General features: G+C 67.1%; 44 protein-coding genes (2 of these 44 cut by a window edge). 31 read left to right on the top strand and 13 right to left on the bottom strand.

Features of this window, described 5'->3' with window-relative positions:
* A protein-coding gene (locus tag JIM95_RS00475) for a response regulator (protein ID WP_200257505.1) crosses the window boundary here: on the top strand, positions 1–584 show its 3' portion. It extends 73 nt beyond the left edge of the window; 584 of the gene's 657 nt are visible here — the last part of the coding sequence; the start codon falls outside the window, past its left edge; it ends in the stop codon at positions 582–584.
* Here the strand turns inward: JIM95_RS00475 and JIM95_RS00470 are convergent, their stop codons facing one another.
* The 3 genes from JIM95_RS00470 to JIM95_RS00460 form a co-directional block, all read right to left on the bottom strand.
* Positions 585–1,445 carry a RecB family exonuclease gene (locus JIM95_RS00470; RefSeq protein ID WP_200257503.1) on the bottom strand — a complete coding sequence of 287 codons (861 nt, stop codon included), beginning with the start codon at positions 1,443–1,445 and terminating at the stop codon, positions 585–587.
* 104 nt (positions 1,446–1,549) lie between these two features.
* A complete protein-coding gene (locus tag JIM95_RS00465; protein WP_200257502.1) occupies positions 1,550–2,683 on the bottom strand; it encodes a SufD family Fe-S cluster assembly protein in 1,134 nt (377 codons plus the stop codon).
* Positions 2,684–2,727: 44 nt separating this feature from the next.
* On the bottom strand, positions 2,728–3,447 hold the full coding sequence (locus JIM95_RS00460; protein ID WP_200257500.1) for an ATP-binding cassette domain-containing protein: 720 nt from the start codon (positions 3,445–3,447) through the stop codon (positions 2,728–2,730).
* A 232-nt stretch (positions 3,448–3,679) separates the two neighbouring features.
* On the opposite strand from JIM95_RS00460, the gene JIM95_RS00455 reads away from it, so the two are divergent.
* The 5 genes from JIM95_RS00455 (at position 3,680) to dop (ending at position 11,103) form a co-directional block, all read left to right on the top strand.
* The gene (locus JIM95_RS00455) at positions 3,680–5,674 is read left to right on the top strand and encodes a thioredoxin domain-containing protein (RefSeq protein WP_200257498.1); all 1,995 of its coding nucleotides are present in this window, start codon (positions 3,680–3,682) and stop codon (positions 5,672–5,674) included.
* A gap of 16 nt (positions 5,675–5,690) precedes the next feature.
* A complete protein-coding gene (locus JIM95_RS00450; RefSeq protein WP_410170732.1) occupies positions 5,691–6,953 on the top strand; it encodes a M18 family aminopeptidase in 1,263 nt (420 codons plus the stop codon).
* Positions 6,954–6,997: 44 nt separating this feature from the next.
* On the top strand, positions 6,998–7,834 hold the full coding sequence (locus JIM95_RS00445) for a tRNA (adenine-N1)-methyltransferase (RefSeq protein WP_200257495.1): 837 nt from the start codon (positions 6,998–7,000) through the stop codon (positions 7,832–7,834).
* A 63-nt stretch (positions 7,835–7,897) separates the two neighbouring features.
* On the top strand, positions 7,898–9,517 hold the full coding sequence (gene arc / locus JIM95_RS00440) for a proteasome ATPase (protein ID WP_200257493.1): 1,620 nt from the start codon (positions 7,898–7,900) through the stop codon (positions 9,515–9,517).
* Positions 9,518–9,555: 38 nt separating this feature from the next.
* Positions 9,556–11,103 carry a depupylase/deamidase Dop gene (gene dop / locus JIM95_RS00435; protein ID WP_200257491.1) on the top strand — a complete coding sequence of 516 codons (1,548 nt, stop codon included), beginning with the start codon at positions 9,556–9,558 and terminating at the stop codon, positions 11,101–11,103.
* Between the two features lie 65 nt (positions 11,104–11,168).
* On the opposite strand, the gene JIM95_RS11450 is transcribed toward dop, so the two are convergent.
* Both JIM95_RS11450 and JIM95_RS00425 read right to left on the bottom strand, forming a co-directional pair.
* Complete coding sequence (locus JIM95_RS11450; RefSeq protein WP_200257489.1) at positions 11,169–13,574, bottom strand: HtaA domain-containing protein; 2,406 nt, start codon at positions 13,572–13,574, stop codon at positions 11,169–11,171.
* 504 nt (positions 13,575–14,078) lie between these two features.
* Positions 14,079–17,981 carry a Rib/alpha-like domain-containing protein gene (locus tag JIM95_RS00425; protein ID WP_200257487.1) on the bottom strand — a complete coding sequence of 1,301 codons (3,903 nt, stop codon included), beginning with the start codon at positions 17,979–17,981 and terminating at the stop codon, positions 14,079–14,081.
* Positions 17,982–18,503: 522 nt separating this feature from the next.
* Between JIM95_RS00425 and JIM95_RS00420 the strand changes: the two genes are divergently transcribed.
* From JIM95_RS00420 to JIM95_RS00390, 7 genes are all read left to right on the top strand, one after another.
* Positions 18,504–18,695: a ubiquitin-like protein Pup gene (locus JIM95_RS00420; protein ID WP_200257485.1), complete on the top strand. Its 192-nt coding sequence runs from the start codon at positions 18,504–18,506 to the stop codon at positions 18,693–18,695.
* 5 nt (positions 18,696–18,700) lie between these two features.
* Positions 18,701–20,146, top strand: a complete 1,446-nt coding sequence (gene pafA / locus JIM95_RS00415) for a Pup--protein ligase (protein WP_200257483.1) — start codon at positions 18,701–18,703, stop codon at positions 20,144–20,146.
* Positions 20,143–21,138, top strand: a complete 996-nt coding sequence (locus JIM95_RS00410) for a helix-turn-helix transcriptional regulator (RefSeq protein ID WP_200257481.1) — start codon at positions 20,143–20,145, stop codon at positions 21,136–21,138. Before pafA ends, JIM95_RS00410 begins: the two co-directional genes overlap by 4 nt.
* Positions 21,131–22,120 (top strand): helix-turn-helix transcriptional regulator, encoded by a 990-nt coding sequence (locus tag JIM95_RS00405; RefSeq protein WP_200257479.1) that lies wholly within the window; start codon positions 21,131–21,133, stop codon positions 22,118–22,120. The genes JIM95_RS00410 and JIM95_RS00405 overlap by 8 nt, the downstream gene beginning before the upstream one ends.
* Before the next feature lie 63 nt (positions 22,121–22,183).
* On the top strand, positions 22,184–22,591 hold the full coding sequence (tatA, locus tag JIM95_RS00400; protein ID WP_198737909.1) for a Sec-independent protein translocase subunit TatA: 408 nt from the start codon (positions 22,184–22,186) through the stop codon (positions 22,589–22,591).
* A 98-nt stretch (positions 22,592–22,689) separates the two neighbouring features.
* A complete protein-coding gene (gene tatC, locus JIM95_RS00395; RefSeq protein ID WP_234034522.1) occupies positions 22,690–23,721 on the top strand; it encodes a twin-arginine translocase subunit TatC in 1,032 nt (343 codons plus the stop codon).
* Positions 23,722–23,793: 72 nt separating this feature from the next.
* Positions 23,794–26,613 (top strand): DEAD/DEAH box helicase, encoded by a 2,820-nt coding sequence (locus tag JIM95_RS00390; RefSeq protein WP_200257477.1) that lies wholly within the window; start codon positions 23,794–23,796, stop codon positions 26,611–26,613.
* Positions 26,614–26,626: 13 nt separating this feature from the next.
* Here the strand turns inward: JIM95_RS00390 and JIM95_RS00385 are convergent, their stop codons facing one another.
* Positions 26,627–27,328: a S1 family peptidase gene (locus JIM95_RS00385; protein WP_200257475.1), complete on the bottom strand. Its 702-nt coding sequence runs from the start codon at positions 27,326–27,328 to the stop codon at positions 26,627–26,629.
* 78 nt (positions 27,329–27,406) lie between these two features.
* Here JIM95_RS00385 and JIM95_RS00380 point away from each other — a divergent pair, with 78 nt between their 5' ends.
* Genes JIM95_RS00380 through JIM95_RS00360 form a run of 5 tightly spaced genes read left to right on the top strand, consistent with a single transcriptional unit; the run spans position 27,407 to position 32,163 of the window.
* Complete coding sequence (locus tag JIM95_RS00380) at positions 27,407–28,576, top strand: M24 family metallopeptidase (RefSeq protein WP_200257473.1); 1,170 nt, start codon at positions 27,407–27,409, stop codon at positions 28,574–28,576.
* On the top strand, positions 28,573–29,346 hold the full coding sequence (locus JIM95_RS00375) for an SDR family oxidoreductase (RefSeq protein WP_200257471.1): 774 nt from the start codon (positions 28,573–28,575) through the stop codon (positions 29,344–29,346). Before JIM95_RS00380 ends, JIM95_RS00375 begins: the two co-directional genes overlap by 4 nt.
* Positions 29,347–29,369: 23 nt before the next feature.
* Positions 29,370–30,668 carry a precorrin-6y C5,15-methyltransferase (decarboxylating) subunit CbiE gene (gene cbiE, locus JIM95_RS00370; RefSeq protein WP_200257469.1) on the top strand — a complete coding sequence of 433 codons (1,299 nt, stop codon included), beginning with the start codon at positions 29,370–29,372 and terminating at the stop codon, positions 30,666–30,668.
* Positions 30,665–31,438 (top strand): precorrin-4 C(11)-methyltransferase, encoded by a 774-nt coding sequence (cobM, locus tag JIM95_RS00365; protein WP_200257468.1) that lies wholly within the window; start codon positions 30,665–30,667, stop codon positions 31,436–31,438. Before cbiE ends, cobM begins: the two co-directional genes overlap by 4 nt.
* Positions 31,426–32,163 carry a cobalt-precorrin-6A reductase gene (locus JIM95_RS00360; RefSeq protein ID WP_200257467.1) on the top strand — a complete coding sequence of 246 codons (738 nt, stop codon included), beginning with the start codon at positions 31,426–31,428 and terminating at the stop codon, positions 32,161–32,163. The genes cobM and JIM95_RS00360 overlap by 13 nt, the downstream gene beginning before the upstream one ends.
* On the opposite strand, the gene JIM95_RS00355 is transcribed toward JIM95_RS00360, so the two are convergent.
* From JIM95_RS00355 to JIM95_RS00335, 5 genes are all read right to left on the bottom strand, one after another.
* A complete protein-coding gene (locus JIM95_RS00355) occupies positions 32,160–32,507 on the bottom strand; it encodes a PadR family transcriptional regulator (RefSeq protein WP_200257466.1) in 348 nt (115 codons plus the stop codon). The genes JIM95_RS00360 and JIM95_RS00355 overlap by 4 nt on opposite strands.
* Complete coding sequence (locus JIM95_RS00350; protein WP_200257465.1) at positions 32,500–33,498, bottom strand: hypothetical protein; 999 nt, start codon at positions 33,496–33,498, stop codon at positions 32,500–32,502. Before JIM95_RS00350 ends, JIM95_RS00355 begins: the two co-directional genes overlap by 8 nt.
* 425 nt (positions 33,499–33,923) lie before the next feature.
* Positions 33,924–35,444: a precorrin-3B C(17)-methyltransferase gene (gene cobJ / locus JIM95_RS00345; protein ID WP_200257464.1), complete on the bottom strand. Its 1,521-nt coding sequence runs from the start codon at positions 35,442–35,444 to the stop codon at positions 33,924–33,926.
* Positions 35,445–36,089, bottom strand: coding sequence for a precorrin-8X methylmutase (locus JIM95_RS00340; RefSeq protein ID WP_200257463.1), 645 nt, complete (start codon positions 36,087–36,089; stop codon positions 35,445–35,447).
* 27 nt (positions 36,090–36,116) lie between these two features.
* Positions 36,117–37,328 carry a precorrin-3B synthase gene (locus JIM95_RS00335; RefSeq protein ID WP_200257462.1) on the bottom strand — a complete coding sequence of 404 codons (1,212 nt, stop codon included), beginning with the start codon at positions 37,326–37,328 and terminating at the stop codon, positions 36,117–36,119.
* A 122-nt stretch (positions 37,329–37,450) separates the two neighbouring features.
* Here JIM95_RS00335 and JIM95_RS00330 point away from each other — a divergent pair, with 122 nt between their 5' ends.
* The 5 genes from JIM95_RS00330 to JIM95_RS00310 all read left to right on the top strand — a co-directional run bounded on the left by JIM95_RS00330 (position 37,451) and on the right by JIM95_RS00310 (position 45,381).
* Positions 37,451–38,740, top strand: coding sequence for a lipase family protein (locus JIM95_RS00330; protein ID WP_200257460.1), 1,290 nt, complete (start codon positions 37,451–37,453; stop codon positions 38,738–38,740).
* Between the two features lie 79 nt (positions 38,741–38,819).
* Entirely contained in the window at positions 38,820–42,422 is a 3,603-nt protein-coding gene (gene cobN, locus JIM95_RS00325) for a cobaltochelatase subunit CobN (RefSeq protein ID WP_200257459.1), read from the top strand.
* A 37-nt stretch (positions 42,423–42,459) separates the two neighbouring features.
* A complete protein-coding gene (locus JIM95_RS00320) occupies positions 42,460–43,026 on the top strand; it encodes an FxsA family protein (protein ID WP_200257458.1) in 567 nt (188 codons plus the stop codon).
* 11 nt (positions 43,027–43,037) lie between these two features.
* Positions 43,038–44,579, top strand: coding sequence for an apolipoprotein N-acyltransferase (lnt, locus tag JIM95_RS00315; protein ID WP_200257457.1), 1,542 nt, complete (start codon positions 43,038–43,040; stop codon positions 44,577–44,579).
* A 7-nt stretch (positions 44,580–44,586) separates the two neighbouring features.
* Positions 44,587–45,381: a polyprenol monophosphomannose synthase gene (locus JIM95_RS00310; protein ID WP_200257456.1), complete on the top strand. Its 795-nt coding sequence runs from the start codon at positions 44,587–44,589 to the stop codon at positions 45,379–45,381.
* Between the two features lie 575 nt (positions 45,382–45,956).
* On the opposite strand, the gene JIM95_RS00305 is transcribed toward JIM95_RS00310, so the two are convergent.
* Positions 45,957–46,343, bottom strand: a complete 387-nt coding sequence (locus JIM95_RS00305) for an RNA polymerase-binding protein RbpA (RefSeq protein WP_198737891.1) — start codon at positions 46,341–46,343, stop codon at positions 45,957–45,959.
* A gap of 475 nt (positions 46,344–46,818) precedes the next feature.
* Here JIM95_RS00305 and JIM95_RS11540 point away from each other — a divergent pair, with 475 nt between their 5' ends.
* The 7 genes from JIM95_RS11540 (at position 46,819) to JIM95_RS00270 (ending at position 54,166) form a co-directional block, all read left to right on the top strand.
* Positions 46,819–47,019: a hypothetical protein gene (locus JIM95_RS11540; protein ID WP_410170733.1), complete on the top strand. Its 201-nt coding sequence runs from the start codon at positions 46,819–46,821 to the stop codon at positions 47,017–47,019.
* Positions 47,020–47,051: 32 nt separating this feature from the next.
* A complete protein-coding gene (locus JIM95_RS00295; protein ID WP_200257454.1) occupies positions 47,052–47,741 on the top strand; it encodes a YceI family protein in 690 nt (229 codons plus the stop codon).
* Between the two features lie 11 nt (positions 47,742–47,752).
* Positions 47,753–47,980: a hypothetical protein gene (locus tag JIM95_RS00290; RefSeq protein ID WP_200257453.1), complete on the top strand. Its 228-nt coding sequence runs from the start codon at positions 47,753–47,755 to the stop codon at positions 47,978–47,980.
* A 2,105-nt stretch (positions 47,981–50,085) separates the two neighbouring features.
* Complete coding sequence (locus JIM95_RS00285; RefSeq protein ID WP_248702923.1) at positions 50,086–50,745, top strand: NUDIX hydrolase; 660 nt, start codon at positions 50,086–50,088, stop codon at positions 50,743–50,745.
* Between the two features lie 48 nt (positions 50,746–50,793).
* A complete protein-coding gene (gene nadA, locus JIM95_RS00280; protein WP_200257450.1) occupies positions 50,794–52,131 on the top strand; it encodes a quinolinate synthase NadA in 1,338 nt (445 codons plus the stop codon).
* Between the two features lie 2 nt (positions 52,132–52,133).
* On the top strand, positions 52,134–53,006 hold the full coding sequence (gene nadC / locus JIM95_RS00275; protein WP_248702922.1) for a carboxylating nicotinate-nucleotide diphosphorylase: 873 nt from the start codon (positions 52,134–52,136) through the stop codon (positions 53,004–53,006).
* On the top strand, positions 53,003–54,166 hold the full coding sequence (locus JIM95_RS00270) for a cysteine desulfurase family protein (RefSeq protein ID WP_248231469.1): 1,164 nt from the start codon (positions 53,003–53,005) through the stop codon (positions 54,164–54,166). The genes nadC and JIM95_RS00270 overlap by 4 nt, the downstream gene beginning before the upstream one ends.
* A gap of 21 nt (positions 54,167–54,187) precedes the next feature.
* On the opposite strand, the gene JIM95_RS00265 is transcribed toward JIM95_RS00270, so the two are convergent.
* Complete coding sequence (locus tag JIM95_RS00265) at positions 54,188–55,165, bottom strand: bile acid:sodium symporter family protein (protein ID WP_200257449.1); 978 nt, start codon at positions 55,163–55,165, stop codon at positions 54,188–54,190.
* Positions 55,166–55,544: 379 nt separating this feature from the next.
* On the opposite strand from JIM95_RS00265, the gene JIM95_RS00260 reads away from it, so the two are divergent.
* Positions 55,545–57,671 carry the 5' portion of an FAD-binding and (Fe-S)-binding domain-containing protein gene (locus JIM95_RS00260; RefSeq protein ID WP_200257448.1) on the top strand. The gene runs 816 nt beyond the window's last position, so the window shows 2,127 of its 2,943 coding nt (coding positions 1–2,127); its start codon is at positions 55,545–55,547; its stop codon lies off the right edge, out of view.

Raw genomic sequence — 57,671 nt, 5'->3', positions numbered from 1 at the left:
GGGACATCGAGGTCGTCGGTGAGGCCGCGTCCGGTGGCGCGGCGCTCACCCAGGCGCGGGCCCTCCGGCCCGATGTGGTGTGCATGGACATCCGGATGCCGGACGGGGACGGATTGTGGGCGACTCGGGAGATCACGGCGCTCGCCGAACCGACACCCGCGGTACTGGTGGTGACCACCTTCGACCATGACGAGTACGTGTTCGGGGCACTCGAGTCCGGGGCCTGTGGCGTCGTGCTCAAGGACAGCCCCATGGATGTCCTGGTCGCGGGGGTCCGGCGGGCGGCACGTGGTGAGGGGCTCCTCGACGCCCCGTTGACCAGGCGGGTCATCGGGGAATTCGCGAACCGACGCACCAGGTCCGCGCCCGGCCCCGGGCCTCTCACGGTCCCGCTGACCCCGCGTGAGGTCGACTGCGTCCGTGAACTGTGCCGGGGACAGAGCAACAACGGCATCGCGGCGACCCTGTATCTCGAGCCGTCGACGGTGAAGACGCACCTGTCCAACGTCATGGCCAAGACCGGGGCGAGGGGGCGGGTCCAACTCGTGATCTGGGCGTTCCGTTCGGGGCTGGTCGACAGCTGATCAGGAGTCGTCGGAGGTACGGGCGTCCGCGGTGCTGCCGGGCCAGCCCGGGTACTCGGGGGGTGTGCCGCCGAAGGCGGGGCACAGTGCCTGATGGGAGCACCAGCCGCAGAGTTTGGAGGTCTTCGGGCGGAAGTTTCCGCTGCGCCCGTCCGCCTCGATCTTCGCCCACAGCTCTCCGAGATCACGTTCGAAGTACTCGAGTTCCTCGACGGACGGCGTGAGGAACATCGAGTCGGTGACCTTGAGGTACATGAGTCTCAGCTGCGCCGGGAGAACCCGGTGCAGCCGCCAGTAGACCAGGGCGTAGAACCTCATCTGGAACGTGGCCTGCTGACTGAACCGCGGTATCGGTTTCTTGCCTGTCTTGTAGTCGACGACCCTGATGCGTCCGTCGGAGGCCTCGTCGACGCGGTCGATGAACCCGCGGACCGGTACCCCGTTCGGGAGGACGGACTCCACGTACATCTCGCACGCCTTCGCGGTGAAACCCCGGGGATTCTCCATCTCGAAGTAGCCGCGCAGCAGGGAACGGCACTCGACGAGGAAGTCGTACCGGGCCTCTTCCGGGACGAGCTCGTCGAGCTCCTCGTCGGCCGCGCACATCGCAGCCCAGGTGGGTCTGAGGCGTTTGACGGCCGCCGGGTAGGTGCGCTGCTCAGGCTCCCACTTGTGCATCTGCTCGAGGACGTCGTGGACGAGTGTCCCCTTGACCTGCGCGACCGTCTTCGGTTCGGGGATGCGGTCGATGGCGCGCAGACGGTAGAGCAGCGGGCACTGCTGGTAGTCGTTCGCTCGAGAGGGGGACAGTGCGAGGGGGCGGGGCCGGGTGGACGGACTGGTCGTTGCCGGTGAGGTCATGGAACACCACGTTACCGCCCGTCCCGGTCGGTGATCGCCACGGACGGGCGGTGTGTTGTGCACCGCGGACTTCCCACCGCCTCCGGTGCACAGGTTCGCGGCCCCTACAGTTCAGCCTCGCGCGCAGCGGTGACGAGCCCCTCGACGGTGGCGCGGAGCGAATCGGGTACGGACTGCTCTGTGAGATCGAGGAAGCCACGGACGATGAGGTCCCTGGCGGTGTCCTCGTCCAGACCGAGTGCCATGAGATAGTCGAGCCGGTCTCCGTCGATCATTCCCACGGACGCCTCGTGGCTGAGCTGCGCCTCATCGACCCGTGCCCTCAACGCGGGGACGGAATCGATGTATCCGGTGTCCCGGAGCATGAGCCCGTCACACTCGAGGAACCCGGAGCACCCGCGGCCGATTCCGACGAGCGTGGTGTCGTTGGACACCTCACCCCCGTCGGACACCATCCGGGAGACCTGCTCGGCACGGGACCCCGCACCCTGCAACCGGATCTCGGTGGCCATCTCGCGGTGGGTCCCGACCGGCGCGAACACGACCGAGTGGCTCGTGTCGGTGGCTCCGTCGTCGAGTTCGACGACGGAGTGGGACACATGGTTGCGCAGTCCGGAGACCGCCACCGACACCGAACTGTTCACCGCATCGCGGGCGATCCGCGTCCCGGACCAGGAGTGGACGTCCATCTGCGGTCCCCAGCGTTCGACATCGAGCGAACGGAGCCGCGCCCCCTCGCCGATGAAGGTCTCGGAGACCGACACGTGACGCCCGTGGGTCATCTTCGGCGTGACACCGGAACCGCTGACATGATCGACCCGGGCACCGGCGCCGATGACCGTCAGGTCGTGGACGAACTGACGTTCCTGGGGGACGGTCATGAACGAGAAGCTCTGCAGCGGTGCATCGAGGACCGCGCCGTCATGGACCCACATGAACGTGCCCAGGGGCCGGTCCTGAGACTCGAACGCCCGCCTCAGGACATCGTCCTCGAGTGGATCGACGAGTGAGAACATGAGCTGCTGCACCCACGGGTACGTGACCACGGCATCGGACAACGGCATGATCTCCACCTGCCCGTCGTGGGTGACGATGCGTTCGAAGTGGTGGTCGACCATCAACGAGGTCGCCGCGCAGGAGTCCTCGTCGTGCCAACCGAGGTCCGCGAGGAGCCCCGGGGTCACGCTTCCGCTACCGAGTCCGGGAACCGGGGTGACGGCTGGAACAGTGGATGTCATCGGGATCAGTCCTTAAGTGTTGTCGGAGTGTGAACGGTGCCGGGTCAGGCTGCCCAGCCGTCGGTGCGGACGCGGGCGAGCATGTCGCGGGCGTCCCCGCTGTCGGTCAGGCGTCCGGCGCTCATCAGGTGCGCGATGGGGGAATCGAGGTGGTCGAGGATGAACCCGGTGTGGGTGACGACGAGGGCGCTCCGTGCGGAACCGTCTGGACACGGGGTCTGCAGCAGCTCGGCGAGTGCCCGTCCCACGACCGAGACGTGTTCAAGATCGACCCCCGACTCCGGTTCATCGAGCAGACACATCGTGGGCCGCTGGAGGTGGAGTTTGAGCATCTCGAAGCGGCGCATCTCACCACCGGAGAATCCGCAGTGCACGTCCCGGTCGAGGAACTGCGAGAGATCCAGGCTCTCGGCCGCCGAGGGCAGACGGTCTCCCGCGCGGATGGCCTGCGCGAGTTTCTCCACCGTGATCCCGTGGAGCTTCGGGGGGTGCTGCACCGCGAGACCGAGGCCGGCACGGGCCCGCTCATCGACCGGGAGCTCCGTGATGTCCTGTCCGTTGAGGAGTATCCGCCCACCGGTGACCCGGAACGGTCCCGTACCCATCACGGCGTTGAGGAGGGAGGATTTACCCGATCCGTTCGCGCCGATCAGGACGTGGTTCTCGCCGTGGTTCACGGTGAGGGTGATGTTGTGACAGACGGTGATGTCATCGACGGCGACGGTGACATCGTCCAGTGCGAGCAACGGGGTGGTGGTGTCCATTGGCGATCCTTCTCCCTGGCGTGGTCGGTCCTCCCCGCGGGCTCCGACCTGCGGGGAGCTGGTACTTCAACTCCAGTGTACGGCGAAATGTGAACGGCATTCAGAGTAGGGATAGGGTGACCTGTGTCATGCGTCCTCAACTGGCGAAACAGGCATCACGATCGACTCGGAACACCCGATCCGGGGGTACTCGTTGGGCGGCGGCGATCCGGGTGCCGGGCACAATGGGGGAATGGTCAACAGACTCCGCGGCAGCGACAGCACGTATCTCCTCCAGCACGCCGGCGATCCCGTCGACTGGTGGCCGTTCGGCCCCGAGGCCTTCGCCGAAGCGGCTCGACGCGACGTGCCGGTCCTCGTGTCGATCGGCTACGCCGCGTGCCACTGGTGCCACGTGATGGCCCGCGAGTCCTTCTCCGATCCGGTGATAGCGGAACTGCTCAATGAGCACGCGGTGTGCGTGAAGGTCGACCGGGAGCAGTGCCCGGACGTGGACGCGCTCTACATGCAGGCCACCATCGCGTTGTCCGGTCACGGTGGGTGGCCGATGACCGTGTTCACCGATCCGACGGGGCGGCCGTTCTACGCCGACACCTACGTACCACCGGAGGACCGACCGGGGCGCCCCGGTCTCCCGCGCCTCATCCGGGCCGTGGACGAAACCTGGCGCAACCGGCGTGGCGAGGTCGTCGACATGGGGGAGAAGGTCCGCGGGATGATGGAGCTGCACTCCGCACCCGTGCGCCCGGTCCCCACCGTCGACGGGATCTTCGACCGGGTGACGTCCGCGCTCCGGGACGCGGAGGATCCGGTGCACGGCGGATTCGGTGGTGCCCCGAAGTTCCCGCCCTCCGCCACCCTCCTCGGACTCACCAGGCGGGCGGAGCGGACCGGGAATGACCGTGTGCACGCCCTGGTCGGTAGGACCGTCGAGTCCATGGTCCGCGGTGGGATCTTCGATCAGATCGGCGGGGGATTCGCCCGCTACACGGTGGATGCGGCATGGCGGACGCCCCACTTCGAGAAGATGCTCGACGACAACGCCCTGCTCCTTCGTTCCCTGTCGGCGCACGCGCACGCGACCGGTGACCCGCTCGCGGCCCGGGCGGCGCGGCAGACCGCAGAGTTCCTCTGTTCCCGGCTCCGCCGCGAAGACGGGCTGTTCGCCACGTCACTCGACGCGGACACCGAAGGAGTGGAGGGGGCGACCTACCGCTACACGCGGGAGCGTGTGTCCACCGCGCTCGGGCCGGGGGCCGAGGCGGACGTGGACTGGATCTGTTCCGTACTCGGGATCGACGAGGCCGACGCCGAGGCGGGTGGTTCAGTTCCGGGTCTGCGCCGCGACCCGGAGGACCTAGGACGGTTCCTGTGGATCCGGGATCGCCTCGCCGAGGCCCGGGACCGGGACCCGCAGCCGGGGCGGGATGAGACCGCCACCACCGCGGGAACCGCGATGGTCGTGACCGCCCTCACGGAGGCCGCCGACCTCCTGTCGGGACAGAACGTCTCCGCGGTTCGCGGCTCGGCCACGGACGCACTCCGGGCTCTCGACCGCCTGCACCGGGCACCCGACGGCGTCCTCCTGCGGTTCCGGAACGGCAGCCACGCGTCGCTCGCCGACCTGGCGTGGCTCGGCGTCGCCGCAGCACGCACCGCAGCAGCGGCGTCCTGCACCGGCGATACGGACACCACGACCGACTGTCTCCGCATCCTCCGGGATGCGCTGGGACAGATCGAGGACCGGCACGCCGATCCAGACAATCCGGGCACCTACTTCGACAGTGGAACGGCGATACCGGTGCTCGGACTCCGCGCCCGTGACCCCTTCGACACGGCGGTCCCCGCCGGTGTCGCGGTGGCCGGCGAAGCCTTCCTCACCGGGGCGGCCGTCGTCGGCGCCACCGGGGACACGGACACCGCCGACCGTTGGGCGGACCGGGCCCGGGAGATCCTCGCGGTGCACGGGGAGGTGGCCGGTGCACGTCCACTGCAGGCGGGTGGCTGGCTCTGCCTGGGCGAGATCGCGGCCGCGGGTCCGACGCGTGCAGTGGTCACCCACCCGGCGCCGGACGCCCTCGGGCGACTGCGCCCGCAACTCGACTCTGCCGCGGTCATCCTCGGTGCGGGCAGTGGCTGCTTCGAGGTCGAGGGCCCGGAGCCCGGTGACGGTCCGGCCGTTCAGATCTGCCGCGACGGGGCCTGTGGCCGGGTCGTTCCCCTGTGATGGTTGGATGGAGTACATGATCAGCGTCAGTGACTTCATCCACGCATCCCCGAGCTCGTACCACGCGGCGGATCAGGTCCGGCGGGAGCTGACCGCCGCCGGATTCACCCGACAGGCCGAGGCCGATTCATGGGATGCGGCCCCCGGTGGACACGTGATGGTCCGGGGCGGTGCCGTCATGGCCTGGTACGTCCCCGAGGGGGCGGGACCGGACTCGGGATTCCGCATCGTCGGAGCGCACACCGACTCACCCGGGTTGAAACTCAAGTCGATTCCGGACGCCGGAACCGCCGGCTGGCGGCAGGCGGCCTGCGAGGTGTACGGCGGCCCGGTCCTGTCCACGCTGTTCGACCGCGAGCTCCGGCTCGCCGGACGGGTCATCACCGCGGACGGCACACGGCACCTGGTGGACACCGGCCCGTTGCTCCGCGTCCCGAACCTCGCGATCCATCTCGACCCGAAGGTGAATAAGGGTTTCGAGTACGACCCGCAGCGCCACCTATGTCCGGTCCTCGGCGCCGGTGACCCCCGGGAAACCGTGCTCGAGACCGTCGCCCGCCTGGCGGGAATCGACGGGGAGATCATCGCCCACGATCTGATCACCTGCGACACCCAGGCCCCTGAGCTCTTCGGGGCCGAGCGGGACCTCCTGGCCGCGCCCCGTCTGGACAACCTGTCCAGCGTCTGGCCCGCCACCGCAGCGCTGATCGAAGCCGTGCACGACGGGGCAGCGGACCGGCAGAACGACATCCTCGTCCTGGCGGCCTTCGACTACGAGGAGGTCGGTTCCGGCGCGGTGACCGGCGCGGGCGGACCCATCCTGCAGAACGTCCTCGAGCGCACCGCCGAAGCGCTCGGTGCCACCGGCATCGACGCCAGGGCGAGGATGTACGCACGCTCCTCCTGCATCTCCGCGGACGCCGCACACTCCGTGCACCCGAATTTCGCCGACCGGCACGATCCCGTCAACCGGCCGCTCGCCGGTCTCGGCCCGGCTCTCAAGGTGAACGCGAAGCAGCGGTACGCGACCGACGCCGAGTCCGCGGCCCTCTGGCACCGGATCTGCTCCGCCGCCGAAGCACCCAACCAGGTGTTCGTCTCCGGCAACCACGTACCCTGTGGAACGACCATCGGGCCCATCACGGCGACACGCCTGGGTATCACCACACTCGACACAGGTGTACCCATCCTCTCCATGCACTCCGCACGGGAGATGGCCGCCGCCCGGGACATCGATACGCTCGCACAGATCCTCGGCGCCTACTACGCCGGCGCCTGACAGACCGCCCCCACGACCAGACGAGACACGAACGAGAGACACCCATGGCCTATTCCGGACCCTTCCAGGCGGGAGACCGCGTCCAGCTCACCGACGCGAAACGCCGCCACTTCACGATCGTCCTCAAGGAAGGGGAGAGTTTCTTCACCCACAAGGGCGGCATCGCACACGACGACATCATCGGCCAGCACGAGGGCACCGTGGTGGAATCCTCCCAGGGGGGCCTCTACCTCTGCTTCCGGCACCTGATGGTCGACCATGTTCTGTCGATGCCCCGGGGCGCCGCGGTCATCTACCCGAAGGACTCCGCCCAGATCCTCATCGAGGGAGACATCTTCCCCGGTGCCCGGGTTCTCGAGGCCGGGGCCGGATCCGGTGCCCTGTCGATGACCCTGCTGCGGGCGATCGGTGAGTCCGGCGAACTGATCTCCTACGAGATCCGGCAGGACCACCTCGACTACGCGGAGTCGAACGTCGACGAGTTCTTCGGCGGGCGGCCCGCCACGTGGTCCCCCCGACTGGGTGACCTGAAGGAGGTCACCGTGGACGACATCGGTGGCCCGGTCGACCGCATAATCCTCGACATGCTCGAACCGTGGGAGTGCCTCGACGCGGTCCGCGGACTCCTGTTGCCCGGCGGGGTGTTCATGACATACGTGGCCACCGTCCCGCAGCTGATGAAGGTGATGGAGGGGATCCGCGCACAGGGGTGCTTCACCGAGCCGCGCGCCTGGGAGTCCCTCGTCCGGGACTGGAAGGTCGAGGGACTGGCCACCAGGCCGGAGCACCGGATGAACGCCCACACCGCGTTCCTCGTCTGGGCGAGACGCCTCGCGGACGGCACCGTCGCGCCCCGACCGCAGCGCCGCGCCCGGAAGTGACGCGACCCGACGAGAATGTGTAGAGAACAGCCGGCTCACCCCGGTGGTCTAGATTGGAGTTTCATGAGTACCTCCGCCGACACCCCCGATTCGGAAGACACCACCGCCGACGTTGCCGGGCAGACGATTCCCGCGCCGCGCTCCGCGGCTGACGTGAACCGGGACCTCGCGACGCAGCTACGGCGCGTCCGCCGGGAGAACCGGGAACTGGCGACCCGCAACACCAAGCTCGTCGAGCTGCTCACCGCCTCCCGGCGCAAACTGGCCACCCTCAATGAGCAGCTGGAACAACTCGCGGCACCACCGTCCACGTACGGCACCTATCTCGAGGCGACTCCGGGCATGGAGGAGACCTGCGCCGAGGTCTTCACCTCGAACAGGCGCATGCGCCTGGCCGTCAGCCCACTCATCGACCGCTCTGAACTCGTCCCCGGGGCGCGGGTGCGGCTCGGGGAGGGGGCCCAGGTCGTCGAGGTGTGCGGCTTCGACGACTCCGGCGAGATGGCGGGAGTCACCGAGGTCCTGGAGGACAACCGCGCTCTCGTCGTCGACACCACCGGTGAAGAGCGGCTCGTCCGGCTCGCCGGCCCACTGCTGACCGGCGAGAAGCCCCCGCGCCCGGGTGACACGCTGCTCATCGACACCCGCGCAGGCTACGCATTCGAGGTGATCCCGAAGACCGAGGTCGCGAAACTCGCGCTCGAGGAGGTACCGGACGTCACCTGGTCGGACATCGGGGGACTGGATGACCAGATCACCCGCATCAGGGACGCCGTGGAGCTCCCCTTCACCCATCCCGAACTCTACCGGGCCTACAGCCTCCGGGCGCCCAAGGGGGTCCTGCTCTACGGTCCGCCCGGCTGCGGCAAGACCCTCATCGCGAAGGCTGTGGCAAATTCACTGTCTGAACGGATCGGCGACGGCTCCCGCTCGTACTTCATCAACGTCAAGGGTCCGGAACTCCTGAACAAGTACGTCGGCGAATCGGAGCGCCAGATCCGGCTCATCTTCGAACGCGCGCGGGAACTCGCGGGCGAGGGACGACCCGTCATCGTCTTCTTCGACGAGATGGAGTCCATCTTCCGTACCCGGGGAACCGGGGTGTCCTCCGACATGGAGACCACCGTCGTCCCGCAGCTGCTCGCCGAGCTCGACGGCGTCGAGAGCCTGTCCAACGTCATCGTCATCGGTGCAACGAACCGCGAGGAACTCATCGATCCGGCGATCCTCCGTCCCGGCCGTCTCGACGTCAAGATCCGCGTACGGCGCCCGGACCGGGCCGGAGCGAGAGAGATCTTCCACCGGCTGCTCCATGAGAATGTGCCCGTGGCCGGGGACCCGCAGGAACTCATCGACAACGCGGCGGAGTACCTGTTCCGCCCCCGTCCCTTCGTGGAACTGACGTATCTGGACGGCGGCACCCAGGTCCTCCACTACCACGACTTCATCTCCGGGGCGATGATCGCGAACATCGTCGACCGGGCGAAGAAGGAGGCGATCAAGGACCATCTGGCCGGCACGACGAACGGCATCACCGACGAGCACCTCGCCCGCGCCATCGATGCCGAGAACATGGAGAACGAGGATCTCCCGAACACCTCGAATCCGGACGCCTGGTCCCGCATCACGGGACGCCCCGGCGCGCGGGTCACCGGTGTCCGCGTCCTCGAGACGAACGCCTGATCCGGGTCTTTGCACGCCACGTCAGAAAGAGACACACCATGTCGCGTTTCATCGGTTCCGAGACCGAGTACGGAATCTCCACACCCGACGATCCGACGGCAAGTCCGATCGTCACCTCCACCCACACGGTCCTCGCCTACGCGGTGGCCACCGGAGCGTCGCTGCGCCGGACACGCTGGAACTTCGGTGAGGAGTCCCCGCTGCGGGACGCCCGGGGTTTCGATCTCCGCAGGTTCCGTACGGCCCCGGTCATCGACCCCAACACCGTCGGTGTCGCCAACGTGATCACGTCGTCCGGCGCCAGGTTCTACGTGGATCACGCCCACCCCGAGTACTCCGCCCCGGAGACCTCCGACGCGATGCAGGCGATGATCTACGACGCCGCCGGCGACCTCGTGATGAACCGGGCGGTCGATGCGGTCCACCAGTACACCGCCCGCGACGAGAGCGTCATCGAGGGGCAGCCCCCGTGCCCCGCGCTCAAGGTCTACAAGAACAACGTGGACGGGAAAGGGGCCAGCTACGGGAGTCACGAGAACTACCGCTGGAACCGGTCCACGGACTTCGACGTCCTGACCCACGCCATCATCCCGTTCTTCGTCACCCGGCAGGTGCTGATCGGCGCCGGGCGCGTCGGGCTGGGCGAACGGGGTGAGTCGCCGGGATTCCAGATCAGTCAGAGAGCCGACTACATCGAACAGACCGTGTCACTCGAGACGACCCTCAACAGGGGGATCGTCAACACCCGCGACGAGCCGCACGCGGACGCCGACCGGTGGGGCCGGCTCCACGTCATCATCGGTGACGCAAACATGTCCCAGACGTCGAACCTGCTCAAGTTCGGTCTCACGTCGCTGGTGCTCGACGCGATCGAGGCCGGAGAGGGCTTCTCCGACCTCGAAATCGCGGACCCCGTCGCCGCGGTGAAGCAGGTGTCCCGGGATCTCGACTGCCGGAAGACCCTCCGGCTGGCGGATGGCCGTGAGCTGCGGGCCACCGCAATCCTCCGGGAGTACCTCGCCCGATGCCGCCCAGTCAGTGACACCGACCGTCTCGTGCTGCGCACGGCAGAGGAGCTCCTCGATGATCTCGACGTGGACCCGCTACGCACCGCCGACAGGCTCGACTGGACGGCCAAGTGGTCACTCATCCGGCGGTTCACCGACCGCGGTCTCGGTATCGGGCACCCCAAGATCGCGCTGGTGGATCTGCAGTACGCGGACATCGATCCGGCCCGCGGTCTCCATCACGCACTGGTCCGGCGGGGCAGCATGCGCAGTCTCGTCGATCCGGAGATGATCGAGACCGCGGCACTCACACCCCCGGACGACACGCGTGCGTTCTTCCGCGGCGAGATCATGCGGCGCTGGCCCGACCAGGTTCTCGCGGCGAGCTGGGACACCGTGGTCGTGGTCGGGGACCGGGTCACCGGTCACCATCGCCTCCGGATGCCCGAACTCGATTGTCTGACCCGGGAGAACTGCGGTGAACTCGTGGTCCGGGCCACCGACGCCGCTGATCTGCTCCGCCTCGTGGATGAGCGCAAACTGGCACCGGTCGATCTCATCGGTGGTCCCGGCCGTTGATCCGGTGAATGGCAGGGGCCCGGCACCGGGATGTGTATCCGGTGCCGGGCCCCTTCCGGTTCTGCCTAGCGGCGGAAGATGCTCAGGTTGAAGAAGTGGAACAAGCTCACGATGAGGGAGAGGATCCCACCGAACGACGCGAGAGCCAGCAGGCTGATGCCATGGAATCCGTTGAAGAGACCCGCGAGGAAGCCCGTTCCGCTGCTACCGTCCGTGGTCGGTGCCGGAGTGGAAGTCGTGGTCGGTGCCGGGCTGGACGTCGTCGTCGGTGCTGCCGCGCTGACCTTCACGGTCAGGTCGACGGTTTCGTCGCTGCCGTCCTTGAACGAGACCTTCACCGAGATGGTTGTCTCACCTGCGGCTGTGTCCGCCGAGGGGGCGTAGGTGACGGCGCCGGTCTTCGCGTCGATCGATGCACCGTCGGGAGCGCCGATGAGACTGAACTCGGTTCCCTCCGGGGCGGCCGCAGCTTCGCGTACGGTGGTCGTCGTCTCGTCGAAGACCATACCGGCGGAGGTGACGGACTCACCGGCGGTCACCTCGAGGGTGTCGTCCTCGAAGTAGGCGTCCACGGAATCCGCGGTGCTCTTCGAGTCCGGCTTGTCCGGCGTATGCCCCATGTTCACCACGGCGATGTCCGGATTGTACTGGCCTTCGGCCCCGGGGAGCTCGAGGCGCTGGAGACCCGCGTAATCGACGTACTCGATCTCGCGACGATCGACGATGAACACATCGTTGCCGACCATGACGGTCGCGAGCGGCAGGTTCTTCTCTGTGCCCTTCATGTTGCCGGAGAGTGACGCCTCCTGGAGGACGGTACCCGTGGCCGGGTCAACGACCATGAAGTAGTTCTTCGCGGACGCCACCAGGGCCTGGCCCGCCGAGTTGAAGGTCATGCCCGCGATGGAGACGAGCTTCTCCGGTTCTTCGGCATGGTACGACATGGTGAATTCGCCGTTCTCGTACTTCAGGAACGCGACATTGGAATTGCTGTAGTCGTTGTAGATCCCGATGTTCGTACCGTCCGTGGCGACGCCACGGAAGCTGTGGCTGCGGTCTTCGATCGCCGGTGTGAAGGCTTCGACGAGCGAGGCCTTCGCACCGTCGTTGGCCGGGGTGATGTGGACGGGGAGAGCACCCGGTACCGAACCATCCTTCCGGGGAACGGCGTGATCGTAGACGTAGAGATAGGTGCCGTCATTGAGTGCGCGGAGACCCGAGGTCGCACCGAAGACGTAGGGCGAGCCGTACACCTCGTTGTAGTGCTGCTCCGGGTCGACATCGGGGTACAGCGCGGTGGCATCCGGGAGTTCCACCGTGGTCGTGGTGCCGTCGGAGGCGATCGTCGTGAAACTGGCGGGGTAGTCGTCGACGGAGTCCTCGGGTTTGGGCAGCAGGTGCAGGACACCGAGTGTCCCGTCGGACGAGTCCCGCGAGAATCCCGAGACACTCCCTTCAATGGTCGCGATCTCCGTGGAGGCGCCGAGACCGGAGGAGGACACGGTCGCGCCACGGATGACCGCCGTCGCGGGATCCTGCTTCTGCTCCACCCAGTAGAGGGTGTTCGTCGCGGAGTCGAAGGCGGTGTCGGTCGCGTTGGTAGTCACGAACTCGAAGGTGTCGGAGACCGTGTCCAGGTCGTGGGAGACGACGACGCCCTTACCCGTACCGTACTCGTTCGTCACGTAGAGCACCGATCCGTCGGACAGGCCGTAGAGCCGTTCGGAGTAACCGGCCTTGACCGGGAGCTGGATGCTCTCGGCCAGGGAGTAACCGGCGTCGCCGGACCCGCTCAGCTCGGTTTTGCCCGGGTAGGAGAAGGACAGCGAACTGATGTAGGGGTTTGAGGTGTAGAAGTTCGAGAAGGCCTTCTGACCGTCTTCGAGCAGTGATCCCGCGACACTCTTCCAGGTGGTGGTATCGGTCTGGTTGTTGTAGCGGCCGGCCTTGAAGTCGAGTTTCGCGAACGCCACCTCTTCGACCCCCAGCCATTCGCCGGTCAGGTAGACCCGGGAGTTCACGGTCGCGTAGAGAGTTCCGGTGCCCTCGGCTGCATCGAAGACGATCTTCGGGTCGGCGACGGTGAGATCCAGCTGGCAGCCACCGCGCACGGGTTCGTCGCCCTCGCAGTACTTCATGTAGTTGACCGTTCCTCCGTACTGGACGACGGTGTTGCCTTCCGCGTCTGAGTCGGTGGACTTGTACGGCCAGAGGAACGTTCCGTCGACGAGTTCCGCACCGTCGAACAGATGGGTAGCCCCACCGGTGTAGTTGTTGAATGAGTCTCGGATCTCCCACTCGAGGGCGGGCGTCGAGTCCGCGTATTCCTGGGTGACGCCGGGACGCGGGGTGATGCCTATGGTGTCGTCGACGCCGGCGATCGCGGGAGCCGCGACACCGAGGCTGACTGAGATTGCGGTCACCGTGGCGAGCCCGATGCGGGTGAGTCGGCCGGAGTTGGTTCTGGGCACTGATGGGTCCTTAGGGGATCTGGTGTTCGGATTCGGCCACCGGTTGGAGTATCTTCCGGAATTTCGGGGTGACTTCACCGGTGATTGGTGACAACACTAACAGAGGTTAGGCGGTCCTCACCATCACTTTTGCAGCCGCCTAAACACGGGAGAATCACGGAGAACCGTCGCCGACACCTTCCACCGGCCAGCCAGGCGCCCGATGGGTGCGATCGGCGGCCCGAGTAGGTAGTCACCCATCAACCGAACGGTTGATTTTCCGGGTCACCGGACCCGGGAAAACCGGTCCATGACGAGGCCCGACACCGGGCGATACCCGACCGGACCTCTCGAACGAGGAGGGCCTTTTCGGCGGATCGGGCCGGTGACGGGACCGGCTCTCAGCCGGGAAGAGAAAGAACCCGGGCCCGGTTCCGGTCCCCTGTGGTCGGGGACACGGACCGGGCCCGGGTCGTTTCGATCATCGTCCGGACCCGGATGGGTCACGGCTCATGATCATCTGTGTCAGTGGTTACCGAAGGACGACGTGAGGCGGAGACCGCCGAACACATGTGCCGTGAGGAAGTGGATGATCGACGCGAAGATGCTGAACAGTGAACCCACCGTCATCAACCCCATGATTCCACCGGTGAGCAGCCCCAGTAGTGACGGTAATCCGGACGGGGCGGGGGCCTCATCCTCGGCACCCTTCACCTCGAAGAGGATGGTTGCCTCATCCTCGGTTCCGTCCGCGTAGGTCACGGTGACCACGGCCTGGACGGTCGCGTCCTCCGCGTCTTCAGCGGCTTCGTAGGTGACGACGCCTGTGGTGGCGTCGATGGAGAAGCCGGCGTCCGGGGTCCCGGAGAACTTGAATGTCGTTCCGGCCGGGGCGGAGGTGGTTTCGACCGTGTCCGTGTCGGTCATGTCGAAGCCGGGTGCGACTGCCGCGGATTCGCCGGCTTCGACCTCGCCGTTCGCGTACACCGGGGTGTACATGGCGTTGTCATCGGCCTCCTGCTCGGCGGCGGATACGAGGAACACCGCGATCGCGGAATCGGTTGAGCCGTCCGAGTACTCGGCGTTCACGGAGAACGCGACGTTCTTCGTCTCCGTGTCAGCGGACGGGGTGTAGGTGATGACGCCGGTTTCGGAGTCGATCACAGCCCCCTCGGGGTTACCGGCGGCGGCGAGCTCGAAGGTCGTTCCGTCCGGGATCTCGCCCTTCTCGATGTCGTCGGTGTCGGCCTTGTCGGCGAAGGGCGTGGAGGTGACACTCTCACCGGCGGTGACATCCGTGTTCGGGTAGAACAGGTTGTACACGGAGCTGGTCTCCGGGACCGGGGTGGCCACCTCGTTGACCTTGACCAGTCCGGTGCCGGGCCTCGGAGCCGAGGTTCCGTCACCGTAGGTCGCCTGGACGTGGAAGAAGAAGCTCTGTCCGGCCTGTTCCTCGGTGGGGGTGAAGGTGACGACACCGGTGTCCTCATCGAGGGTCATGCCGGCCGGTCGTGCTTCATCGTCCTTGTCGACGAACTTGAACGTCGTGCCAGCGGGCATGTCGACGACGGTGTAGGGGCTGATCGTCGCAGCTTCGGGAGTCACCACCGCTTCCTCGCCGGGATCCACGATGACCGTGCTGTAGTAGACGTAGATCTCGCTCTCGGCGGGCTCGTCCTTCTTCACGTTGATGACCGGACCGGTCTGCTGCGTCTTGCCGCTGGGGAAGGTGACCTCGACCCGCGGGTAGATGGTCTGCTCATCGGCGTCGGCCGGAGCCGCGTAGGTGATGGTCCCGGTCGCGGCGTCGATGCTGACCCCGGCGATGTCCTCGATGAGCTTGAAACTGAAGTTCTCGGGGATGTCCTTCTTCTCGCTGCCGGATTCGATTCCGCCGAGCTTCGGCGTGGTCGTGGCAGTCTCTCCGGGTGCGACGTTGATGGCATCCGGGTACCAGACCTGCTCGGTGTAGGTCGGTGTGGCCGCTTCCGCCTTGAGTGAGACACCGGTGAGCTGGGTGCTCGCGTCGGCGAATGTCACCCGGATCTTGACGTTCTCGACGTCGTCGGTCGCCACGGCCGGGCTGTAGGTCACGACACCGGTGTTCTCGTCGATCGACGCGCCCTCCGGAACGTCGCCCTCGAAGACGAAGGTGGCGGAGGGGACGTCCTTGTCCCCGTCATCGGTGACGAACGTCGGTGAAACGGTTCCGGTTTCGCCGGCGGTGACGGTGAGAGCGTCCTTGCCGTAGAACACCTTGCCGGTGTCCGCGACCGGGTCAGCCGCGGCGGTCACCTTGAAGGTCACGGTGTACTCGTCGGTGGTGGTGTCCGGGTAGTAGACCCGGACCGTCACCATGACATCGGTATCCACCTGGGATTCGACGGCTTCGAGAGTGACTGATCCGTCAACACCGACAGTCGCCCCCTGAACGTTCTCCGCGATGCCGAATTCCGTACCGACAGGTGCGGAATCGGTCTCGGTGGCGTCGGTGGCGACCCTGTCGAAGGTCGGTGCCGGAGCGACAGCGGGGGTACCGACGGTGGCCGCTACAACCGTGCCGTCGACCATGGGCTCGTAGCTGGTCTCATCGTCGTACTCGCCGACGGTGACGCGCTCGACGCTCGAATCGCCCGTCGTTCCCGACATCGTCTTGGCGATCGTCGCGAGCTTGGTGTGGTTGTCCCCGTAGCCGGAACCATCCTGGGGGATCGTGACGATCAGATTGTCGCCCGACGAGATGAGGTTGTTGTAGTCGGTGTTGCTGTACTTGAAGATCTCGGTCGCCTCGTCCAGGACCACGCTGTCCTGGACGGTTCCGTCCACTGCGCTCAACGCGGTGAGTGTCTTGTTCGCGGAGCTGAGGATGTAGAGGGAATCGCCGTCAGTGCCGACTCCGCCGATGATCTCGAACTCGGCGGCGGCGGTGTTGGTGTAGATCGGGGTCAGTTCGCCGTCGGCGTAGCGGTAGAAACCGACGACGGTGTGCTTGTCCGCGTCGGACTCCTTCCGGGCGTTGTAGAAGGCGACGATGTCGCCGTTCGCGTAGATGCCCCGGACGGCCTGGAAGTCCGCGAAGAGATCGGCCGCGCCGGTCAGGAGCGACGCCTTGACGTCCGCCTTCGGCGTGATGTGGATCGGGGTCGCACCCTTTCCTTCCGTGACCTCGTAGTCATGGTTGAAGATCCATGTCCCGTCGGGGAGAGCGTCGAGACTGCGGTCATCACCGAAGGACAGTCCGTAGGCCTCATCGCTGTAGTACTCGCCGCTGTCGTCGATCTCCGGGTAGAGGTCCTTGGCCGAAGGTAGTTCTGTGACCGTCTTCTCTCCGGAGGGTGTGATCTCGACGATGCGCGCGTAAGTGGGCTCCGTGTTGTACTTGGGGACGAGAACGACACCGAGGGTGCCGTCGGCCTGCCGGGCGAAGCCGGTCACGTGTCCGGTTTCACCGAGCTGAGCGAACTCGGCGATAGCGGTGACGTTTCCGTCGTCACCGAGCACGCCGGTCTTGATGAAGTTGTTGTCATCGATCCAGTACAGGGTTTTCGTGGCGGTGTCCGCGACGACCATGATGCTCTCGATGCCGGTCACGGAGACGCTCTCGGAGTGTTCTGCGTTGAACAGTGCAGCGTCGATCCCGTAGTGGTCGGCGATCTGGAGTACGGTTCCGTCGTCGAACTCGATCGTCTCCATCATGTCGCCGACGCTCAGATCGGACTTGGCGGCGGAGTACTTCTCGACGGAGATCTCGATGCCCTGCTTCGCCTCGGTTTCACCGGGGTAGGTGAACTCGACGTTCTCGAGTGCTCCGGTGCCGAGGAAGGCGTTGTCGGCCGCTGCGTCGGTGGCGGTGGCTGCGACATCGACCCAGGTGGTGTCTGTGTCACTGTTGTTGAACCGGGCGCCGGAGAAGTCGAGTGTGGCGAGTTCGACGGTCTCGGGGCCGAACCACTCGGCGCCGTCCCTGGTGGAGTGGACGGTGGCGGAGACGGAGCTCGTGCCGTCGGGGTCCACGGTGACGACCGGGTCGGTGAGGGTCACGTCGACCTTGCACGTGCCCCGGGCCGGATCTGCGTCATCCTCGCACTCACCGAGGATCGTGACGGATCCGGTGTAGCTGACGGTCTTCGCTGCGTCGTCCTTGAAGACGTAGGGGAACACGAACTGCTTCGCTTCGGCGTCGTAGCGGGCGCCGTCGGCGGCCTCGAAGGCAGTCGCCTTTCCACGGAACATCTCGTTGATGCCCCAGTGGAGGGCGTCCGTGTCGGCGGTGTAGACCTGCTTCGCCCCCTCGGTGGCTTCGACGCCCTTGGTGTAGGTGGTGTCAGCGAGTGCGACACCGACCGGACTGATGGGGGAGAGGGTCAGGGAGAGACATGCGATCGCTGCCACTCCCGCCCGGGACATACGGCGAGTTGATTGAGCCATTCAGATTTTCCTTATGTTTTGCTTCACGTATCCGTGAAGGGGAGATCGGTCTGATCGTGGGAGCGATCCACCATGCAGCGGTCTCCGCCCTCATAGATATGCCTGTACTTGCATTTTGCAGGCTTTTCACCTGCACATTTACTGGTTCCGGACGATTCCGGACCGGTTTCCCCTCCCGCCTGAGCAGTTTAGGTGGGGCTTACCAGCAGATAATCTAACACAGATTGGGTTAGGCTTGCCTAACGTTAGACAGGGGTAAAAACCCAACCGACCCACAGTCACCATTAAGCTTTCACCGGCACAACTGACCTGCTTCAGTCACAGTCAGATCCCCCGACAGCGGTGTCCGCAGCGGAACGGAACACCGTCGGCCCTCCGGTGACACGGTTCGGCCGGCCTTAGGGACGGATGTCTCCGGTCGTGGCTACAGTTGAATCCGTAACGTACGCATGTCATCCTTCCGGCCAGCCCGGGAGGTATCGAAGACCCGGTGTCAGGTACACGCCGAAGGAGAGGAACACAATGGCAGGCAATCCGTCCATTCACGCCGGTGGTGGTCGTGGTCGTGGCGATGACCACTCCGGCGACCAGGGACCGGTGCAGTCGCAGATAGACACCCACGGCACCGACGACCTCCTCGACGAGATCGACGGTCTCCTCGAATCCAACGCCGAGGAATTCGTCCGGTCCTACGTGCAGAAGGGCGGACAGTAACCGCCATGACAGAATCGGCATCGGGGGCTCTGACCAGAAGGATCATGGGTGTCGAGACCGAGTACGGGATCTCCTGTACTCTTCCGGGCGGCGGCAGAGTGATCCCGGACGAGCTCGCGCGCCAGATGTTCCGCCCGGTCGTCGACGAGCACGCGAGCTCGAACATCTTCACATCCTCGGCCGCCCGCCTGTACCTCGATGTCGGCTCGCATCCCGAATGGGCGACGGCAGAGTGCCGCTCGATCACGCAGTTGCTCAATCACGAGCGCGCGGGCGACCTGGCCATCGACGAACTCGCTCTGCAGGTCGAGCGGAGCCTCGACCCGGGCTCACGCGTCTACGTCTTCAAGAACAACGTCGATTCCATCGGAAACTCCTACGGATGCCACGAGAACTATCTCGTGCGACGTGAGTTGTCGCTGAAGAAGCTGGGACTGGCGTTGGTCCCGTTCCTCATCACCCGTCAGCTGATCGCCGGAGCCGGGAAGGTATACCGGCCTTTCCCCGGCAGCCCCAGCGAGCGGTACGGGACGGGATTCTGCGTCTCACAGCGTGCCGATCACGTCTGGGAGGGAGTGTCCTCGGCGACCACCCGCTCGCGACCGATGATCAACACCCGCGATGAACCGCACGCGGACTCGGAGAGATTCCGTCGCCTGCACGTGATCGTCGGTGACTCCTCGATGGCGGAACCGACGTTCGCCCTGAAGATCGGCTCCGCACTCCTCGTGCTCGAGATGATCGAGGCCGGGTTCCCCCTGCCCGAGGTCGAACTCGCCAATGACACCTCGGCCATCCGCGACATCGCCCGAGACACCCGCGGCCGCACCGAGATACCGCTCACCGGCGGAGGGACCGTCACGGCGCTCGAACTCCAGGAGCGCTACTGCACGGCCGCAGAGAGGTGGTTGGACATCCGCGAGCCCGCCGACGGTGGAACGCCACCGGAGGAACTCGCCCGCATCGTCGATCTGTGGCGACGCACGCTCACTGCCCTGGACACCGGTGATTTCTCGCCGGTGGACACCGAGATCGACTGGGTGATCAAGCACAAGCTGATCTCCCGCTACCGGGAGCGTCACGGCATCGAACTCGATCACCCGAAACTCGCCCAGATCGATCTCACCTACCACGATGTCCGTCCCGGGAGAGGCCTCTACTCCACGCTGGTGGACCGGGGAATGATCGCAAGGTGGACCACCGACGAGGCCATCAACGCGGCAGCCGACACGCCTCCGCAGGACACCCGCGCCGCTCTGCGCGGTAGATTCCTCGACCACGCGCGGGCGGTCGGCGCCCCGGTGACCGTCGACTGGATGCGTCTACGGGTCAACCGGCCCGAGCCCCAGGTTGTGCAGCTCGGCGATCCGTTCGCCGCGACGGATTCCCGGGTTGACGAGCTCCTCGCCTACATGGACACCCACGCCGCCGACTACCGCCGGACACCATGACCCGGAAGGACGAGGCCCTGGAGCGGCTGATCAACCTCACGTTCGCGTTTCTCGACGCCGAACAGAACGGTGGACGGAGGCTGCTCACCGCGGCCTGGGTGAGGGACAACGTGGCCGGGTACGCCGACCGTAGCGAGGACGCCTCCCGGCGCATGTTCAACCGTGACCTCGCGGTCCTCCGGGCGGCCGGTGTGCCGGTCGAGATCGTCGCGAACCCCGACGATCCCGGACAGACCGGCTACCGGCTCCAGTCGGAGGAATACTCCCTTCCGGAGGTGAGTTTCACTCCCTCGGAGGCCACCGTACTGGCGCTCGCCGGCGACATGGGGCTGGGACGGCGGCTCGCGGCATTCGCACAGTCGGGCTGGACGAAACTCGCGGCGGCGGGAGCCTCCAGGCAACTGGGAACCGTCCCTGTCGTCAGCATGCTCAACGACACGGAACATCTCGGGCCGCAGACCCTGGACACCATCCTCGGGGCCTGCCGGAACCGACGCCGCATCCGATTCACCTACAGCCGCAGCCCCGTTGATGAGGCGGTCACCCGCTCGATGGATCCGTGGGGTCTGGTCAGCCACCGGGACCGGCTGTACATCGTCGGCCACGACGTCGACCGGGACGCGGTGCGCAGTTTCCGGATCACCAGAATCAGTGACATCAGGGAGTCGGGACCCGCCACCCACCCGAATCCGGGCGGGGTGGATCTGCAGGATCTCGTGGCCCGGTCCCTGAGACGCGGTCATGATGTCGTCGACGTCCGGTTCCGGACGGCACCCGGGTGCGCGGGAGAGTTGACCAGAGCCGCGGAGGTCCTCGAGGACGGGATTCACGTCCTGCGGAACGTCGAGCGCGACTGGTTCATCCGCACCGCTGCCGCACACGCACCTCAGGTCGTCGTGACTGAGCCGGAGGACATACGGTCGGCGGTCATCGAGACGCTGTCCCGCGTCGCCGCGGGGCACGCCACCGAGAACGGGGACACACATGAGTAGGCGCGACAACCGACCCGGGGGAGGGAACCGGCTCGGAGATCTCGTGCGGATGCTGAACCTGCTGCCCTACTTCGAGGCGCACCCCGGGCGATCGATCATGGAGGCAGCCGGTGACCTCGGTTACGCCCCGCAACAGATCATGGACGACCTCAACCGGTTGTGGTGCTGCGGCCTGCCCGGAATGGGGCCGGGGGACCTCGTCGATCTGGACCATTCCTATCCGTCGGTGCGGGTCACCAACAGCCAGGGAATGGACCGGCCCCTCCGCCTCACACCGACGGAGGCCGGTGCACTTCTCCTCGCGCTGGAGTCCCTCGAGAACGTCGGCGGCCTCACCGACCGGGACGCCGTGGTCAGTGCGGCGGCGAAGCTCCGCAGCATCGTCCCCGACAGCACGGCGGCGGTCGTCGACTCGGTCGTGACCGACAGCTTCCGGTCGGCGACGTCCCCGGTTCTCGAGACCATCCGGGAGGCGCTCGACAACCGGACCATCCTCAACTTCGGGTACTACAGTGCCGCCAGCGACACCACGACACGCCGTCGGGCCGTTCCCGCACGTGTGTTCACCAGAGAGGGAAACACCTATCTCTCGGCATGGGACACATCGGCCGGAAAACACCGCACGTTCCGGGTGGACAGGATGGACGGGGTGTCCGCGACCGGCGAAACCGGAGACCCGCGCCTCGGGGAGCTGAACTTCGACTCAGAGGATCCCTTCTCCTTCACCGCGGTTTCCTGCCACGCCGATGTCCGGATCCGCGGGGATGCCGTCTGGCTCGCCGATTACGTGCCCCTCAAGCTGGATCCGGAGGTCGAACCCGTCGACGGTTTCCATCCGGCCCGCATGCCGGTCTCCTCCCGAGACTGGTTCGTCCGGTTCATCCTGGGACAGGGCGGTCGCGTGCTCGTCGACGGTCCCGCGGAACTGGTCGCTGAAGTGTCGGAACGCGCCCTCGCCGGTCTCGCGGCGTATCATCGCTAGAAAAGGAGCGCCTACCGCTACGGTGCGCCCTTATCTGAAAAGCTCGTATGAAAGGCTGTCTCCATGACCCCAGGACCCCTTGAACTGGCCATCATCGCCGTCGTCGTGCTGGTGCTGTTCGGCTGGAAGAAACTCCCGGACGCCGCCCGCTCCGTCGGCCGATCGATGCGTATCTTCAAATCCGAGGTCAAGGAGATGAAGAACGACGATCAGGCGACGGACAACATGCCCTCCGACCAGGGCACCGGGAACGTCGTCCCCGAGCCACGCGAGCTCACCCAGAACCCGCAGTCTCCGCAGTACCCCCAGCAGGGTTACGGCGTCCCGAATCCGCAGGCCAACCTCCAGCAGCCCCCGCGTCCCGCTCCCGGGTACCAGCAGCCGCAGGGCTACCAGACACCACAGGGCTACCAGCAGCCCATGCCCCCCGGGTACCAGCAGCCGAACCCGAATGATCCCCGGCAGCAGTAGCGACCCCGAGTGAACACGCGGGCGTACCCATGCCCACCTGACTGACCCGGCGCACCGGAATCCCGGTGCGCCGAACACGGAGCGGAACACCAACTTCCATGAGCACACCCACCCCGAAGAAGCGGCTCATCCCCCGACGCGGGCGCAACTCGGAGCGTTCGAGTGACGGGACGATGACCCTGGTCGAACACATCAAGGAACTCCGCCGCCGGCTGATCATCTCCCTGATCGCGCTCGCCGTGGGAACCGTGCTGGGCGTGATCTGGTTCGAGCATTCCATCTTCGGTCTGCCCACCCTGGGGTATCTGCTCCGCGAGCCCTACTGCAACCTACCGGACGAGGTTCGTGCCGACTTCTCCGCTGACGGCAGCTGTCGACTGCTCGCAACCGGTCCCTTCGAGATGTTCGGCCTCCGGTTCAAGGTCGGTGGCCTCGCCGGCCTCGTGTTCGCCTCGCCGGTGTGGTTGAGCCAGCTGTGGCTGTTCATCACACCCGGTCTGCACAAGAACGAGCGTCGTTCAACCGCGATCTTCGTGACGGTGGCGGTCCTCCTCTTCGTGCTCGGGGCAGCCCTCGCATACTGGGTCATCACCTTCGCACTGGAGTTCCTGCTGACCATAGCCAGCGAATCCTCGACGACCGCGCTGAACGGCAAGCTCTACTTCAGTTTCCTCATCGGCCTGCTCCTGATCTTCGGGGTCAGTTTCGAGGTTCCGTTGATCATCGGGATGCTCAACATCATCGGCGTGGTCAGCTACAAGCAGCTGAAGGACAAGCGACGCATCATCATCTTCTTCATTTTCTGCTTCGCAGCCGTCATCACCCCAGGTCAGGATCCGATGAGCATGGTCTCGCTGGCGATCGCCCTGACCCTGCTCGTGGAGATGTCGATCCAGTTCTGCCGCTTCAACGACCGTCGCCGCGACCGGGAACGCCCCGAGTGGGCGGACCTGGACGACGATGAAGCCTCGCCTCTGTACGCCCCGGGCGCCGATCCGCGCAGCGGTGGACCAGTCCGCGGCTCGGGGCCGGTGGCGTCCTCCGGACCCCTGCATCCCCCCGCCGAACCACCCGCCCCACGGCAGGGTTTCGACAGTCACGGCGGTAGCGGATTCGACGACGTTCTCTGACCCCTGATCGGGTGCGGGGGCGACGTCCACCGTCGTGGGGCCGCCGGTGCGGACCCGAGTAGCGTGGTACCCATGACGGACACCGCCACACATCTCGACGAGTTCACCGCCCGACTCGATTTCCCCCTCGACGACTTCCAGATCCGGGGTTGCCGCGCCGTCGAGGAGGACCGGGGGGTGCTCGTCTGCGCGCCGACAGGTGCCGGCAAGACGATCGTGGGGGAGTTCGCGGTGTCCCTCGCGCTGTCCAGGGGCACCAAGTGCTTCTACACCACCCCGATCAAGGCGTTGTCCAACCAGAAGTTCCATGACCTCGTGGAGGTCCACGGTGAGGAGTCCGTCGGGCTGCTCACCGGTGATGTCTCGGTGAACGCCACCGCGGAGATCGTCGTCATGACGACGGAGGTGCTCCGCAACATGATCTACGCCGGTTCCCCTGCACTGGACCGGCTGAGCCACGTGGTGATGGACGAGATCCACTATCTGGCGGACAGGTCCCGGGGCCCCGTCTGGGAGGAGGTCATCCTCAACCTGGATGAGTCCGTACGGATCATCGGCCTGTCGGCGACGGTGTCGAATTCCGAGGAGTTCGGTGCGTGGTTGCGGACCGTCCGGGGTGACGTCGAGGTCATAGTCTCCGAGCATCGACCGGTGCCCCTGGATCAGTGGATGCTGCTCGGCAAGAAGCTCTACCCCCTGTTCGAACCCGGCAGCGGTGGTGAGGTCAACCGCGAGCTGGAGAAGCACGTCCAACGGTTGAACTCCGCTGAGATGGAACGCGGCTCGCAGGCGTATTCGGGGGGAGGCGGCTTCCGGTCCAGGAGCGGAAAACGCGGCGAGGAGCGGAGGGACCGGAGGCACGGTGGCCACCGCTCCGGCAGACCACGGGAGGGCGCGGCGCCACGCCCGATGGGACGCCCGGAGGTCCTGCAGGTCCTGCAGGGCAGGAACATGCTGCCGGCGATCACGTTCATCTTCTCCCGGGCCGGGTGTGACGGGGCTCTGCACCAGTGCCTCGGTTCCCGACTGACCCTCACGACCGAGGAGGAGGCGAGTGAGATCGGTCGAATCGTCGACGCCGGGGTCTCGGACATCCCGGAGGTCGACCTGGAGGTGCTCCGGTTCCGCCAGTGGCGGGCCGCCCTGACCCGTGGCTTCGCGGCGCACCACGCGGGCATGCTGCCGGCGTTCCGGCACATCGTGGAGGAACTGTTCACCAGGGGACTGGTCCGGGCGGTTTTCGCCACGGAGACCCTCGCCCTCGGCATCAACATGCCGGCGCGTTCGGTGGTCCTCGAGAAGCTTGTCAAGTACAACGGTGAGGCGCACGTGGACCTCACCCCGGGCGAGTACACGCAGCTGACCGGTCGCGCGGGACGTCGTGGTATCGACACGATGGGCAACGCGGTGGTGCAGTATGCGCCGGCCGTGGACCCGCGGGCGGTGGCCGGTCTGGCATCCACCCGCACCTATCCGCTGATCTCCACGTTCCAGCCCGGCTACAACATGAGCGTGAACCTCATCCGCACCATCGGCTACGGCCCGGCCCACCGACTCCTGGAGAAGTCCTTCGCCCAGTTTCAGGCGGACGGATCCGTCGTCGACGAGGTCCGGGAGATCGAACGCGCCGAACGGAAGGTGGCGGATCTCCGCGACCAACTCCAGGGGGCCGTGACCGCGGCTAATCCGCCGTCGACGGACGGGGACCCGGTCGGGGAGTTCCTCGACTACACCCGGATCAGGACCGAGTTGTCGAAGAAGGAGAAGAAGGCGCGCCGCCGTCACCTCGAGGACCGGCACACCGAGACCGTCGTCGCACTGCGGAAACTCCAGATCGGGGACGTCATCGCGCTGCCCACCAAGAAGCGCCCGATGCTCGCGGTCGTCGTGACACCGGCGCCCGACTCGAAGAACCCGCGCCCCTGGATCATCACCGAGACCGGGTGGTCGGGCCGGGTGAATGCGGAGTCCTTCGCCGTCGCACCGCGGATCGTCGGCCACATGTCGCTGGGCAAGGACGTGCAACGCAAGCCCCGGAGGAATGCCCGGGTCGTTGTGCAGCAGTTCCGTCGCGGAGACTATCCGCGGCCGAAACGGCTGAAGCACGAGACCAGGATCCGGGACAACGACGAGGTCAGGGAACTACGGGCGGCGCTGCGGGCCCATCCGGCACACGACTGGGCGGACCGGGAACTGCTCGCCAGGACAGCGGAGAAGCTGGTCCGCAGACAACGCGATCTGGACCGTCTCACCTCCCGCGTGTCGGCGGCGACCGACACCCTCGGCCGGACTTTCGACCGTATCGTCGATCTACTCGCGGAGATGGACTATCTCGAGTTCGTCACCGGCGACGACGCCCCGGAGCCCACCCCCGTGATCACCGAGGAGGGCGAGCGCCTCGCGCAGATCCACAACGAATCTGATCTGCTCGTCGCGCAGTGCCTGCGTCGGGGAATCTGGAACGATCTCGATCCCGCCGAACTCGCCGGAGTCGTCAGCATGTGCACGTTCCAGAACCGGCGGGAGGTTCGCGGCGGATCCCCGGACGGGGCGACCGACCGGATGGCGACCGCGATGAATGCCACGATGCGGATCCACGGTGAGCTGGTCTTCGACGAGCAACGCCACAACCTTCCGGCCACCCGGGAACCGGAGGCGGGATTCGCCCTCGCGATCCACCAGTGGACCGCCGGCGCACCGATGGGATACTGCATGGCAGCGGCCGCGGAATCCGGTGCGGAGCTCACCCCGGGTGATTTCGTCCGGTGGTGCCGACAGGTGATCGATCTGCTCGAGCAGGTGGCGAAGACGGGCTACACCAACGAGGTGAAGCACAACGCGCGGGCCGCGATCGACGCGATCAGGCGCGGCGTGGTGGCGCTCGGTTCGTGACCCGGTCGGCGGGTCACCGCGCGGACATCATCTCCACGGCGCGGCGGACGGCGGCGAGGTGGGGTGCGAGGAGTGCCACGGTCGCGACGTTGAACAGCTCGCGGTGGCGGTATCCGAACAGCAGTGACTGCAGGCCGGCGACCTCGCCGTCGACGAGCACGGGACCGCCCGAATCCCCGTAGACGACCTGGTCGCGACCGGTGGGGACGCAGATCGCCGCGTGCCGGACCCGGGTACGCAGATTCAGAGACAGGGCGAACGGAACCCTCGCGAGCAGCAGACCGCGCCTGGGCGGGGCGGTCAGCCTCCTGCCTCCGTAGCCGTAGGTGATGGTGGACGAAAACACCGGCGGCACCGCGGAGGCGACCGGCAGGAGGGACGGGACGGGCGCGGGCCGGTCGAGCTTCACGACCGCGATGTCGGTGCCCACGACCACCCGGGCGTCGGAAACGGTTCCCCGGAACCCGGGACCCGAGACCCTGATCCTCGAGGGAGCTTCGCCGGGTGTGAGGAAGTGGGCGGCCGTCAACGCGAACCGCACGGGCGACGTGATCTGCGCCGGGGTGACGCCCTCATCGTTGATCGCCCCGGTCAGGATCTCCGGGGTCGTGAGGAATCCGGAGCAGTAGCGCCCGCCACGGTGCAACCGGACGACGCCGGAAGCAGCGGTTGACGCGTCCGGACCGCTCTCCGGCCGACTGAGGCTGTGCTCCACGCCGGTGATTCTACGTGTGTCCCCGGTGGCGCCGCCCCGCCCCCGTGCGCCCGTGCCCGGGTACCTATGATGGGGCCCATGACTTCGAGTGAGACCGCAACCACCGGAAACATCCACAGCGACCGTTGCGCCGCGATCCTGGAGCACATGCGCAGAGAGGACATGTCGGCCATGATCCTCGGGACCGGACCCGATCTCGAGTTCTTCACCGGCCTGGACATCAGCTCACACGAGCGCCTCACCGCACTCGTCATCCAGACGGACGGCGACGACTTCCTGATCGCCCCCGCCGTCGACTCCGGCAGGGCCGTGCGTGAACGGACCGCGGAGATCGGTGTCAGGCTGATCCCGTGGCAGGACGGGCAGTCATCCTATGAACTGATCGTCCGCAACCTCGTCCTGCCGGACATCGGCGACGGCGGGTTCGCGGGCCGGGGGGTCGGTCTCGGCGCCTCGCTCACCGCCGATCACGTTCTGAACATCCAGGACGGACTCGCGGAGCTCAACCACGGCTGCGTGTTGGCCGGGCCGGTCATCGACGAGCTTCGGATGGTGAAGACCGATCACGAGATCGAGGAACTAGCCGCGGCGGGAGCCGCCATCGACCGTGTCCACGCCCGGGTTCCGGAGCTTCTCCAACCAGGCCGGACGGAGGCCGAGATCGCCGAGGAGATCACCGCGATGATCCTCGAGGAGGGACACATCTCCGTCGACTTCGTGATCGTGGGCTCCGGTCCGAACGGCGCCGACCCGCACCACAGCTTCTCCGACCGGAAGCTCCGGACCGGCGAGCTCGTCGTCGTGGACATCGGGGGAGCACTGCCCAGTGGGTACCGCTCCGACTGCACCCGCACCTACCTCGTCGCAGATTCGGATCCGCAGGTGATCAGCGAGCGGGTCCTCGACATGTACCGGGTCCTGGAGAAGGCCCAGGCCGCCGCTGTGAAGGCGGTACGCCCCGGTGTCACGGCGGGGGAGATCGACCGCGTCGCCCGCGACGCGATCGCCGCCGCCGGATACGGCGAGCAGTTCATCCACCGTACCGGTCACGGCATCGGGCTCACCACGCACGAGGCACCGTCGATCTCGTCGGGTTCCGCTACGGTTCTGCAGCCGGGCATGGCCTTCTCCGTCGAGCCGGGCATCTACTTCACCGGGGACGTCGGTGCCCGGATCGAGGACATCGTCGTGGTCACGGAGAACGGCGTGCGCCTCCTCAACAACCGGCCGCGGAGCCTGTTCTGGTGAGTTCCGGACCCGTGCTCCTGCTGGGCGGCCGCAGCGACATCGGCGTTCATCTGGCCGAACGTCTCGTCGCCGGACGCGAGGTGGTGCTCGCCGCGCGCGACGTCTCCTCCCTGGACGACGCGGCACGGCGGATGCGCGCCGCCGGAGCCACGTCCGTCCACCGGCTTGAGTTCGACGCCACCGATCTCGTCCGTCACCGGACGGTCGTCGAGCGGGCCGTCCGGCTCGCCGGTACTCCGGCCCACGCGATCGTCGCGTTCGGTGTCCTCGGTGATCAGCACCGCGCGGAGCACGACGAGGCCCATGCCGCCCACATCGCGACGGTGGACTACACCGCCCAGATATCCGTGTTGACCGTGCTGGCTGACGTGCTCACGGAGACGGCCACCGCGGAACAACCGGCGACCATCGTCGCCTTCTCTTCGGTGGCGGGTTGGCGCGCCCGCCGCGCCAACTACGTGTACGGATCGACGAAGGCCGGTCTCGACGCGTTCTGCCAGGGTCTGGCCGACCAGCTCCACGGCGGTCCGGTCCGGCTGATCACCGCCCGACCCGGCTTCGTCATCGGACGGATGACCGAGGGCATGGATCCGGCTCCGATGTCGGTCACCTCGGCGGAGGTCGCCGACGCGATCGTCGCCGAGATCCGGTTTCAGGAGAGGCGGGGGAGAGTCCGGTCCACGACCCTGTGGATCCCGCGCCGACTGGAGGCTCTCGCCCGGGTGATGCGGCTCGTTCCCCGCCCGGTGTGGCGCCGGATGCCCCGGTGACCGACCCGGTAGGATGACGCCACATGAGCAACTCCGCCACCGGTGACCGGGCCGCGACCGACAGCGGTGTCTCGCACCCGGAAGCGTTCCTCGCGAGCGTGGTCGGGATCAGTGCCGCGGGTATGGGCGATCTGCCCGCCACCTCCCTCGATCGGTTGCGTGCGGCCGACGTGGTGATCGGTTCCTGGCGGCAACTCAACCTCATTGACGGGGAGATCACCGCGGAACGCCGTCCGTGGCCGTCCCCGCTGCTGCCCTCGATCGAGCCCCTGTTCAAGGAGTTCTCGGGTCGCCGCATCGTGGTCCTCGGATCGGGCGACCCGATGTTCCACGGGATCGGCACGACACTGACCAGGATCTTCGGTCCCGGGAACATCGAGGTGCTCCCCCTCGCATCGTCGGTGTCGCTGGCCTGCGCCCATCTGGGCTGGCCGTTGAACGACACCCCTGTGGTCAGTCTGGTGACCCGTCCGGTGTCGGCCGTCATCCCGCTGCTGGATCAGGGCAGAAGGTTCCTCATCCTCGGCCGCGACGAGACCACACCGGGCGAGGTGTCCTCACTGCTCGCCGCCCGGGGGCACGGCGGAGCGAAGGTCCACGTCCTGAGCGACCTGGGGGGACCGGACGCCCACACCCAGAGCTACCGCGCCGCCGCCGCACAACCTCCGCGCAGCGCCCTGAACGTGATCGCCGTCATACCCGCCGGTACCCACGGAAGGAGCCTGCTCCCGGGTCTTCCGGACGACTCCTACGACACCGATGAGGGACAGCTCACGAAGGCCGATGTCCGCGCCTGGACCGTCTGCGCACTCGCACCTCGCCCGGGGGAACGTCTCTGGGACATCGGCGGTGGCGCCGGATCCGTCGCCATCGAATGGTTGCGCAGCACCCCCGGTACCAGCGCCGTCTCCTTCGAAAGGGCCGAGCACCGCAGGAGGACCATGACGGACAACGCCCGGAATCTCGGCGTGGAGCACCTCGAGGTGCTGGGTGACGCGCCGGATTCCTTCGGGAAGGCTGACACGGATCCCGACGTCATCTTCATCGGTGGCGGCCTCACCGCCCCCGGTCTCGCGGAAGCCGCATGGTCGCGGCTGAAGTCGGGTGGGAGACTCGTGGCCAATGCCGTGACCGTCGAGTCCGAACGGGAGCTCTGGCAACTCCGCGACCGCTTCGGTGGCCGGATCACCCGCATCCAGATCGACTCGGAGACGTCGATAGGCGGGTTCACCGCCCTACGCCCCGCGCTGCCCGTGACGCAATGGAGAGCCACGAAGCAGGGTCCCGAACCAACTGAACAAGGGGAGAACCACACACCATGACCGTCTACTTCATCGGCGCCGGCCCCGGTGCCGTCGATCTCCTCACCCTCCGGGCGGACCGCCTGATCCGTTCTTGCGGGGTCTGCCTGTACGCGGGCAGCATCGTTCCCGAGGAGGTTCTCGAGCACTGCCCGGATGGCGCCGAGGTGATCAACACCGCCCGGATGCCGCTGGACGAGATCATGTCCGTGATCCGGCGGGCCGACACGAGCGGTCTCGACGTCGCCCGGCTCCATTCCGGGGATCCGTCGGTGTACTCGGCCCTCGCCGAGCAGGCCCGCCGCCTGACCGATGCCGGTATCGACTACGAGATCGTCCCGGGGGTCCCGTCCTTCGCCGCGGCGGCGGCGGCACTCGGACACGAGCTCACCGTGCCCACGGTCGGCCAGACCGTGATCCTCACCCGGGTCAGCGGTCGTGCCTCCGCGATGCCCGAGGGCGAGGATCTCGCAACCCTCGGTGCGTCCCGCGCGACGTTGTGCATCCATCTCGCGGCGCACGACATCGACCGCGTCGTCGGGGAACTCACCCCGAACTACGGGGCTGACTGCCCTGTCGCGGTCGTCGCCTACGCCAGCCGCCCGGAGGAGCGGATCGTGCGTGGACGGTTGGGCGACATCGCCGGAGCGGTGCAGGAGGCCGGGATCAGCCGGACCGCCGTGATCATCGTCGGGGAGGTACTCGGGGCGGAGGGCTTTCCCGACAGCTACCTCTACTCCGATGACCGGCCACGCGACGCGGAAGGACGGACGATACCGTGCGTGCACTGATTCTCGGTGGAACCTCGGAGGGACGGGAACTCGCCGCCCTGATGTCCGCCCGCGGATGGCTCGTGACCAGTTCGCTCGCGGGCCGGGTCGCCAGCCCGAGGCTGCCGGTGGGGGAGGTGCGCATCGGGGGATTCGGTGGGCCCGCCGGCCTCGCACGCTGGCTGATCGACCAGGGTGTGGAGGTCGTCATCGATGCCACCCATCCCTTCGCCGAACGGATATCGATCTCCGCGGCGGAGGCCACCCGGGCCACCGGGGTGCCCCTGATCGCGCTGCACCGACCGGCGTGGGAGCCGGTCGCACGGGACAAGTGGCGGATGGTCGACACGATGGAGGAGGCCGCGCGGATCACGGAGCGCGACTACCACCACATCCTGCTCACCATCGGCCGCCAGCAGCTCGCCCCCTTCGCCCACGACGATCTCAACCTCTACGTCATCCGCTGCGTGGACAGACCCGATGCCCCGCTTCCCGCCCGGCACCGCGTGATCCTCGACCGCGGACCGTTCACGGTGGCGGCGGAGAAGAAGCTCATGCGGGACAACCAGATCGACTGTGTCGTCACCAAGAACTCCGGTGGAGAGCACACGCGGCCGAAGCTCGACGCGGCTCGCGAACTGGGTATCGACGTCGTGATGGTGCGCCGCCCGGAGTTGCCCGGAGGTGGCCGGATCACCGTGGTGCACACCGCGGAAGCGGCCTTCAACGCCGCGATGGAGCTCTAGGGTGCGGTCAGCTGTCCGTAGCCGTCAACGATGATGGCCGCGAACTCGGCGAACCGTCTACGGGACTGCGCCAGTTGCTCGGCACCCGCGGGGGAGAGGTGGTAGACCTTCCTGCCGGGGCCGCTCTCACCGGGCTCCCACGTTGACGTGGCCAGGCCGTCGTCCTCGAGCCGGTTGAGCACCGGATAGAGGGCCGCACCCTTGACCGGGTTCAGCCCCCGTTCCACGAGTCGCTCGGCGAGCCCGTAGCCGTGACCGGGGGCGATCTCCATCTCACCGAGCAGCAGCAGGGGCAGTGTCACACGCTGCCAGGCGGCGAACTCCCGGTCGGAACGGTCACCCATCGTCTCTTCCCCGGAGCGTGGGCAGACCCGCGTCCACCCAGAGTTTCGGGACCGTCAGGACGAGGCCGGCAAAGAGAATCACTCCCATCACGATGGGGAACGTCTCTCCGGTCCGCATCACACGGACGGCCACCAGGGTGATGAAAGCGTACTGGAGCAGTCTCCACCGGCTGCGGTTCCGCAGTGATCTCTCCTGCCCTCCGGTACGGGCCGCGGCAATGGCGGGTGACCCGAACTCCTCCTGCGGGGTTTCTCCCAGGGACAGCGAGTGGTCGGCGAGCTGGCGGGCCTCCTGTCCGGCTCGTGAGCGGCTGTACCCGTAGTTGCTGCGCAGCAGCGTGCCGTAGCGGGACACCCACTGCCCGGGGTCATCGCAGGTGTCCCGCTCGTGGTCGGGGAGGACGCCGTCGTCCGGGGTGATCCACCAGCTCAGGGCGACCAGGCCGAGACCGACAGCCGGGACGAGGACGGAAGGGACGGCAATCACCGGTACCGGATCCGTCGAGGCCGTCATCACACCGGTACCGATGACGCCGGCGACGGTGCCGAGAGCACCGACCCGGAAGCCGGTGGTCCGGCCGCTGGCGTGGCTGAGGATGGCGAGGTGCAGTGCCGTGAGACTGACGGTGGACCCGATCGCCAGCACGATCATCTTCGTGGTCAGCGTGAAGGACCATCCCACGGTGAACAGCCAGAGCGAGGCCAACAGGACGAGGAGTCCGGCCTGCATGGCCACGCCCGACAGCAGGTTCCGCCACGTCAGTCCGGCCGTTTCCGGTGCGAAGGGGTAGGTGGCGACGGTTTCCCGCGCGGCCTCGCGTGGTGTGGACCATGACTCGTCGTCCGGGGCGACGGCGGCGCTGATCATTGCGTTCCGCATGGTGTCGGTCTCCCGGGCGAGGGCATCCCGGTCGAGCCTGCCGCTCACGACGAGATGGAAACGGTACGCCGCGATCCAGTCGGACTGTGCCGCGGTCAGATCGTCAGGCATGAATGGTTCTCCTGTCTTTTTCGTAGGGCGATCCGAAGGTCACAGACCAGACTAGATAGATTTTCTATCTAGTCAAGCGTCCGGTGTCCCGGACCGGGTACGCCGTCCCCGGGAGCCGGTGGTTCCCACCCCGCGACCGGAGATGGTGAACGTGGTCGGTGTGAGCTGAGGGGACCGCTCCCGGTGGGAAGATCGAACGGCACCGGGGAAGTGAAGACCGTGACGGAGATCGGTTCGCGGGCGTGTCCGGAGCGCCGCGCAGGCAGGCGGGCGGGCGCTACCCGGAGAGAAGTCATCTCTCTCCGGAACCGGAGACCCCACGGACCGGGAGACGGAATCTGGCCTCCGGGTTGAGGTGGGTCTCCCGGGATCAACCACGGAAGGCCCGCCACGGGCCCCGGCGTTCGGGGAGGAACCAGGGCACCTCAGCCGTAACGGCGTGAGGTGAATACCCGCGGCCCTTCGGGCCCCTCGTAGACCTTCGTCGTCGATGCCCCGATGATGAGCATCGTCCGCATGTCGACCACGTCCGGATCGAAGTCGGCGAGGGTGGTCACCGTGACACTCTCCCGGTCGGAACCGACGGCACGGGCGACGATGACCGGGGTTTCGGGGCCCTGGTGTTCCAGCACGATATCCCGTAGCTCCGCCACCTGGCGCCGCCTTGTTCTCGATGCCGGGTTGTACACGGCGAAGGCCATGTCCGCCCCGGCGAGGGCGTGCACCCGACGGGCGATGACCTCCCACGGTTTCAACCGGTCGGACAGGGAGATCATCCCGAAGTCGTGGCCGAGCGGAGCACCGACCCGGGAGGCGACGGCCTGCGCCGCGGTCATTCCGGGAACAACCCTGACGGTGACATCCCGCCATGCGTCGTCATCCGCGGTCTCGAGAACCGCGGCCGCCATGGCGAACACACCCGGATCGCCGGAACTGACGACGGCGACCCTCCTGCCCCTGGCCGCGAGATCGAGCGCCATGGCGGCGCGCTCGGCCTCGACCTTGTTGTCGGAGAGGTGGCGGCGCTGCCCGGACCGCTCCGGGACACGGTTGATGTAGGTGGAGTAGCCGACGAGGTCCTCCGCGAGCTCCAGCTCGCGGGAGACCTCGGGGGTGGTCCAGTCGGGATCACCCGGGCCCAGTCCCACGACGACGACCTCACCCGGGCCCGTCGGCGCCGACCGGCCGGCCGCCTCCGACGACGCGGCGCAGACACCCTCCCGGTGGGAGGGGACGACGGCGACAGCGAAATACGGCACCTCGGTCACCTCGGTGGCCGGGAGGGAATCCTGTCCCGCCATGCCGATCCGGGACACGACGTACGTCCGGTGGAGGACACCGGCGTGGTCGAGGGCCCGCCGGACCTTCGGCCAGGTCCTCCCCAGCTTCATCACCACGGCTGTGTCGGTGTCCCGGAGCCGCCTCGACAGTTCCTCCTCATCGAGGGTTCCGGGGAGTACGGTGAGCACCTCGTCATCCTCGGCGAGTGGGCGGGCGAGGACGTCCGCGGCCGCGGTGATCGAGGTGACCCCGGGAATTATCCGGGCGGCCCGGGTACCGGGGAGATCAGCGAGCATCCGGTGGAGATGCTGGTAGGAGCTGTAGAGCATCGGATCCCCCAACGCGAGCACGACCACGTCGCGGCCCGCGTCCAGGTGTCCCGAGAGGCGCTGGGCGGCCTCCACGTAGAACTCCGCCAGTGCACCCGCATACCCGCCCGGATGGGTGGTGTCCCCGGTGGTGACGGGATAGGAGAGCAGCTCATGGATCTGCCCCTCGTGCAGGTAGGGCTCGGCGGCCGCACGGGCGGCGGACGCGCCACCCGGCTTCGCGTGGTACGCCACGACGTCCGCGGCGCCGATCGCCCGGGCTGCGGCGACGGTGAGCAGCTCCGGATCCCCGGGGCCGACGCCGACACCGGTGAGGGACCCTCCGTCGGCGGCCATCTACATGATCTCCCGGGAATCGGCGAGCGCGTTGACCGCGGCACAGGTGATGGCGGATCCTCCCCGTCGACCGTGGACAGTGAGGAACTCCGTACCGAGCGAGGACGCGTCGTCGGCGAGCGCCTGCTTGGATTCGGCGGCGCCGATGAATCCGACGGGGACACCGAGAATCGCAGCCGGGCGGGGAAGAGCGGGATCAGCCGCAAGCAGGTTGAGCAGGTGGAACAGAGCGGTCGGTGCGTTTCCGATGGCCACCACGGCGCCGTCGAGGACGGGGCGCCACAACTCCACGGCGGCGGCGGTCCGCGTTGTCCCGAGTTCCCGGGCGAGCTCGGGGACGCGGGCATCCCCGAGCAGACAGATGACCTCGTTGTCCGCCGGGAGACGACGCCTCGTCACACCCGAGGCGACCATCTGGACATCCGTGAGGACGGGGGCGCCGGACTGCAATGCGTGACGCGCGGCGTGGACGAGGGCGGCGGACATGGCGATGTCGTCCGCGAGGTCAACCTCACCGGCGGCGTGGATCATCCTGACGGCCACCGTGGCCTGCTGGGGGTCGAAGGCCGAGAGGTCAGCCTCGTTGCGGATGGTGGCGAAGGAACGGCGGTAGATCTCGGAACCGTCGGTGATGTACTGATGCATGGTGCCTCATTCTACGTCCCGGGGGTGTCAGTTCCTCCCGTCCCTGCGACCGACCTCGTATTCACCCTCACCGACCGCGAGATAATCCGTGTACGGCCTGTCCACGGGATGCCCACAGCGGCGCTCACATCCGGAGAAGTGGACGTGGTCCTCGGGGGCGGCGGGCACGCGGTGTTCCCGGACGGCAGCCACCGCATCGGCCCGCGTGTCGGACGCGGACTTGTCGCACCCGGTGGACCCGGTGCAGGCGGAGACCTCGAGCCACGGGGAGCCCGCGTCGAAGATGAGCCCCATGGGGGCGAGTACCTTCACCACGACCTCAGCGGACGCGGTGTCCAACCCCTCGATGATCACAGAGCGCCAGCAGGTGACCTGGGTCGGCCGACCGATGGTCGCGATCATCCGGGCGAGGGTCGTGTCCAGTGCGCCGAACCTCAGTCCGGCCGCGAGGCTGACCGTCCCGTCCGGACGGTCGATCCAGCCGATCGGCGGCTCCGGTGTCCCGACGGGAACCGCCGGCGCGGGGACGCCACGGGCGAGACCCGAGCCGGTGAGGTCCGCGGCGATGTCGGATGCGGCACCGGGTTGCTCGTCGATGCGCCAGGCCTTCCCGCGGCGCGCGGCCCACAGGGCGGCCGCCCGGGCCAGTGCCCGGGCCGTGTCCCCGGGGCGGGTCGCTGCGTCGACGGGCGAGCCACCGAGAATCAGGTGGTGGAGCTCGGACCCGGGCAGCACCCCGATGTCGGGACGCCGGGACGCGATCAGTCCGCTCCCGTCATCGATACCGAAAAGCGTCCGCCCGGACAGCCGGGCCGTGGTCGGATCATCCAGCAGCAGCTGGTCGAGCTGTTCTACGAGCGGAACGAGTTCGGGGGAGAGGGGGGCCGCGATGATGTTGCGGATCCGGTCGTGCGCGATGCTCGGCAGCAGGCCCGCAGCGTCCACCGCCCCGGTGAATCCTGCGGCATTCTCCTCGGAGATTCCGCGCACCTGAAGGTTGCCCCGGGTCGTCAGGTGGATCATCCCGTCACCGTAGCGGTCGGAGAGGTCCGCGAGAGTCTCCCACCTTCCGGGATCCAGGTAACCCCCCGGCACCCGGATCCGTCCGATCCGACCATCCGCGGCACGGTGCATGTGCACCGCACCCGGACAGGCGTCGGGACGACCACGGTCGCCGAGACTCCGGGAGTTCTCCACCGTGTGCCCGGTGGTTGATGATGCCCTGGATTCCGCGCTCATGCTCACCAGTCTAGGACCCGCCCGCCCCGGGCGGCAGCCGCGCCGCCGCGGTTCCGCAACCGTGTCCCGGCCACCCCGGGGGCTCCGGAGGTACCGGGCGACGCCGTCGTTAAGGTGGACCCATGTCCTCCCGTCCCGTGTCTCCCCACCTGCGCACGGTCGCATCCGTGCTGCTCTGCACCGTGCTGCCGGTGACGGTCGACGTGGTGCGGAGTCAGGTGGCCCGGTGGATGAGCGGTGAGCGGGCCGACATCCGGTATCCGGAACGCAGGCGGGTTCCGGGATCGGTTGCGGATGCCGCGCCCGGAACGGTCCTGTCGGCGGAGCCGGTGCAGGTTCTCGGCGCGGGCAGCCGACTGAACCCGGCCACGGCCACCGCATTCTGCTACGCCACCAGGGACTCGTCCGGTCGGGTGATCCCCGCGACCGGGGTTCTGCTGCGCTCACGACGGCTCACCGCCGACCACGCGGGACCCCGACCGTTGATCGCGTTCGCGCCGTCGACTCAGGGCGTGGCGCGACACTGCGATCCGTCGGTCAGCTGCACCGTGGGCCTGGATCTCTTCCTGCGCCCGCCGGTGGACTGCATCATCGCCTACGAACTTCCGGTTCTTCTCGCACTGGTGGCCTCGGGTTTCCATGTCGTATTCATCGACTACCCCCGGGACGAGGTGACCGGTGTCCAGTACTACGGGGACAACATCGCCGGTGGTCAGGCGCTCGCGGACGCAGTGCGGGCCGCGGTCGAGCTTGGAGTCTCACCGAGAGCACCTCTGGGCCTGTGGGGTTTCTCCCAGGGGGGTGGCGCGGTCGGGTGGCTGGTCGAGAACCCCGGCTACGCCCCTGACGTCATCCCCCGGGCCGCGGTCGTCGGTTCGCCGCCGTCAGATCTCGGCGCGGTGCTGGGCCATGTCGACGGCGGCCTGATCACCGGGGCGCTCGCCTACGCGGTGGCGGGACTGGTGGTCAGCTCCGATGATCTCCGCAGGACGCTGTGGCCGCTGTTCAACGACCACGGTCGGGCGCAGATCCGGGCGAACACGACGACGTGCGCCGGGGGGAGCATCGTCACCTCCGCGTGGGCGTCGACGCGGAGGTGGACGGTGTCGGGTCTGTCACTCGCGGAGCTGGCGGAGTCGCTGCCCGTGGTCCGACGTGCACTGCGCCGCCAGCTGCTCGGGGAACGGCGTCCCTCCTGCCCGGTGCTGCTGTGGGGGTCCGCGAACGACGACGTCATACCCGTCGGCCAGGTCCGGGAGGTGGCCCGCCACTGGGCCGGTGCAGGGGGAGACGTCTCCTACCGGGAGTCGATGATGCCGAGGCTCCCGGGCCGCACGACCCTCAACCACTTCCTCCCCTACTACCTCCGGTTACCCCGCAACATCGCGTGGTTACTGTCCGCTCTGCGGTAGGCTGACCGCAGACACAGCCCGTTTTACGTACCCCCGAACGCGTTGCACCGCAGGCAGCGCAGGCAAGGACCTCTCCACCGTGATTCTGCTTCTCTCCACCTCCGACACCGACCTGTTGTCCGCGAAGTCCGCGAATGAGTGCAGCGAGGTGGAGTACCGCTTCGCCAACCCGAACGGCGTGTCCACCGAGATGCTCGATGAGCACCTCGCCGGTGCCGATCTGGTGATCGTGCGGCTGCTGGGCGGTAGGCGCGCGTGGGAGGACGGCCTCGACCACATCCTGCGCAGCGGGGTTCCGGCGGTCGTGGTGTCGGGTGAACTCGCCGTCGACGCCGAACTCACCGAGCTGTCCACCGTCCCCGCGGGTGTGGTCACCCAGGCACACACCTATCTCGCCGAGGGAGGAGCGGACAACCTGCACCAGCTGCACAACTTCCTCTCCGACACGGTGCTGCTCACGGGACTCGGCTTCGACGAGCCGGTCCGGATGCCGTTCTGGGGGCACCTGGACCGCCCGGAGTTCTCCGGTCCCGCCGACGCGCCGCGGGTGGCGATCCTCTACTACCGGGCACAGCATCTCGCCGGCAACGTGGACTACATCCACGGTCTGGCCGACGCGATCGAGAACCTCGGCGTGCGCGCCGTACCGATCTACTCCGCCTCCCTGCGTACCGCGCCGGATGACCTGCTCACCGAGCTGGCGGACATGGACGTGCTGATCACCACGGTGCTCGCCGCCGGGGGCACCAAGCCCGCGACCGCACAGGCGGGGGAGCAGGACGAGGCGTGGGACGTGGCGGCGCTCGCCGCACTCGATGTCCCCATCATCCAGGGGCTCGCGCTGACCAATCCGCGCGCCCGGTGGGAAGAGTCCGACGACGGACTCTCGCCGCTGGATGTCGCCACCCAGGTCGCGGTGCCGGAGTTCGACGGCCGGATCATCGCCGTGCCCTTCTCCTTCAAGGAGTACGACGCGGACGGCCTGATCTCCTACGTCCCCGACCACGAGCGCTGCGCCCGGCTCGCCGGGATCGCCTGCCGCTTCGCCCGGCTACGGCATCTCGACAACGCGGAGAAGAAAATCGTCGTCATGCTGTCGGCGTACCCGACGAAGCACGCCCGGATCGGCAACGCGGTGGGCCTCGACACCCCGGTGTCCACCCTCAGGGTGCTGCACGCCATGGCCGAGGCCGGCTACGACCTGGGTGACACCTCGGAGATCCCCGGATACGACGATCTCGACGGCGACGCCTTCATGCACGCAATCATCGCCGCCGGCGGACACGACCCCGAGTGGCTCACAGACGAGGTGCTCGCCAACAATCCGCTCAAGCTGTCGAGGCGGGACTACCTCGACTACTTCGCGACCCTCCCGGAGGGCATGCGCGAGGAGATGACCGAGCACTGGGGCGAGGCACCCGGAATGCACTACGTCAACCCCGCCACCGGTGAGCTGTACGTCGCGGGACTCGTCTTCGGCAACGTCGTCGTCATGGTGCAGCCGCCCCGTGGCTTCGGTGACAACCCGGTCGGCATCTACCACGACCCGGACCTGCCGGCGAACCACCACTACCTCGGGACATACCACTGGCTCCGTCACGTCTTCGGCGCGGACGCCATCGTGCACATGGGCAAGCACGGCAACATGGAGTGGCTGCCCGGCAAGACCGTCGGCATGTCCGCGGACTGCTACACAGACCAGGCGATCGCCGACATGCCGCTGATCTACCCGTTCCTCGTGAACGACCCGGGCGAGGGGAGCCAGGCGAAGCGCCGCGCCCACGCCACCCTCATCGACCACATGATCCCGCCGATGGCCCGCGCGGAGTCCTACGGCGACATCACCCGGCTCGAGCAGCTGCTCGACGAGCACCAGAACATCTCGGCGATGGATCCTGCGAAACTGCCCGCCATCCGACAGGAGATCTGGACCCTGCTCACCGCCGCGAAGATGGACCAGGACCTCGGCTGGGAGCAGCGCCCGGACGAGGAGGTCTTCGATGACATGCTCATGCACATCGACGGCTGGCTCTGCGAGATCAAGGACGTCGCGATCCGCGGTGGCCTGCACATCCTCGGCGGGGACATCTCCGGCGAGATGCGCATCGAACTCGTCCTGGCGATGCTCCGCGCCCGCCAGCTCTGGGGTGGCGATCGCAGCGTCCCGGGACTGCGGGAGGCGCTCGGCCTGTCCGAGGCGGGCGACGAGACGCGGACGCGTGTGGACACGGTAGAGGAGGTCGCGCACGGGATCCTCACCCGCCTCGATGAACTCGGCTGGGACGTCGGGCAGGTCGACTCCGTGCTCGACGGGACCCCCATGCCCGACACCGCGGACCGCGACACGGTCGCCGCGATCATGCGTTTCGCGTGCACCGAGATCATTCCCCGGCTCGCCCAGACCCCGCGCGAGATCACCCAGATCCTGCACGCCCTCGACGGCGGCTTCATCGACGCCGGCCCCTCGGGTTCCCCGATGCGTGGCCTGATCAACGTCCTGCCCACCGGCCGGAACTTCTACTCCGTCGACCCGAAGTCACTGCCCAGCCGCCTCGCCTGGGAGACCGGCCAGCTGCTCGCCGACTCGCTGATCGACCGCTACCGGGACGATCATGACGGCGCCTACCCGACGTCCGTCGGGCTGTCGGTGTGGGGAACCTCCGCGATGCGCACCTCCGGCGACGACATCGCCGAGGTGTTCGCCCTCCTCGGTGTCCGACCGGTCTGGGACGAGGCCTCCCGCCGGGTCACGGACCTCGAGATCATCGGTCTGGAGGAACTGGGCCGCCCGCGCATCGACACCACCGTCCGTATCTCCGGGTTCTTCCGCGACGCGTTCCCGCACGTTCTCGCACTGCTCGATGACGCGGTGCAGATGGTCAAGAACCTCGACGAGCCGGATGAGAGCAACTACGTACGGGCCCACGCACGTGCCGACGGCACCCTCGACGAGCACACCCGCCGGATCTTCGGCTCCAAGCCCGGGACCTACGGCGCCGGTCTGCTCCAGCTCATCGAGTCCGGTGCCTGGCGAGACGACGCCGATCTCGCGGAGGTCTACACCTCCTGGGGCGGGTACGCCTACGGGCGCGGCATCGAGGGAGTCGAGGCCGCCGAGGACATGCGCACCGCCTACCGGCGGATCCAGGTCGCGGCGAAGAACGTCGACTCCGCGGAGCACGACATCGCCGACTCCGACGACTACTTCCAGTACCACGGCGGCATGGTCGCGACAGTCCGTGCCCTCACCGGAAACGACCCCGAGGCCTACATCGGTGACTCCCGCCGCCAGGAGACCGTCCGGACCCGTACGCTCCACGAGGAGTCCCGCCGCGTGTTCCGCGCCCGCGTGGTCAACCCGCGTTGGATCGAGGCCATGCGGAGGCACGGCTACAAGGGCGCCTTCGAGATGTCGGCCACCGTGGACTACCTGTTCGGCTACGACGCCACGACCAACCTGATGGATGACTGGATGTACGAGACACTGACGGACACCTACGTCCGTGACGAGGTCAACCGCGAGTTCTTCCGCCAGTCGAATCCCTGGGCGCTCCGGGACATCTCCGAACGGCTCATCGAGGCCGCCGACCGCGGGTTGTGGGAGGAACCCTCCGAGGATGCCATGGAGCTGCTGCGGGAGACGTTCATCGAAACGGAGGGTGAACTGGAGGATCGGCGGTAACCCGCGTCGACGGGGGTGAGCCGGTACACTCGGGCGGGTGCCTATCTTCATCGCGATCCCGTACATCCTGACCGAGGCCCTCGCCTTCTGGCTGGTCGCCAGATGGCTGGGGGTCGGTTGGGCGCTGCTTCTGCTCCTGCTGTTCTTCTTCGGCGGACTGCTGCTCGCCGCCGTCGAGATGCGCCGGATCGCGCTGAAACTATCCCAGGGACGCGTCAACGCGGGACGTGGGGCCGGTGACTACGGTCTCGTCGCCGCCGGTGCCCTCGGCGTCGCGATGCCGGGGTTCATCACCACGATCGTCGGCCTGATGCTGATCATCCCACCGACGAGGTCGATCGTCCGCGGAATACTCGCCCGCAAGATGCGCCGCAAGATCGAGGATCTCGGGGTCCGTGGATTCGAGGCGGCCAACCGGTACCGGCAGACCACCAGCTACGGAACATTCGTCGTCGACCACGACCCGTCGCAGGATTCGACCACCTCCGCTCCGGACGATCAGGAAATCCAGCGCTGGAGCAGCGAGGTCACCCCCGAGGACTTCCTCGACGACCGCGGGGACGAAGGGGACGGATCCACCGGCGACACCCGCCCACGCGCCTGATACGTCGGTCGATGAGCTCTCTCGTCCGTCTGCTGCTCGCACTGCTCAGCGGCGTCTTGGTCTACTCCTCCTACGAGCCCCTCGGCTGGTGGCCCGCCGGCATCGTCGGGATGGCGATCCTCTACGTGGCGTTGGCCCCCTGGAAACGCGGGATCCTGGCGTCCTCACCCCGGCTGCGCACCGGTGTGTTCCTCGCCTTCAGCCACTCGCTCGTGCTCTACCTGCTGCTCCTGCCGTGGATCGGTGAGCTCGTCGGGACGTTCCCCTACGTGGCTCTCGCCGTCACCGAGTCCCTGTACGCGATCGCCCTCGGTGCCGGTGTCACGGCGGCCGCACGCCTCCGCCGCGGACCCGTCGTCTACGCCTTCATGGCTGTCGCCGTCGAATGGCTGCGCAGTTCCTGGCCCTTCGGCGGCTTCGCGTGGGTCCGCCTCGCCTGGGGACAGGTCGACGGCCCCCTCCGCTTCCTGGCGCCCGTCGGGGGCCCTGCCCTGGTCTCGTTCGGCGCGGTGATGGTCGCGGCCGGAGTGGCCACGCTGATCCTCCGCGGCGGGCGGTACCGGGCGCTCACGCTGATCGCCGTTCCCGTCATCGCCGCAGCGGGATCCTGGGCCACCGCTCCCGGAGCGGACGCGGACACCGGACGGATCACCGTCGCCGCGGTGCAGGGCAATGTCCCGCGACTCGGTCTCGATTTCAACGCGCAACGGCGAGCCGTCCTCGCGAACCACACCCGGGTCACGGAGACCATCGGGGAACCGGTCGATCTCGTCGTCTGGCCCGAGAACTCGGCCGACGTCAGCCCCTTCGCCGACGCTCAGGCGCGCACACTCGTGGACGAGGCGGTGCGCTCGGCCGGCGCGCCCGTTCTCGTGGGGACACTCACCAGGGACGATGTCGGCGACCGCAACACCGTCGTCGTATTCGATCCCGTCACCGGCCCGGGGGAGTGGCACCACAAGAAGTACCTTCAGCCATTCGGGGAGTGGATGCCCTACCGGGAGCTGCTCCGTCCCCTGTCCCCGTACGTCGACCGGGCCGGTGACTACAAGCCGGGCGACGGGGACGGCGTCGTGCATGTCCGTGTCCCCGCCACCGGCGAGATGATCGGCGTCGGCGTGGCCACGTGCTACGAGGTCGCCTTCGACGCGGCCGGTCGGGACGCGGTCAGGGCCGGCGCCCGCATCCTGACCACACCCACCAACAACGCGACGTTCGGTTTCTCCGACATGACCTACCAGCAGCTGGCCATGTCCCGGATGCGGGCTCTGGAACTCGACCGTGCGGTCGTCGTCGCCGCGACATCGGGGGTGTCGGCGATCATCCACCCCGACGGTCACGTCGCCTCGAGTACGAGGATCTTCACCCCGGCCGTACTCACCGACACTCTTCCACTCCGCGACCGGCTCACGTTCGCGGCCCGCCACGGTTCCTGGATCGAGGTGACGCTGGGTATGATTGGGTGGATATGCCTGTTCGTCGTGCTCGTCACCGGAAGAACCGGACGATCGACCGGGCCCCGACGCAGGCGCCAGCCACACCGAGGAGAATGACTCACCCATGTCGAAACCCAGCGACGCAACCCTGGTCATCATCCCGACCTACAACGAGCGGGAGAATCTTCCCCTGATCACCGGTCGGGTCCGTTCCGCCACGCCGGAGGTGGACATCCTCGTCGTCGACGACGCCAGCCCGGACGGGACGGGAGAGCTCGCCGACGAGATCGCCGACGCCGATCCCCGGATCCACGTCCTGCACCGCAACGGCAAGGGCGGTCTCTGCGGCGCGTACGTCGAGGGATTCCGCTGGGGTCTGGAACGCGACTACCGCGTCCTGTGCGAGATGGACGCCGACGGGTCACACGCACCCGAGCAGCTGCACCTCCTGCTGGGTCAGATCGACGCCGGTGCCGATCTGGTCATCGGTTCCCGGTACGTCGACGGCGGGAAGGTGGTCAACTGGCCGAAGCAGCGGTGGCTGCTATCGAAGGGCGGGAACATCTACATCTCGCTGGCCCTCGGCGCGGGGCTCAGCGACATGACCGCCGGCTACCGCGCGTACCGCCGCGAATTGATCGAGTCCCTCGATCTCGACGAGCTGTCGAACGCCGGGTACATCTTCCAGGTGGACCTGGCGTGGCGGGCGGTACGGGAGGGTTTCGACGTCCGGGAGGTCCCGATCACCTTCACCGAACGCGAGATCGGCGAGTCCAAACTGGACGGCAGCTTCGTCAAGGATTCCCTCGCACAGGTCACCGCGTGGGGCGTCGCGCACCGCAGGCAGCAGCTCTCCGCCGTCGCGGAGGAAGTGAAGAAGGAGATCGAGTTCCGCCGTCGCAAGCGGCGCCGTAACTGATCCCCCTTCCCGGAGTGCTTCCCCGGCACAGATCCAGGTTCTCCGTCGGGCCGGGATGCGTCTCGCCCTATGGTCCCGGCCACCGGATCGGTGCGCCGGTGGGGTGCCTCCCACACTCCGTCCGAGATCTCCCAATGGGTCAACCACCGGTCCGGGTGCCGCCCGAGGAAGCACAGCACACTGTCCCCGAATGCGGCGGTATCCCGCGTGGGGAGTGGCGTGACCGCACCGGTGACGGCACACCGCCAAGGGGAGTGGCACCACATCAGGGGCAGATCGCCTGTTCCACCGAGGGGGGAACGGGGCACCTGTCCGCGTACATGTCCGGATCATGCCATGACGCCTCCACACCGATGAGACCCGCCGTGGAGTCCAGCCGTTCCGGATGACGGGAGGGCGGGACCACCGTTGGTCCCGCCCCACACGGCCTGCGGGAGAAGGGGAGGAGCATCCCCGTTCCACCGATGGTCAGGGCACGGATCGGGCCTTTCTGTGCACCCGGGTGACGGAAACAGACCGCCACGTTCCGGTCGACGGTGATCGACGTGACGGTCCGTTCCGTGTGCCGGAGGGAATCAGGCCCCGTTCTTCTTCGCTTCCTCCTGCTGCTGCTTCAGCAGGCGAGCGGCGTTGCGGCGACGCTTGCGGAGGAGCTCGATCCGCTCCTCGAGGAGCTCGTCGAGTTCCTCGATGGAACGACGCTCACGGAGCATGTCCCAGTGGGTCCGCGGAGGTTTGGTGGGCTTGGCTTCGACACCCTCACCCTCCATCAGGGTGCCCATCTGACCGTTCTTGCACATCCAGGTGCCGGGAATCTCCGCGTCATGCGCAAAAGGAACCTCGAAGACATCCCCGTCATCGGTGCGGTACTTCACCAGCTGGCGCGGCGCGAGGTCGTGGTCGCGGTCGGTCTCGTAGCTCACGGCGCCCATGCGGCTACCGCGGAGAACACGATCTGCCATAGAAGTATCAGTCCTTTACTGTGCGAAATACTGTTCAACAGCCATGTTCAGCCGGATGATCCCCAGTGTGAAGCGGAGACGTCCGCGTCATCCGTGGTGCAGCGAACGACGGAACCGGTTGAATCCGGTGTTCGGCGGGTGGTTCGCACCCTCTGTTTCCTCGCGCTGCTCCGGGTCGACGGACGGAACGGCTGTTCATCCACACCACTATAGCCCTTGATCACGCCACACGACCACCGGAGATGACCGGTCACCTCTTTACCGACCGTCCGGACCGGACACCCGGGTCCGGGGTGATTGTTGATGATGCGGCCGGGAAGGCCCTAAGGTTGGGGGAGTGAGTGAGGAAGCGGTCGTCAGGCGCCAGGCGACATGTCAATGGTGCCAGGGTCCTGTTCCCGAACAGGACCGGGGACGACCGCGGAAATACTGCAGCCATTCGTGTAGGCAGCGCGCCTACGAACAGCGTTCGCGGGTGTCCGGTACCTCGATACCCGAGGACGCGGTCATCATGCGCCCGGAGAAGGCGGAGCGTCTCACCGATCTGCTCTTCGAGCTCCGTTGTGCCGCGGAGGACATCGCCACGGCCGCGGAGGAGAATTCCCCTGCGGAGGAGATCCGTGAACTCTGCACGGAGCTCGTCACCTTGGCGCGCCGCGCCGAACACCTTCGCTAACTTCGCACGTCGAGAACACCGGAAGAGGATACATGGAAACCCTCAAGAAGCCGTTCGTGGCTCTCACCGTCATCGCCATCATCGTGATCTCCCTGGCGAGCGTCGGCCCGCTGGTGTACAAACTCATCACCAACCCCGGCATCCGTACCGGTGGCATCAACGCGGAGAACGCTGTTCCCGCGACGACCGGTGTCGACGGCCACTGGAATCTCGTTCCGGGCTCCGGGGCGAACACGACCGGTGTCGGCTTCACCTTCAACGAGGTGCTTCCGGGCGAGCGCAAGAGTACCTCGGGAAGCACATACCAGGTGACGGGCTTCCTCGACGTGAGCGACGGACAACTCACCGACGGAGAGGTTGTCGCGGATGCGACGACCATCAAAACGGACATCGAGAAGCGGGACATCAATGTGCGGAGGAGCATCCTGCACACCGACGATTTCCCGACAGCCACATTCCAGGTGAAGGGGCCGATCGATCTCACGGATGTTCCCGACGACGGTACGGTGGCGAACGCTGAGGTTCCCGGCGTCCTCACTCTCCACGGAACCTCCCGCGACGTGACACCCACGCTGGACGTCCTCCGCACCGGTGAGCGGGTCATCGTAGCCGGGGTTCTCACCGTCGACAGGACCGACTACAACATCTACCCGCCGGAGTTCGTCGCGGCGACCATCGCCGAAAAAGGCGAGATCAACATCCGTCTCGTCTTCGAGAAGTGAGGTAGAACATCATGGCGCACCGTATGATCCCGATGCTCTGGTTCCGCATCGTCATCCTGATCGGTTTTCTGGGGTACACGGCGTACTCGCAGATGTGGCTGCTCGCGGGTATCGGCGTCGTTCTCCTCGTCCTCACCGGATTCCAGTTGCGGACGGCCCGGAGCACACGGGACAGCATCCGGGCCGCGACAGACGGATCCGGTGGGAAGGAGCCGGGTAAATCATCTCGCCGGCGATGATCAGGTCATAGGTCTTTACACACCACTTTTTGTCACGCGTGACAAAAAGTGGTGTGTTTCCGCACTCGCCGACCGGAGCGGCGGGGCGGTCAACACCCCGCCGGGAAGTCCACCCACGCACCGACGGGTGCCATCATCCGGGAGTGCAGACGCCATCAGGTACCGCTGCGGGACATGGCTGCAACGGCGCCACAACGGGACGACGTGTTGGGAGCACGCTGCCCGGGAAGCAGCGCCCATACGTCAACCTCCGACCCGATAACGCCGGGATGGTACGACGCACCCGGCACCCGGCATCACGGGCCGGGTCCCGGAATCGGAGCCAGGCCGACGACACAGCCTCCGGCACCCGGAGGTACCCACAGAGGGAACACCGAGATCGCCTCTTGGCCGATAATGTACATTATGTCATTTAACACCGTGCCCGACACGGCACCCGCTGCGTGACGGCGCAGCGTGTCTTTCTCCCCCAGACAGATGGTTACCGGAGCTCTCCCCGAGCCGCGCCTCCGGGAGAGCCGGAACCCCGACCACCAGACAACGCTGCCGGAGGACCCGTCAGGCGAACTCGCGGTTGAACACAGCCACACTGAGACTCACGGTGGGGTCAGCGGCCGGGACACCATCCTCCCGGTCGTCCCGCAAGACGGCTATGAGTTCGGCGGCGGACGTGGGTGGCAGCGGGAGCACAACCAATGCGCACACATCAGGTCCGTAGCAACGACGAAAACCACCCCACCGGCACTGGCCACGGGCTCGCCGGAAGACCCCCCGCGGCCCATGAGCGAGTGCGCCCACTGGTCGATGTAACCATCTGGCGGCCACCGGCGGAAGCCCGAGAAGCTCTCTGCCCCGGTGATGGTGCTCAGCATGGCCGAGGAACCACGACACAGAACACCCGGGTCACAGCCTCTGCAGAATCTGATCTACCGCCACATCTGGTATTTGAATGTGGTGCCGGGCAATTCCGGAGAAAGACCCGATTGCGCCACCGAGCTCAACTCTCCGAAAGGGCGAACCACTTGCCGTGTTTCCGGACACCCGTGCGGGAAATGGCGCCTTGCCGAGGTTCGTATTCTGAACTGAATACCGATAACGTGTCAATTATATTTTCCACCACCGTCATTATTCCCCGGGTGCCCGGCTGCTCCTACAGGGTGTGACATCGACAACCTGCCGCCATCCATTCAGGCATGCACGTCTTCCATTCTCTCAGTCATGGATGCTCGACATTGTCCGGAACAGTATTTGAATCCTTCGAAGCTTCCATTTTTGGGTTTGAGCTCACGTGTCGAAGTTCTCGGACGATGGAGACAACCGCTGGCAGATACCCCGGCGCTCTGCCCTGCACCGGCCACCGAGGTGAACTGCAGTGAAATCATGCAGTACCATGCGATTGACGTCGTATCCTCGCTTTCTATCCGCTCTACCGATCTACTTCCGTACCGGTCAGTGCCTGATAGAGGGTTAGTGCGCTCAACGTTGCGATTATGGGCGCTGCAAGATTGGGACTGATCGAATTGTCAGACAATAGCCATGAGAAAATTACGAAGCCCACACAGGCGGTCACCAGGGAGAGGGTAACAGCTGTTCTATTTGATTCGCTGCCGTGCGAGCTCCCCTTTGTGGATGACTTTTTACTGAGTTCGAAAAACTCCCGCGTTGTGCTTCTTCCATTCCGCCAGCAAACTCAAATACGGCAAACATTATTAGTTTAAATGGGAGGGCCAAAGACATCAGGGACCGCGACCGCGGCACGATAATCCCCGCACCCACTTCTTCCCCACCGACCCTTCCCGTGGGCCGCGGCGCCGTCTCCGACGGTCGGCCTGCGCACGATAGCGATCCTGATGCACGCGACGTAATACACCGGGCAGAAGCGGACCTGACCTGGTGGAGGTGTCACCGGGACGACAATCGGAACCTTATTTCCCCTCCCCCGCGGTTCAACCCCGGACGATTGCCCCGGATACGGAAACACGGGGCCAATGGTGCTCCGTTTTCTCCGGAGTTGCAATCGGCTGCACCTTTTGGTCGGTTCGACTGTAAGCTGATCAACACCGCTAAAGGTCATCAAGACCTAAAGGTAGATGAAAGGAGAGACGGTGTCCCCGCCCGATACCCGACTGGCCGTATCCACCGTGATCTTCGCTCTCCGCCCGGAGCCCGAGGCCACACCTTCCCTGTGGACCCCTTTCGTCAGACGGACCCGCGACCCGCACCTCGGTCAGTGGGCTCTACCGGGAGGTTGGCTCCCCGCCGACGAAGGGCTGGAGGATGCCTCCTCCCGGACGCTGGCGGAGACCACCGGTCTCCACCCCAGTTATCTCGAACAGCTCTACACCTTCGGCGATGTCGACCGCTCTCCCACCGGCAGGGTCGTCTCCGTCGTCTACTGGGCACTGCTCCGGACCGACGAGGCACAGCACGCCGGGGAACGGGAGAACGTCCGCTGGTTTCCGGCCGGGGATCTCCCCGACCTCGCCTTCGACCACCTGGAGATCGTCGACTACGCACTCGACCGCCTGCGGACCAAGGTCGAGTACTCGGCCATCGCCAGGTCCTTCCTCGGAGACACGTTCACGCTCACCGAACTGCGGCACGTCCACGAAGCCGTTCTCGGCCATCCCCTGGATCCCGCGAACTTCCGGCGTTCGATGATCTCCTCCCCCGATCTCGTCGACACCGGCCGGGTGCTCACCGGCACCCCCCACCGACCACCCAAGCTCTACAGCTACCGTGCTCCGGGCTCAGCCCGCCCCTAGCACGGTTTTCGCCACCCCTCACCCGCATAACCGGAGGACCAGTACATCATGCCCAACCAAGAACCGACCGGCCCACGCGAACACGCTTCCGTGGATCGGACACTACAGCTGATCACTGCGGGCGCCCGCGCCGGATCCTCCTGCAGCAGCTCGCTCACCGAGAACCCCTGGGCGTTCGACGCCATGCCCGGGTACGGGCCCGGCGCATCAATGTCGGATCCGATCCCCGACGATGCTCCCCGCCAGGGCAGTCTGCCGCCCGAGTACCGGAAGGCCTCCGACGCGGAACTCCACGATCGGATCCGCGCGGCGAAAGCGGCGCTCGGCGAGAGGGTCGTCGTCCTCGGCCACTTCTACCAACGCGATGAGATCGTCCAGCACGCCGATTTCGTCGGCGATTCCTTTCAGCTGGCGAACGCGGCCCGCACCCGGCCGGCCGCCGAAGCGATCGTGTTCTGCGGCGTCCACTTCATGGCGGAGACCGCGGACATCGTCTCGGCGCCCCACCAGAAGGTCATCCTCCCGAATCTCGCCGCCGGCTGTTCGATGGCGGACATGGCCGAACTCGATGCGGTCACCGACTGCTGGGAGCAGCTGCACGGGATCTACGGCTCGGCCACCGACCGGGACGGTCGCGTCCCGGTCATCCCCGTCACCTACATGAACTCCTCGGCGGCACTGAAGGCGTTCGTCGGTGAGCACGGCGGCATCGTCTGCACGTCCTCGAACGCTGACGCGGTGCTGGAGTGGGCGTTCGAGCGGGGTCAGCGTGTCCTGTTCTTCCCCGACCAGCACCTCGGCCGCAACACCGGTCGTGCCCGGGGAATCCCGCTGGCGCAGATGCCTCTGTGGAGCCCCGACCGTCCGCTCGGCGGAAACACCCGGGAGCAGCTCCTCGACGCCAGGATCCTGCTCTGGCACGGTTTCTGCTCCGTGCACCGGCGGTTCACCGCCGACCAGATCGACCGTGCCCGCGCCGGGTATCCGGACGCCCACGTCATCGTGCACCCGGAGTGCCCGATGGAGGTCGTCGACGCCGCGGACTCCGCAGGCTCCACCGACTTCATCGTCAAGGCGATCAACGCCGCTCCCCCGGGGTCCGTGTTCGCGGTCGGCACCGAGATCAATCTCGTCCAGCGACTGGCCGCCGAGCACCCCGAGCACACCATCTTCTGCCTGGATCCGGTGATCTGCCCGTGTTCCACCATGTACCGGATCCACCCGGGGTATCTCGCGTGGGTGCTGGAGTCCCTTGTCGACGGTGACACCGTCAACCGCATCACCGTCGATCCGGACACCGGTGCAAAGGCGGGTGTCGCCCTGGAGCGCATGCTGTCCGTCGCACCCCGCCCGATGGCCGGATCAACCAGTGGAAGGAAGGACTGACCGTGTACCCGACGGCGGCACAGATCAACGGCATCATCGACGACGCCCTCGCAGAGGACGCCCCGTGGGGCGACCTCACCTCCGAGACACTGATCCCCCCTGACGCCCGCGCGACCGCGACCCTCACCGCCCGTGAGGACGGGGTGTTCTCGGGTGGGGCCGTGTTCACCGCGGCCTTCCTGCGCATCGATCCCGGGACACAGATCGATATCCGGGTGGCGGACGGCTCCCGCTTCGCCTCCGGTGACGTTCTCGCGGAGATGTCCGGCTCCGCCAGATCGGTGCTCCGCGCGGAACGGATCGGGCTCAACCTCGTCCAACGCATGTCGGGAATCGCCACGCTCACCTCGCGGTACGTGGCCGCCGTGGCCGGTACCGGTGTCCGAATCGTCGACACCCGCAAGACGACTCCGGGGCTGCGCATGCTGGAGAAGAAGGCCGTCCGGGACGGTGGCGGCCACAACCACCGGGCCACGTTGTCCGATGCGGTCATGGTCAAGGACAATCATCTGGCGGTGCTGCTCGCCGAGGGGTTGTCGGTGACCGAGGCTCTCCGGGCGGCGCGTTCCCACCTCCCCCACACCACCCACATCGAGGTGGAGGTCGACCGGGTCGACCAGATCCCCGATGTCCTCGCGGCGGGTGTCGACTCCATCATGCTGGACAACTTCAGCCTGGAGCAGCTGCGGGAGGGCGTGGCACTCATCGGCGGCGCGGCGATCGTCGAGGCCTCGGGGCGGGTCAGCCTGGACACGGTCAGCGACATCGCCGGAACCGGGGTGGACGTGATCTCCGTCGGTGCGCTCACCCACGGCGTCCGGTCCCTGGACCTCGGGCTCGACGTGACCGTGAGGCCCTCCGGGAACGCCCGGTGAGCGGTCCGGACCTGATCTACCTCGATCACGCCGCCACCACGCCACCACGTCCCGAAGTGCTGCGCGCGATGTGGCCGTTCCTCACGACGGAATTCGGCAATCCGTCCAGCCACCACGGGGTCGGCGAAGCCGCCCGGGCCGGGATCACCGCGGCCAGGCGCGCGATCGCGGACACGCTGGGAGTGCGACCGGACGAGCTGGTGTTCACCTCCGGGGGTACGGAGGCGGACAATCTCGCGGTCAAGGGGATCACGCTCGGACACAGACGTCGAACGGGACGGGCGCACCTTCTCACCGGTCCCCTCGAGCACAGCGCGGTGCGTGAGAGTGCCGCGTACCTCCGCAGGTTCCACGATGTGCCGACCACGGAGCTGACCTGTGACGGGTCGGGACTCGTTGATCCCGACACGGTGGAGGCTCTCATCCGACCGGACACGTTCCTTGTGTCGGTGCAGGCGGCCAACAACGAGGTGGGAACGGTCCAGGACCTCGGGGCCCTGTCCGCCGTGTGTCGGAAGCACGGTGTCCCCCTGCACACCGATGCGGTACAGGCCGCCGGGCAGCTGGAGATCCGTCCGTCGGTGCTCGGGGTGGACTCGCTGTCACTGTCGGGGCACAAGCTCGGGACTCCGAGGGGAATCGGCCTGGTGTGGGCACGATCCTCTGTTCCCGTCGAGCCCCTGATCCACGGTGGCGGCCAGCAACGGGGCCGCCGTTCCGGTTCGGAGGATGTGGCCGGCGCCGTCGCGCTGGCCACGGCACTGGTCTCGGCGGAGTCGGAACGTGCGGCGACGGCCGAACGGATGACACGCCTGCGGGACGGCTTCATCGGGCGGGTGCTGGCGACGGTTCCCGGTGCACGGTTGACGGGTCACCCGACCCGCCGCCTACCCGGCAACGCGTCCTTCGTCATCGACGCTGTGAACGGCGAGACCGTGCTGATCGAGCTGGAGCGACGGGGCGTCATCTGTTCCTCCGGCTCGGCGTGTGCCGCGGGGTCCCAGGACCCCTCCCCTGTCCTGCTCGCGATGGGAATCGGGGAAGACCTAGCCCGCACGGCACTCCGATTCAGTCTGGGGCGGGCGACCACCGAAGCTGATCTCGCGGCCGCCGCCGGAGAGCTGGCGGCGGTGGTCGCCGCTCTCCGACACGGGTCCTGAACCGGGGTCCCGCGGGGTCGGTCAGTCCCTGATGGGCATGCGGCGCACGATGGCGGCGTAGAGCGCTCCGGAGACGTTGGCCCAGATGGCGGCGATGGCACCCGGGATCGCGGCCTCGGGGCTGAAGAACTGGGTCGCCATCGCGGACGCGAGTCCGGAGTTCTGGGTGGACACCTCGATGGCCGTGGTCCGGCAGGCGGCGGTCTTCTGGCCCAGCAGCTTCGGGGCGTAGTAGCCGACGACGTAGCCGAGGAGATTCTGGATGATCACTCCGAGCAGGACCACGAGCCCCACCACCGCGAGTTTCTCGGCGGACAGCGCGACGACGACCATGAGGACCATTCCGATGGTGCCGATGGACAGCCAGGGCAGCACCGGCAGGATCATGTTGACGAAACGGTCGAAGAACACCCTGAGGACGAGACCGAGCCCGACCGGAATGAGCACCGTCTTCACCAGGGACCAGGTCATCCCCCCGGCATCGACGTCCGCCTGGGCATCGGCCAGATAGAGCATGAGCATCGGGGTGACGATCGGGGACAACAGCGTGGAGACGCTGGTCATGGCGACGGAGAGCGCGACATCGCCCTTGGCGAGATAGGCGATGACGTTCGAGGCCGTGCCGCCCGGGACGGACCCGAGCATGAGCAGACCGACCGCCACCTCGGGCCCGAAGTTGAGCGCTTTGGCCACCGCGACGGCGGACAGCGGCATGACGATGTACTGGGCGGCCACCCCGAGGAATATCGGCCAGGGCCTCTTCACCACCGTCCCGATGTCGGGAAGGGTGAGAGTGAGACCCATGCAGAACATGATGACCATGAGCCCGGGTGAGATCCAGGATTTCAGCGGGGTGAACGTGTCCGGCATGAGGTAGGCGACGAAGGCGCCGATGATGACGACCGCGGGGAACGCGAGGACGGCGAGCGTCGCCGAACGTTCCTCCCTGTCCCCCGTCTCGGGTGGGTGCGGTGCGCTGTGACTGTCCAGAAGGGACAAGGTTCTTCCTTCCACTGGTGATCTCTTCGCGGTGTCCGACGGTACGGGCACGGTGTCCGCCGACCGCGCGAGGTGTGCGCGGCGCGGGCGGTCCGGGGCCGGGGTGGCGGCGCATCCGGTGGACGAAAGCTGCGGGTGCGGATGTGCACCTGCTCTGCAACTCCGGATCACCGTAATGGAACGTTCCCCGCCATCCCGAACGGCAGCGGCCCGAAGCTACCCCATGTCTCCACCCCCGAAGTAACTCCTGCGGCCGATCAGTATTTCCGCCCTCGGGGACCCACTTCCACAAACAACACGGTCAGACTAATTTCTCGGAGCTCCGGGAATCGCCGGAGTGTGATGTCTGCTGTCACCTCACGCGCGTTAGACTGCATCCATGAAGAAGCTGCTGACTCCGGATCCCAGTCGTATCGGGCGGCCCGAGGGCGCCGCCCCACAGCCGGACGCTGTACCCGCCGACCGTGCCAACGGTGCCCCCGCACCCCTGCTCAAGGCACTGCGGACACTCCTCGGCGCGGAGAATGTCTCGGGCCGCGTGAGTGATCTCATCCGCTACGCCTCAGACGCCAGCCCGTACCGGACCGTTCCGCAGATCGTGGTCCGTCCCCGCAACGCACACGACCTGTCGAGACTCATGCGTTTCGCCGCCCGCAACGACCGGAAGCTCACGTTCCGGGCGGCGGGCACCTCGCTCAACGGCCAGGCCATGAGTGACGACATCCTCGTCGACGTGAAGACCCACTTCACCGGCATGGAGGTCCGGGATGGGGGACAACGCATCTGGTCGCGACCGGGTGTCGTCCTCGGGGACGCTCAAGCTGTCCTGGCGCGCCACGGCCACATGATCGGGCCGGATCCGGGATCGACGCCCGTCTGCACCATCGGCGGCGTGCTCGCCGACAACGCCGGCGGAATGCGCTGCTCGCTCGAGCGGGACAGCTACCACACCCTGGAGGAGGCCACCTTCGTCCTGCCCTCGGGCACCATCGTGGACACGATGGCCCCCGACGCCGAGGCGAAGCTCGAGGAGGCCGAACCTGAGTTGGTCGCCGGTCTCCTGGCGCTCCGGGATGAGATCCGGGGAGACACGGAGCTGGTCGACTTTCTCCGCAGGAAGTTCTCCATCCGGAACACGAACGGTCTGCGCCTGGACGCGTTCCTGGATGAGGACACCCCCGTCCGCATCCTCATGCGCCTGATGGTGGGATCCGAGGGCATCTTCGGTGCGATCACCGAGTCCGTCATCCGCACGATCAAGCTGCCCCGGCACAAGGCCGTGGCCTGGGTGATGCTCCCCGACCTGCGGCAGGCGGCCTCCTATGTCGCCCCGCTGATGGAGACCGGTGCGCTGGCCTGTGAGTTGCTGGTTGCTCCGGTGCTGAAGCGGTCCGTCGACAACTTCCGCGAGGCCCCCGCCGACTGGGCTGACATCGACGACAACACCGCGGCACTGCTCCTCGAGGTCGGTGGGACCTCCGAGGAGGAACTCGAGCGCGCGATCGCCGCGGCCCAGGACGTACTCGCCGATGCGGAGCTGCTCTCCCCGCTGGCCTTCGATCGCTCCCCGGAGGGCCAGCGTGGTGCGTGGAAGATCCGGAACGGACTCTTCGGGCTGATCGGATCGGATCGGCCGCAGGGAACCGCACTCATCACCGAGGATGTCTGTTTCCCGCCCGCCCAGGTCGGTCGAGGAGCTGCGGATCTCCTGGACCTGTTGTCCAGCTACGGCTACCCGGAAATGGTCATGGGCCATGCCGCATTCGGCAACCTGCACTTCTTCCTGCTCCCCCGACTGGACGATGACGGGGAACGCGCCCGCTACGCGGCCTTCCTCGATGATCTCGCCCGACTGGTGATCGACGACTACCAGGGTTCCCTGAAGGCCGAGCACGGCACCGGGGTCAACATGGCCCCCTTCCTCCTCCGGGAGTGGGGTGACCGCGCCTGGGAGCTGATGTGGCGGGTGAAGGAGCTCATCGATCCCCGGGGTATCCTCGCCCCGAACGTCAAACTCACCCGGAGCCAGGACATCCACCTCCAGCGGTTCAAGTCCTTCCCCAAGGTCGAGGACGAGATCAACGCCTGCGTCGAATGCGGGTTCTGCGAGCCGGTCTGTCCCTCCCGGCATGTCACGGTCACCCCGCGACAGCGGATCGTGCTGCGGCGCGAGATGGCGCGGCAGCCGGAGGGCAGCGAGGTGCTGGCCAGGCTCCAGGAGGAGTACGGGTACGACGCGATCGAGATGTGCGCCGCCGACGGGACGTGTGCCGTGGCCTGTCCGATCAGCATCGACACCGGCAAGGTCATGAAGATGTTCCGGGCCGCCGAGCACGACGGCACCGCCGAGCACATCGCCCTCGGGACCGCGCGCAACTTCCGGCACTTCGAGCGGGCGGCCCGGGGCGGGGTGAAGGCCGCGGAGCTCCTCGACGGCGTCGCCGGAACCGGTGCCCTGCGGGGCGTCGCGACCGCGGGCCGCGCGGTGATCTCCTCCGACATCCTG

The sequence above is a fragment of the Corynebacterium antarcticum genome (assembly GCF_016595285.2).
GTDB classification, from domain to species: Bacteria; Actinomycetota; Actinomycetes; order Mycobacteriales; family Mycobacteriaceae; genus Corynebacterium; species Corynebacterium antarcticum.
The sequence above is the reverse complement of the archived record's forward strand: the minus strand, read 5'-3'. Positions and strand labels throughout refer to the sequence as shown.

Bases quoted from the DNA above. Each gene is read 5' to 3' on its own strand.
- JIM95_RS00470 (WP_200257503.1), bottom strand. From the start codon at position 1,445: ATGACCTCACCGGCAACGACCAGTCCGTCCACCCGGCCCCGCCCCCTC.
- JIM95_RS00465 (WP_200257502.1), bottom strand. From the start codon at position 2,683: ATGACATCCACTGTTCCAGCCGTCACCCCGGTTCCCGGACTCGGTAGC.
- JIM95_RS00460 (WP_200257500.1), bottom strand. From the start codon at position 3,447: ATGGACACCACCACCCCGTTGCTCGCACTGGACGATGTCACCGTCGCC.
- JIM95_RS00455 (WP_200257498.1), top strand. From the start codon at position 3,680: ATGGTCAACAGACTCCGCGGCAGCGACAGCACGTATCTCCTCCAGCAC.
- JIM95_RS00450 (WP_410170732.1), top strand. From the start codon at position 5,691: ATGATCAGCGTCAGTGACTTCATCCACGCATCCCCGAGCTCGTACCAC.
- JIM95_RS00445 (WP_200257495.1), top strand. From the start codon at position 6,998: ATGGCCTATTCCGGACCCTTCCAGGCGGGAGACCGCGTCCAGCTCACC.
- arc (WP_200257493.1), top strand. From the start codon at position 7,898: ATGAGTACCTCCGCCGACACCCCCGATTCGGAAGACACCACCGCCGAC.
- dop (WP_200257491.1), top strand. From the start codon at position 9,556: ATGTCGCGTTTCATCGGTTCCGAGACCGAGTACGGAATCTCCACACCC.
- JIM95_RS00425 (WP_200257487.1), bottom strand. From the start codon at position 17,981: ATGGCTCAATCAACTCGCCGTATGTCCCGGGCGGGAGTGGCAGCGATC.
- JIM95_RS00420 (WP_200257485.1), top strand. From the start codon at position 18,504: ATGGCAGGCAATCCGTCCATTCACGCCGGTGGTGGTCGTGGTCGTGGC.
- pafA (WP_200257483.1), top strand. From the start codon at position 18,701: ATGACAGAATCGGCATCGGGGGCTCTGACCAGAAGGATCATGGGTGTC.
- JIM95_RS00410 (WP_200257481.1), top strand. From the start codon at position 20,143: ATGACCCGGAAGGACGAGGCCCTGGAGCGGCTGATCAACCTCACGTTC.
- JIM95_RS00405 (WP_200257479.1), top strand. From the start codon at position 21,131: ATGAGTAGGCGCGACAACCGACCCGGGGGAGGGAACCGGCTCGGAGAT.
- tatA (WP_198737909.1), top strand. From the start codon at position 22,184: ATGACCCCAGGACCCCTTGAACTGGCCATCATCGCCGTCGTCGTGCTG.
- tatC (WP_234034522.1), top strand. From the start codon at position 22,690: ATGAGCACACCCACCCCGAAGAAGCGGCTCATCCCCCGACGCGGGCGC.
- JIM95_RS00390 (WP_200257477.1), top strand. From the start codon at position 23,794: ATGACGGACACCGCCACACATCTCGACGAGTTCACCGCCCGACTCGAT.
- JIM95_RS00380 (WP_200257473.1), top strand. From the start codon at position 27,407: ATGACTTCGAGTGAGACCGCAACCACCGGAAACATCCACAGCGACCGT.
- cbiE (WP_200257469.1), top strand. From the start codon at position 29,370: ATGAGCAACTCCGCCACCGGTGACCGGGCCGCGACCGACAGCGGTGTC.
- cobM (WP_200257468.1), top strand. From the start codon at position 30,665: ATGACCGTCTACTTCATCGGCGCCGGCCCCGGTGCCGTCGATCTCCTC.
- JIM95_RS00355 (WP_200257466.1), bottom strand. From the start codon at position 32,507: ATGGGTGACCGTTCCGACCGGGAGTTCGCCGCCTGGCAGCGTGTGACA.
- JIM95_RS00350 (WP_200257465.1), bottom strand. From the start codon at position 33,498: ATGCCTGACGATCTGACCGCGGCACAGTCCGACTGGATCGCGGCGTAC.
- cobJ (WP_200257464.1), bottom strand. From the start codon at position 35,444: ATGGCCGCCGACGGAGGGTCCCTCACCGGTGTCGGCGTCGGCCCCGGG.
- JIM95_RS00340 (WP_200257463.1), bottom strand. From the start codon at position 36,089: ATGCATCAGTACATCACCGACGGTTCCGAGATCTACCGCCGTTCCTTC.
- JIM95_RS00335 (WP_200257462.1), bottom strand. From the start codon at position 37,328: ATGAGCGCGGAATCCAGGGCATCATCAACCACCGGGCACACGGTGGAG.
- JIM95_RS00330 (WP_200257460.1), top strand. From the start codon at position 37,451: ATGTCCTCCCGTCCCGTGTCTCCCCACCTGCGCACGGTCGCATCCGTG.
- lnt (WP_200257457.1), top strand. From the start codon at position 43,038: ATGAGCTCTCTCGTCCGTCTGCTGCTCGCACTGCTCAGCGGCGTCTTG.
- JIM95_RS00310 (WP_200257456.1), top strand. From the start codon at position 44,587: ATGTCGAAACCCAGCGACGCAACCCTGGTCATCATCCCGACCTACAAC.
- JIM95_RS00305 (WP_198737891.1), bottom strand. From the start codon at position 46,343: ATGGCAGATCGTGTTCTCCGCGGTAGCCGCATGGGCGCCGTGAGCTAC.
- JIM95_RS00295 (WP_200257454.1), top strand. From the start codon at position 47,052: ATGGAAACCCTCAAGAAGCCGTTCGTGGCTCTCACCGTCATCGCCATC.
- JIM95_RS00290 (WP_200257453.1), top strand. From the start codon at position 47,753: ATGGCGCACCGTATGATCCCGATGCTCTGGTTCCGCATCGTCATCCTG.
- nadA (WP_200257450.1), top strand. From the start codon at position 50,794: ATGCCCAACCAAGAACCGACCGGCCCACGCGAACACGCTTCCGTGGAT.